Origin of the sequence: Streptomyces sp. NPDC007983, assembly GCF_042958345.1 — a bacterium.
Classification (GTDB): domain Bacteria; phylum Actinomycetota; class Actinomycetes; order Streptomycetales; family Streptomycetaceae; genus Streptomyces.
In genome coordinates this window covers 1-51,734 of sequence record NZ_JBIBJI010000036.1, presented here as the reverse complement: position 1 = coordinate 51,734, position 51,734 = coordinate 1, and the positions used below count along the sequence as shown (strand labels likewise).

Annotated in this window: 27 protein-coding genes and 4 pseudogenes; 10 read left to right on the top strand and 21 right to left on the bottom strand. The window is 70.1% G+C overall.

Annotation, left to right across the window (positions count from 1 at the left end):
• Positions 1 to 197: 197 nt before the first annotated feature.
• Both ACFZCY_RS43685 and ACFZCY_RS43680 read right to left on the bottom strand, forming a co-directional pair.
• Complete coding sequence (locus ACFZCY_RS43685; protein ID WP_391187091.1) at positions 198 to 935, bottom strand: NAD(P)-binding domain-containing protein; 738 nt, start codon at positions 933 to 935, stop codon at positions 198 to 200.
• 89 nt (positions 936 to 1,024) lie between these two features.
• Positions 1,025 to 1,618: a TetR family transcriptional regulator gene (locus tag ACFZCY_RS43680; protein ID WP_391187089.1), complete on the bottom strand. Its 594-nt coding sequence runs from the start codon at positions 1,616 to 1,618 to the stop codon at positions 1,025 to 1,027.
• A 257-nt stretch (positions 1,619 to 1,875) separates the two neighbouring features.
• Between ACFZCY_RS43680 and ACFZCY_RS43675 the strand changes: the two genes are divergently transcribed.
• Complete coding sequence (locus ACFZCY_RS43675) at positions 1,876 to 2,967, top strand: integrase core domain-containing protein (protein ID WP_391187087.1); 1,092 nt, start codon at positions 1,876 to 1,878, stop codon at positions 2,965 to 2,967.
• 330 nt (positions 2,968 to 3,297) lie between these two features.
• Here ACFZCY_RS43675 and ACFZCY_RS43670 read toward each other — a convergent pair whose 3' ends face one another.
• The 16 genes from ACFZCY_RS43670 to ACFZCY_RS43595 form a co-directional block, all read right to left on the bottom strand.
• Complete coding sequence (locus tag ACFZCY_RS43670) at positions 3,298 to 3,660, bottom strand: ArsR family transcriptional regulator (RefSeq protein ID WP_391187085.1); 363 nt, start codon at positions 3,658 to 3,660, stop codon at positions 3,298 to 3,300.
• A gap of 146 nt (positions 3,661 to 3,806) precedes the next feature.
• On the bottom strand, positions 3,807 to 4,400 hold the full coding sequence (locus tag ACFZCY_RS43665; protein WP_391187083.1) for a thioesterase domain-containing protein: 594 nt from the start codon (positions 4,398 to 4,400) through the stop codon (positions 3,807 to 3,809).
• A 167-nt stretch (positions 4,401 to 4,567) separates the two neighbouring features.
• Positions 4,568 to 5,761: a M20/M25/M40 family metallo-hydrolase gene (locus tag ACFZCY_RS43660; RefSeq protein ID WP_391187081.1), complete on the bottom strand. Its 1,194-nt coding sequence runs from the start codon at positions 5,759 to 5,761 to the stop codon at positions 4,568 to 4,570.
• On the bottom strand, positions 5,761 to 7,182 hold the full coding sequence (locus tag ACFZCY_RS43655; RefSeq protein ID WP_391187079.1) for a condensation domain-containing protein: 1,422 nt from the start codon (positions 7,180 to 7,182) through the stop codon (positions 5,761 to 5,763). The genes ACFZCY_RS43660 and ACFZCY_RS43655 overlap by 1 nt, the downstream gene beginning before the upstream one ends.
• On the bottom strand, positions 7,179 to 7,442 hold the full coding sequence (locus tag ACFZCY_RS43650) for a phosphopantetheine-binding protein (protein ID WP_391187077.1): 264 nt from the start codon (positions 7,440 to 7,442) through the stop codon (positions 7,179 to 7,181). Before ACFZCY_RS43650 ends, ACFZCY_RS43655 begins: the two co-directional genes overlap by 4 nt.
• A 20-nt stretch (positions 7,443 to 7,462) precedes the next feature.
• Entirely contained in the window at positions 7,463 to 8,446 is a 984-nt protein-coding gene (locus ACFZCY_RS43645; protein ID WP_391187075.1) for a hypothetical protein, read from the bottom strand.
• A complete protein-coding gene (locus tag ACFZCY_RS43640; RefSeq protein ID WP_391187073.1) occupies positions 8,443 to 10,035 on the bottom strand; it encodes an acyl-CoA dehydrogenase family protein in 1,593 nt (530 codons plus the stop codon). The genes ACFZCY_RS43645 and ACFZCY_RS43640 overlap by 4 nt, the downstream gene beginning before the upstream one ends.
• Entirely contained in the window at positions 10,032 to 11,765 is a 1,734-nt protein-coding gene (locus ACFZCY_RS43635) for an AMP-binding protein (RefSeq protein WP_391187071.1), read from the bottom strand. The genes ACFZCY_RS43640 and ACFZCY_RS43635 overlap by 4 nt, the downstream gene beginning before the upstream one ends.
• A 322-nt stretch (positions 11,766 to 12,087) precedes the next feature.
• Positions 12,088 to 12,831 (bottom strand): DUF4097 family beta strand repeat-containing protein, encoded by a 744-nt coding sequence (locus ACFZCY_RS43630; protein WP_391187069.1) that lies wholly within the window; start codon positions 12,829 to 12,831, stop codon positions 12,088 to 12,090.
• Between the two features lie 11 nt (positions 12,832 to 12,842).
• Positions 12,843 to 14,981, bottom strand: a complete 2,139-nt coding sequence (locus ACFZCY_RS43625) for an MMPL family transporter (RefSeq protein ID WP_391187068.1) — start codon at positions 14,979 to 14,981, stop codon at positions 12,843 to 12,845.
• A gap of 185 nt (positions 14,982 to 15,166) precedes the next feature.
• The gene (locus ACFZCY_RS43620) at positions 15,167 to 15,424 is read right to left on the bottom strand and encodes a hypothetical protein (protein WP_391187066.1); all 258 of its coding nucleotides are present in this window, start codon (positions 15,422 to 15,424) and stop codon (positions 15,167 to 15,169) included.
• Between the two features lie 3 nt (positions 15,425 to 15,427).
• Positions 15,428 to 15,760, bottom strand: coding sequence for an ArsR family transcriptional regulator (locus ACFZCY_RS43615; RefSeq protein ID WP_391187064.1), 333 nt, complete (start codon positions 15,758 to 15,760; stop codon positions 15,428 to 15,430).
• Positions 15,761 to 15,882: 122 nt separating this feature from the next.
• The gene (locus tag ACFZCY_RS43610) at positions 15,883 to 17,139 is read right to left on the bottom strand and encodes an MFS transporter (protein ID WP_391187062.1); all 1,257 of its coding nucleotides are present in this window, start codon (positions 17,137 to 17,139) and stop codon (positions 15,883 to 15,885) included.
• Entirely contained in the window at positions 17,136 to 30,524 is a 13,389-nt protein-coding gene (locus tag ACFZCY_RS43605; protein ID WP_391187060.1) for an amino acid adenylation domain-containing protein, read from the bottom strand. Before ACFZCY_RS43605 ends, ACFZCY_RS43610 begins: the two co-directional genes overlap by 4 nt.
• Complete coding sequence (locus ACFZCY_RS43600) at positions 30,521 to 35,419, bottom strand: amino acid adenylation domain-containing protein (RefSeq protein ID WP_391187058.1); 4,899 nt, start codon at positions 35,417 to 35,419, stop codon at positions 30,521 to 30,523. The genes ACFZCY_RS43605 and ACFZCY_RS43600 overlap by 4 nt, the downstream gene beginning before the upstream one ends.
• A 42-nt stretch (positions 35,420 to 35,461) precedes the next feature.
• Positions 35,462 to 35,668, bottom strand: coding sequence for an MbtH family NRPS accessory protein (locus ACFZCY_RS43595; protein ID WP_391187056.1), 207 nt, complete (start codon positions 35,666 to 35,668; stop codon positions 35,462 to 35,464).
• Between the two features lie 266 nt (positions 35,669 to 35,934).
• Between ACFZCY_RS43595 and ACFZCY_RS43590 the strand changes: the two genes are divergently transcribed.
• Positions 35,935 to 36,516 (top strand): TIGR00730 family Rossman fold protein, encoded by a 582-nt coding sequence (locus ACFZCY_RS43590; RefSeq protein ID WP_391187054.1) that lies wholly within the window; start codon positions 35,935 to 35,937, stop codon positions 36,514 to 36,516.
• A gap of 148 nt (positions 36,517 to 36,664) precedes the next feature.
• On the opposite strand, the pseudogene ACFZCY_RS43585 reads toward ACFZCY_RS43590, so the two are convergent.
• Positions 36,665 to 37,524: pseudogene (locus ACFZCY_RS43585) on the bottom strand (transposase).
• Between the two features lie 213 nt (positions 37,525 to 37,737).
• On the opposite strand from ACFZCY_RS43585, the gene ACFZCY_RS43580 reads away from it, so the two are divergent.
• Positions 37,738 to 38,199, top strand: coding sequence for a peptidoglycan-binding protein (locus ACFZCY_RS43580; protein ID WP_391187052.1), 462 nt, complete (start codon positions 37,738 to 37,740; stop codon positions 38,197 to 38,199).
• On the opposite strand, the pseudogene ACFZCY_RS43575 reads toward ACFZCY_RS43580, so the two are convergent.
• Positions 38,191 to 38,735: pseudogene (locus ACFZCY_RS43575) on the bottom strand (transposase); the annotation flags it as partial. The gene ACFZCY_RS43580 and the pseudogene ACFZCY_RS43575 sit on opposite strands and share 9 nt — an antisense overlap.
• Before the next feature lie 788 nt (positions 38,736 to 39,523).
• Here ACFZCY_RS43575 and ACFZCY_RS43570 point away from each other — a divergent pair.
• The 6 genes from ACFZCY_RS43570 (at position 39,524) to ACFZCY_RS43545 (ending at position 50,454) form a co-directional block, all read left to right on the top strand.
• A complete protein-coding gene (locus ACFZCY_RS43570) occupies positions 39,524 to 40,240 on the top strand; it encodes a hypothetical protein (protein WP_391187050.1) in 717 nt (238 codons plus the stop codon).
• Between the two features lie 49 nt (positions 40,241 to 40,289).
• Positions 40,290 to 44,579, top strand: coding sequence for a caspase family protein (locus ACFZCY_RS43565; protein ID WP_391187048.1), 4,290 nt, complete (start codon positions 40,290 to 40,292; stop codon positions 44,577 to 44,579).
• 111 nt (positions 44,580 to 44,690) lie between these two features.
• Positions 44,691 to 45,779: an integrase core domain-containing protein gene (locus ACFZCY_RS43560; protein ID WP_391187046.1), complete on the top strand. Its 1,089-nt coding sequence runs from the start codon at positions 44,691 to 44,693 to the stop codon at positions 45,777 to 45,779.
• A 227-nt stretch (positions 45,780 to 46,006) separates the two neighbouring features.
• Positions 46,007 to 47,284: an MFS transporter gene (locus tag ACFZCY_RS43555; RefSeq protein ID WP_391187044.1), complete on the top strand. Its 1,278-nt coding sequence runs from the start codon at positions 46,007 to 46,009 to the stop codon at positions 47,282 to 47,284.
• 32 nt (positions 47,285 to 47,316) lie between these two features.
• Positions 47,317 to 49,752, top strand: a complete 2,436-nt coding sequence (locus tag ACFZCY_RS43550) for a glycoside hydrolase family 3 C-terminal domain-containing protein (RefSeq protein ID WP_391187042.1) — start codon at positions 47,317 to 47,319, stop codon at positions 49,750 to 49,752.
• A 39-nt stretch (positions 49,753 to 49,791) separates the two neighbouring features.
• Positions 49,792 to 50,454, top strand: coding sequence for a TetR family transcriptional regulator (locus ACFZCY_RS43545; RefSeq protein WP_391187036.1), 663 nt, complete (start codon positions 49,792 to 49,794; stop codon positions 50,452 to 50,454).
• A 43-nt stretch (positions 50,455 to 50,497) separates the two neighbouring features.
• Here ACFZCY_RS43545 and ACFZCY_RS43540 read toward each other — a convergent pair.
• A pseudogene (locus ACFZCY_RS43540) lies at positions 50,498 to 51,582 on the bottom strand (integrase core domain-containing protein).
• Between the two features lie 58 nt (positions 51,583 to 51,640).
• Here ACFZCY_RS43540 and ACFZCY_RS43535 point away from each other — a divergent pair.
• Positions 51,641 to 51,734: pseudogene (locus tag ACFZCY_RS43535) on the top strand (IS3 family transposase); the annotation flags it as partial.

Below are 51,734 nucleotides of genomic sequence, written 5' to 3'. Positions count from 1 at the left end.
TTTCGGTGACCGAGGTTCCGGGGCTTGGTACCTGCGGCGCGACCGGGACTGCGGCCGACCGCGGACGCGGTGGTGCGGGTGAGTAATGGCGGCCTCGCCGAAGTGAGCGCCGTTCTTCGTGTTCGTCGTGTGTGTTCGCGACGTGCCGGCGTTGCGGCTCTCGTGTCGTTGCGTGGACGAGAGCGGCGTCTGGTGTCTCAGCGGTGGGCGGCGCGGTTCATCTCGACGACGTCGTCGACGGTGGGATTGGCACCGAGGGCGGCCAGGCGTTCCGGCAGGCTGTCGCGGATGGCCGCGTCCTTGACGCGGTCGGCCGCGGCCAGGGCCGCCGGCAGCTCGTCGAGGGGCAACTCGGTGCAGTAGGCGGGGCTGTTCGGCTGCTGGCGCCAGGAGTCGGCCAGCGTGCCGGCGTCGTAGGGGTCGAAGCCGGTGTCGTCCACCAGGCTCATGGCCACCTTCCGCGCCTCCTCGGAGTCGCCGGCGACGGGGATGGCCAGGCGGCCCGGGGTTCCGGCCGGGACGCCCTTGGTCCGCTGGGTCTCGGCCAGCGCGGCGTTCCACGCCTTGACCACGGGGCGGCCGAGCAGCTCGGCGGTGTACACGCTCTCCACCTGGCCGTTGTCCACCGCCTCGATCGGCTCGCTGAGCATGCCGGGGTAGTAGTTCGCGGTGTCGATGACCACCGTCTCGGCGGGGACCGAGGCGAACAGATCCGCCAGCTTGCCCGCCACCCCGAAGGGGATGGCCAGGACGATGACGTCCCGGCCCTGGACGGCGTCGGCGAGCTCCGCCGCGCGGGCCCCGGACTCCAGCACCTCCGCCCGGACGGCCTCGGGGCCGCGGGCGTCGGCCACCTGGACGTCGTGACCGGCCGTGCTGAGCTTGGCAGCGAGGTTCCCGCCGATGGCGCCAGCGCCGATGACCGTAATTTTCATGATTTATCCCTTGGAAGGTTGTGCTGCCCCTGAGGGCAGCGCGATGCGATGTCCGGCGTGGTGGCCGTGTGGTGGTGGTGGCTGGCGGTTTACGCCTGGGTGTCCTGCTGGCGGTAGCCGCTCGCGATGAGCGTGCGGAGCCGGTCGAGCGACTCCTCGTCGGTGCCGGTGCCCTTGATCCAGGCGACGGAGCAGGCCGCGAGGAACAGGTCGTTGCCCCGCACCGAGTCGCGTACGTGCCCCGCGAGCTGCGCGGCCCGCACGTACTGATCGGTGGCGGAGATGAGGGTGTGGCAGGGGATGGTGAGCGGGTTGTCCGGCTTCTGCGCGCGGGCCGCGGCCATGAGCGGGTCCGGCAGCCCGCTGAAGGCGCTGAAGTACTCCTCCATCGCCCGCAGCCACTGCTCCAGCGCCTCGGCCGGGTCGCCGAGCTGATCGATGTCCGCCTGGCGGGCCACCAGCTCCTCGGAGCGCGTCTGCAGCACGGCCGCCAGCAGCGCCTCCCGGGTGGGGAAGTGCCGGTACAGGGTGCCGGGCCCGACACCCGCCTCCTTGGCCACCGCCTCCAGGGAGGTGCCGACCCCGTGCTGAAGGAAGTGACGCTGCGCGGTCTCCAGGAGGGCAGCGCGGTTGCGCTGAACGTCCGCGCGGGGCTTACGTCCCCGCTGTTCGCCGGCGCTCATGCGCCCTCCTGCCCGCCGTAATCCTGCGGCCACATCAAAACGGATGCTGCCTCCGTACGCATTCGAGAGTAAAGCGGAGGCAGCGTCCGGTCAAATGGACGGCCTGAGCGCGGAGCCCGGACCTCGCAGGAGGCCGACATTGCGGGTGCCGGTAAATCGTCCACGCAGGTGAGAGCTTGTTCAGAAATCTTCGACTTTGGCCGACGCTCACCCGGCGTCTTCACCTGCACAGGGCCCCGGCGGCATCATGATCTGTCGTGCTGCTGCGCCTGGCCTACCTCACCGCGACCAACACCCTGGCGTTCCTACGTCTCCTGCCGATGAGCGACAGAGACAAGGACATCGAGATCCTCGTGCTTCGGCACCAATTGCTTGTCCTGCAGCGCCAGGTCGGCAAGCCTGCCTTGACCGACAGCGATCGCGCTGTCCTCGCCGGACTGCTCCACCACCTGCCCAAAGACAGACTGCGGCACCTTCTACTGCTGGTCCGCCCCGAAACGGTCTTGCGCCGGCATCGGGAACTGCTCAGGCGGCGACATGCCGCGACCTGCATGCCCAAGCGGCGCGGACGCCCCCGCACCATCCGCTCGATCCGCGCCCTCGTCCTGCGTCTGGCCAGGGAAAATGCCTCGTGGGGATATCGCCGGATCCACGGCGAACTCGCAGCACTGGGGATCAAGGTCGCCGCCTCAACGGTCTGGGAGATACTCCGCGAGCACGGCATCCCACCCGCACCCGAACGGCAGAGCACGACCTGGGCCGACTTCCTCCGCAGCCAGGCCGAGGCCCTTCTCTCCTGCGATCTCTTCGAAGTCCGCACGCTGACCGGAGCACGCCTGTACGTCTTCGCCGTCATCGAGCACACCACCAGACACATCCGGATCCTCGGCGCCACCGCACACCCCGCCGCGGAGTGGATCGTGCAGCTCGGACGCAACCTCCTCATGGACTTCGAAGACGCAGGCAGCAAGGCGAAGTTCCTCATCCGAGACCGCGACTCGAAGTTCACAACCACCTTCGACGCCCTGATGACCGATGCCGGTCTCAAGGTCGTCACCACAGGCATTCGGATACCACGGATGAACTCCCTCATCGAGCGCTGGATACAGACCTGCCGCACCGAACTCCTGGACCGGACCCTGATCTGGAACCAGCGCCACCTCCTCCACGCACTACGCGAGTACCAGGCCTACTACAACGAACACCGCCCGCACCGGGCACTGAAAAACGCCGCCCCATGCCGCCCGCTACCCACACCCATCACCCAACAAGCCCAGCTCACCCACCTGGAAGTCCACAGACGAGACCGGCTCGGCGGAACGCTCCACCAGTACCAGCACGCCGCCTGAGCTGCGCGGATGTTTTATCGGCACCCGCACTGCCCTGGCGCTCGCCTGTCCACGCGTCGCGCAGCAGTGTGGGTGCGAGGAGCGAAGGCGCCATGGCATCGACGCAGTCTCCGTCACTGTCGTGAACTGCCACGGTGGGCAGCCGTTTGCTGCTGCGGCGGACGCGCAGGGACCAGCCGCTGAGCGGGAGGGTCAACCCCCGTAAGCCGGCCCTGGTGAAACCTTCGTCGGCGGCGATGCTCCTGAGCAGCATGGACTGCTCTCCCTTCGCGGAGATGCGTGAGTACGAGCTTCGTCCTGGGAGTGAGGACGCGTGGTCTCTCTGTTCCGCTATGTCCCCTGGTGGCCCCCACCGTCCGAGGCGCCTTCGATGTGCAGTGTCTCGGCTGCGGTCGCGATGCTCTGAGGCGTGAGGTGAAAGGCGAACGGTGTCGTCTCGTAGAACTTCATGGCCTTGCCGTCCTCGGACAGTTCGAGCTCGGAGGAGACCAAGCCGGCCGCTTCCAACTTGCGCAGATGGATCTGCAGCAACGCTCTGCTGATGCCCAGCTCCCGCGCGAGGCGACTCACATAGTTGCGCTGCTGAGCGAGGGCAGCCACGACCCGCAGGCGATGCGGGTTCGAGAGCGCCGCCATGACCCGCACCAGGTCGTCCCCGGTGAGATCCGGCTGCGAATCGCCACCCTTGCTCATGCCAAACAAAGTTAGCACATGCCAGGCTCGGTATCAATACACAACGGGCCTTGTCCACACGCTGATGGGGAACGCCGGCCAGGACCGGCTCACCGCATAGCTTCCCGACAGTGACGGGGCCCGGCGGTCGAACCGACCGGGCCCCGTCACTGTCGGGAGGCTATGCGGTGAGCTCCGCGACCAGCGCGGAAAGGAGTTCGTCCCGACGCTCCCGCAGGTAGAAGTGGCCGCCGTCGAACACCTAAGCGCGGAACGGCCCCACGCACACACCCACCCATGCCCTCAGGTCGGCTCCGGTACGCCGGGGTCACTCCCTCCTCCGAAAGCGGTGAACGGAACGGGCAGCGAGGGCCGGGAGACGTAGCGGTAGGTCTCACACCTCTCGTAGTCCGCCCGGATGGCCGGCAAGAGCACGGCCAGCAGGTCGGGTGGGCGAGGATTTCCTCCTGCGTACCTACCACCTGACGCAGGTGCGCCAACAGGCCTGCATCGGCGCGCAGATGGATGCCCCTCCGCCTGCCGGAAAGCTGAGGAGCCCGGTACCCGGAGACGAGCAGACGGACCGGCGGTCGGCCGCGCGCGGTGAGCTCGTGGGCCAGCTCGAATGCGAGCAAAGCAGCCATGCTGTGGCCGAACAGGTATATCCGGCTCGTATCGCGGAGAGCCGCACGGCCGCGTCGGCCAGCTCCGCTATGAGGGGGGCAGGTGACGTACGGGTCGCTCGCCGAACCGGATCTCACGGCCAGGGAGCGGGACCGGGATGACGCGGGCGTGCGGTATGAGCGCGGCGGGCCAGGTGCGGTATGCGGTGGTCCCCGCGGCAGCGTGGGGCAGACACAGCAGGGGCAGCCCCACGGCGGGGACGCCCGCCGTGGGAAGGAACCAGCGCTCCAGGTCCTCCTGCTGGTCAAGGGGCGTCGATGTGCTGGTCCCCCTGTTTCGTGTACTCGATCACCGAGTGAAGCAGCGCCTGACAGCCGCGCAGCAGTTGTGTATCGGGGGTGTCCTCCTTGGGGGAATGGCTGACCCCGCCGGTGCTGGGCACGAACAGCATGGCCGTCGGAACATGCTCGGCCAGCACACTCGCGTCGTGCCCCGCATAGCTGAACAACCGGTCCATGCGCCCGCCGGTAGACCGGCAGGCACGCTCGAGGACCGCGCACAGTTCCTGATCGAATTCGGTGATCGGCTTGGCGGAGATGCGCTCCACCGAGACGGTGCAGTTCTCGTCGACTGCGGTCCAGCAAGCCAGGGCTTCCAGCTCCTGGGTGGCCTCGGCCAGCGCGCGGTGCGACGCGGAGCGCCACTCGACGACCAACCGGGCTTCGCCGGGAATGACGTTGGGGGCCCCCGGTACGAACTCGACGAAACCGATGTTCATCACCATGTCCCGGTCGACGCCGCGGACCATGGGCTGTACCCGCGTCGCCAGCTTCATCGCGGCCCGGCCCGCGTCGGCGCGGCCCGCCATGGGGGTGGTGCCCGCGTGGTTCGTCTCGCCGAGGAAAGTGACCGAGAAGCGCTGCACGCCCACAATGCCCTCGACGACGGCGAGGTCGGTGCCCGCTTCCTCCATGCGGGGCCCCTGCTCGATGTGCAGCTCCAGGAAGGCGGCGATGTCGTCGATGCCGTCGCCCGAGCAGAACGCCGTGGAACCGGTCAGCCCGCCCGCCGAGTCGGGCCGGGCGCCCTCCTCGTCGAAGAAGCCGACGATCTGCAGCGACCGGGCCGCCGGGTGGCCCGCCTGATACAGGGCACGCAGCGCCTCGAGGGCGGCGACGACGCCGTACGCGCCGTCCAGGTGCCCGCCCGCCGGGACGGTATCGGTGTGCGAGCCGGTGAGCAGGTAGGGGGCGACGGCGCCCGGCACCGTACCGAAGACGTTGCCCAGGGCGTCGACGCGAGGGACGAGCCCGGCGTCGGCGATGCGCTGGGCGAACCAGGCGCGGCCCTCGGCGTCGGCGGCGGACCCCGCCACCCGGTCGACCCCGCCGTCCGGACGGCCACCGATGGAGGCGAGGGCCGTCAGGTCTTCGAGGAACCGCTCCTTGGAGACGCGGACCGTGGACGGGGCGGGCGTGGGGAAAGTGGGTCTGGGCATCAGCTGACACCGCCTTGGGAGCCGAGTGCGGACGTCGCGCCGGAGCCCAGCGCGAGGAGTTGGGCCCAGTCGTCGGTGGTCACCGTGGAGACGGCCGCGACACGGGCGTCGACGTTGTCGACGGCGGCTTCGGCGTACTTCTGGAAGTGGCGGGCGAACCGTTCGATCGCGGACCGCTCGAAGAGCTGGGTGTGATAGCGGAAGGAGATCCGCAACGACGCGGTGCTCTGCAGGAATTCGATGGACAGGTCGCACTGCCCCTCCTGCTGCGGCAGGTCGAACGCGGACACGCGAAGTCCGCCGGCGACCAATTCGCGCCCGGCGGCCTCACCCGCGGCAAGCAGGTCGGCGAAGGGGTCGAGGCGGTTCGTCGTCACCATGGTCGCCGCGACCTGGGTGATCGGCGGACGACTGGGGTCGTGCGGTAGGCCGATGGCCTTCGGCAGCAGCGCGAAGGGATAGGCCACATGGGACACGCCGTTCTTGATCTGCTCGTCCAGGGCGCGGAACAGGTCGGCGAAGGTCGTCGACGGTTCGAAGTGCACTCGCAGAGCCAGGGAGTTGACGAAATAGCCGACGAGATCGCGGGTACGGCGGCCCGATCGGGTCGTGGTGGGCCAGCCGACCAGGAAGTCGTCCTGGCCGGTCCAGCGATGCAGGGTGCTCTGGAAGGCGGCCATGAGAAGCACGAACGGGGTGACGCCCGCGCCGAAGGCGGCCGCGCGCAGCCGCGCGACGAACTCTTCGGGCAGCCGCAATTCGTGGGTGTCCCCCTCGAAAGTCTGCCGGGCCGGTCGCGGCCGGTCCGTCGGCAGTTCCAGAACCCGCGGGACTCTGGTGCACACGTTCCGCCAGTACGCCTCCAGTTCGTCCCGCCGAGGCGAATCGAGCAGGGCGGCCTCGGCAGCCACATGGTCGTCCCAGGTCAGCTGGAGCGGCTCGGCGGTCATGGAGCCGCCGGCACCGTACGCGTCGAGCAGGTCCCGCAGGACGATGCCCTGTGAGTACGCGTCCGTCGCTATGTGATGGGCTGTCAACAGGAGCACGGCGTCGTCGTCGGCACGCTGTACCAGCTCGGCCCGGAAGGCCGCGCGGGTCAGGTCCAAGGGAACGGTGCTCAAGGAGCGTACGACGGCCCGCAGTTCGTCGTCCGCCACGACGCCCACGTCGTGCACGGTGAGCGACGGCATGTCGGCCGTGCCCACCGCGCGGCGCGGGCCCGCGGGCTCCTCGACGAAGGTGGAGCGCAGCATGTCGTGCCGCTCGGCGGTGGCGGCCAGCGCCTTGCGCAGGATACCGATGTCCAGCGCGGTGCGTATGCGGACAGCGGCAGCGACGTTGTACGCCGAGCTGTCCGGGGCCATCCGGTGCAGGAACCAGAGCGCTTCCTGACCGACCGACAGCGGCTTCGTGGCCGTCATCGCCGGTTCAGCTCGTCGTTGAGGTGGGCGGCGAGCGCGTCCACGGTGGGGTGGTCCCAGGCGATGGTCGGTTCGACCGCGATTTCGAAGCGGTCCTCGATGTCGCCGCACATGGTCAGCGCGTAGACGGAGTCCAGGCCCATCTCGACGAACTTGACGGACGGGTCGACGCCTTCGGCAGGCACTTCCAGATAGAAGGCGATGCGTTCGGTGAGCCAGTCGCGGATCTCGGTGAGGGTGGCGGGGGCGATGTCGGGCATGCGGGTGCTCCTGATCATGCTCATGCGCGGAGTAGTAGGGGTGTGCGGGCCAGGTCGAACGAGAGGGCCGCGTCGTCACGGGCGAGAAGCTCGGTGAAGAGGGCCTCGCGCGTGTCGTCGTCCACGGGGTGGTGCTCGGGGGCCCGGTCGGGGGCGGGGGGCTCCGGGAAGGTGCCGAGGTCCAGCAGGGTGGGCAGGTCCCTCAGCTGTTTCTGGAAGGTGCCGTACGGGCCCTCGCGCAGGTACGAGCGGGCGCCGAGCAGCACGGTCAGCCGATGACCGGCCTCCCGCACGATCCTCTTGACGCGGGTGTCGGTGCCGGACAGACGGGACAGACGGTCGCAGAGCTGCAGGTCCCGGAAGACTGTGACCAGGAGGTTCCTGGCGTGCGGGATGTCCGCCACCGGCCTGCCGTACAGGTGCCGTTCGCGGGCGAAGCGCAGTGCGAGCCGGAGCTGGGTGTCGAGGGCACCGACGGCCATGGCGGGGAGCAGGGAATGGGCCGGCGGATGAACGGCCGTCTCGGGCAGGGAAGTCTTCCGGAAGAGGTACGTGGTCAGGGGGGTGCCCCGCAGTCCGGCCAGCTCACGGGTTCCCACGGCCGGCGCGGTGCCGAGGTCGACGACGGCGCGACGGGTGCCGGTGTCCGAGCGGACGGCGATCACGGCGTGCCGGCCCCGGCCCAGGACGTGGGTGGGGCCGTTCAGGACTCCGCCCTCCAGCCGCACGCCCTCGTCGACGGCGATGGCGAGGGGGCCGATGCCGGCGGGCAGGCTGAGGTCGTACGTCGCCGCCAGGCCCGGGAGACCGAGGCGGGCGGCGAGGGCGCTGTCGCGCCGGCACACGGCGCGGCCGAGGGAGACGAGCCGGTCCCGGTCGTCGGCTGCTTCGCCGAGCCGGCTGCGCAGCTCGTCGTCGGCGTCCGTGAGGAGTTTACCGCGCTCGTCCGCGTCGAGTACCGCATCGAGGCCGAGAAGGTCGTCGAGTGCGGGGGCGGCGGTCATCGCAGTTCCTCCCGGTCGGGCAAGGGCAGTTCCTCGGGGCGCAGGGACGGGACGGGGTGGCCCAGTCGGGTCAGGAGGCGGGCCAGGCAGACCTTCCCCCACCGCGCATCCACCCGTTCGTCGTAGTGCCGCGTCCACAGGTGCGCGCAGGCCATCGCCGCGAACAGCAGCGTGTAGCGCTCCGCCAGGTCGAAGGTCTCTGGGCGGGTGTCCCGGGCCGACGGGCGTACTGCCGCCATCTCGGCGTGCAACTCGTCCGAGATGGCACGCAGTTCGTCCGCGTACGGCACCTCGTCGGTCAGCGGCGCCTGTGTGATGCTGCAGCCGCCCAGCGAGATCAGGCTCAGCCGCTCGCGGTCGAAGACGGGGGGCAGGACGCCCGGTGCCGTCGCCGCCATCAGGCCCGCTTCGTCGTGGGTGGCCCGGCGCGCGCCGCGCACCAACATCGGGAACTGGTTCACCAGCGCCAGCAGGTTCACCACCGTGTTCCCGTCGAAGATGCCGACGATCCGGTGGTCGCGGGCGACCTTCTGGAACGGTCCGTCTGCCGTGTACGCCTCCGGCCCCAGCACGGCGCCCAGCCGCTCGATCACCGCGTCCACGGTCGTGGGCACGAAGTGCTTCACCACCGCCGACACCACGCCCAGTTCGCCGGGCAGTGTGTGCAGCGACCGCGCCGCCACCACGGACACGGCCTCCACGGTGAGCTGGTCCGCGTACGCCTCGGCCAGCACCAAGCGGTCACCCGCACCGTGTCGCACGGCCAGCCGTAGTGCGTGGTCCGCGGAGCCCAATGAGAGCGCTGCGCAGAGCGTACGGGTCAGCTGCAGGCTCTTCAGGACGATCTCGGCACCTTGGCCGGGCGCTCCGATCATGGTCCCGGCCGGGACGACGGCCCCGCGGAACTCGATGCCGCTGATGTCGGTGCCCCGGATGCCGTGGGTCCGCACGGCGGGCAGCGTCCGGTAGGTGTCCTCGGGCAGCTCTCGCTTGTCGACCGTGAACAGGCTGAACCCGCGGCTGCCACCGGCCGCGTCCGTGCGCGCCAGGATGCACAGGCGGCTGCCTCGTGTCGCGTTGTTGATCAGCCACTTCTCGCCGTCGAGCCGGTAGCGGCCCGGTGTGGCGGCGGCCGTCAGCTCGCCCGACAGGACATCGCTGCCATGGTCACGCTCGGTCAGCCCGAAGGAGTGGACCGTCCCGGCCATGACCTCCTTGGCGGTGAGCCGGGCCTGTTCGGCAGTGCCCGCCACCCAGGTGCAGACCGACCCGAGGTACGAAGCGGCGTGCCCGATCGCCGTGGTGAGGTCGCGCGCGGCGACCCGGCGCACGATCTGGAGGAGATCCTCGTAGCTGCGCAGGGTGCCGCCGTACTCCTCGGGCACGTAGTGGGCGGCCAGTCCCAGTTCGTTCAGCTCGGCGGTGATCTCCTCCGGGAAGGCCTCGTCCCGGTCCAGTGCGAGGACGCGGGTGGCGGAGAAGGCGCGGGATTCGTCGGCGGGGTCCCCTAGTGCCCGGTCGAACGCGGCGGCGAGAGCCACGGGATCGTACGGCCGCACCGTGGCGGACGGACCGTTCGGGCCCGTCATGCCTGTGCCCCCGCCCGGTAGCGGTCGCGCACCGCGGTGTCCAGCTCCTCGTACCTGTTCTCCAGCTCGCCGTCCATGAAGAGCTTGCGCATCAGCGACCGCTGGATCTTCCCGCTCGTGGTCTTACGGACCTTGCCGGGGCGTACGAGCACCACGTTGGCGGCCCGGGTCTTGAGGTACTCGCCGACCAGGCCGCGCACCAGCGCCGCCAGCGCCGGCAGGTCCTTCTCCTGGGCTGCGCGCACCTCCTGGACGATGACGAGCTCCTCGTCGGGCGCGGGCACCGCGAAGACGCAGCCAGCCAGTCCGGCGAACGCCACGTGCCCGGCGGCGACTTCACGCTCGATGTCATGGGGGTAGACGTTGCGGCCGTTGAGGATCACCATCTCCTTGATCCGGCCGGTGACGTAGAGCTCGCCCTGGTCGAGCACACCCAGGTCGCCGGTGCGGAGAAACTCCTCCTCGCCCTCGGCGGTCCGGGCACGGAAGACCCGCTCGGTGGCCGCCTCGTTGTTCCAGTAACCGGCCGCCACGCTCTCTCCGCGCAACCAGATCTCGCCGATGTGTCCGTCGGGCAGCACCTGGTGGCTCTCGGCGTCGACGATGCGGACGTCGAAGCCGTCGACGCGGCCGCTGCTGACCAGCGGCACGCCATCGGCGTCCGGTTCGAAGAGCTGCTTCTCCAGGGCGACAGGGGCGACGGGGGTGATGACGGGGACACGGTCGGCGGGCGTGCCCGCGACGAACAAGGTGGTTTCGGCCATGCCGTAGCAGGGCAGTAGCGCCTCGGCGCGGAAGCCGGCCGGGCCGAAGCGCTCGGTGAAGCGGGCAAGAGTCTTGGCGCTGATGGGTTCGGCACCGTTGCACGCGTGGGTCCAGCGGGACAGGTCCAGTGTGGCGATGTGCTCGTCGGTGAGGCGACGGACGGCCAGTTCGTACCCGAAGTTGGGTGCCGAACTGATCTCGATGCCGTACCTGGACATGGTCTGGAGCCACAGCTGGGGCCGCTTGAGAAAGTCCATCGGGGGCATCACATAGGCGGTGCTGCCCAGGAAGAGAGGTTCCAGGAACAGCCCGATCAGGCCCATGTCGTGGTACATCGGCAGCCAGCAGAAGGTGCGCGTGGAACGGTTGAAACGCAACTGGTCCCGGATGAGCGTCAGGTTTGCCGTCAGCGCCCGATGGGTGACCATCACGCCTTTGGGGTCACTGGTCGACCCCGACGTGTACTGCAGGAAGGCGAGGGCCTCGCCCTCCGGGCGGCGCCAGGCGGCCAGTTCGTCCGGCTCGGCGGTCAGGGTGTCCGAGGCGAGTACGGACACCACGGTCAGCCCGTCGCGGTCGCGCCAGGCGGTGACGTCGGCCAGGTCGGCCGCGTCGGTGAGGACGACTTTGGCGCCGGTGTCCAGGGCGATGCCGGTGGTGCGGCTCTGGCGCCCGCGTGTGCCCTCGGGCAGCGGGGCCGGGACCGGCACCACACCCGCGTACATGCAGCCGAGCAACGCGGCCGCGAAGGCGGTGCCGGTCGGATGGAGCAGGAGCGCACGGTCTCCGTGCGCGCAGTGCTCGGCCAAGCGTATCGCGATGGTGCGCGCAGCGGTGTCGAGCTCCGCGTAGGTGAGGACTTCCTCCGTGGTGCCGGTCGCGTGGTGCCGTACGTGCACCAGTGCCTCATGCTCCGGGTTCGTCCGGGAATGGCCCATGACGGTGTCGACGAAGTCGGCGGGCATGGCTGGTCGTCCTCTCTCTGCGGGGCGTGCTCCGCGCTTGCCATGAGGCCGCGCGAGATGATCCCCTGAGCTCGAGGAGGCGCGTACGCACATCAGGTCACGCCTCGCGGCGTGGTGGTACACCTCCGTGGGCCGCCGAGTGGCCGCTCGGCGGCCTCCACTCTTTTCGGGCCGGGGGGTGGATCGGGACTGCTCCACCATCCTGGGAGTGGCTTCTATACGCCGCCCATGCTGTTCCTACGGGAGGGTGCGGACATGAGGCCGCCCCGCACCGGTGACGGGGGAAGCACCAGGTACGGGGCGGCGGTTCGGGGGCCGGCTGCTACGCGGCGGAGATCTCCACGTCTCCCGAGGTCGCCTTCGAGGTCAGCGTGGACTTGGCGGCCGGGTCGGTGGGGATGTTCGTGACGCGCTTGCCGGAGGTGGTCGTCACATCGACCTTGTAGGGGCCGCCGGGCACCTTGAGCGTCGTGCTGCCGGAGCCCGTGTCCGTGTTGACCGAGGTCGGAGCTTTGGCGAAGGTCAGCCGGGTGGTGCCGGAGTCGGTGCGCACGTCGGCGCTCGCGCCGCTGAGCGCGGAAGCCGTGATGGAACCCGAGGACGTCTCGACCTTCACAGGTCCGGCGATCTGCTCGGCGGTGACGGTGCCGGAGCTGGTGCTGATGTCGGCGGCGGCGACTCCGCGCACGGTCACCTGGCCGCTGCTGTTGCTCAGTTCGACCTTGGCGGATGCCGGAACCTGCAGCTCGTAGTCGATGTAGCAGTTGTCGCAACCGTTGCTGAAGGTGAGCACCCGCCCGGAGACGTGCTGAGTGGGCTTGGGCGCGGCGTCGTCACGGTAGTGGACCGTGCGGTGGATGGTGACGCCGGGACCGGAGCCGGTCTTGACGTCGATCGAGCCGCGGCGGGCGTCCTTGACCACGACGCTGGTGACGGCCGACTTGACCATGGCATCGGCGGTGGTGGTCTTCATGTCGCCGTCGTTCAAGTCGGAGCAGCCGGTGGCGAGCAGTCCGGCGGCGACGGCGGCGGGCAACAGCACGTAGCGGCGGGCGGTGGTGGTCATGGTGTTGCTCCTCATACTCGGGCCGGGCCCCCCGCAGGAGCCTGCGCGACGGCGCTATCTTTTTTCTCTATGTCCGCGCCGACGGAGTCGTCGCCGCGGCGGGCCAGCTTGTTCGGCCACCAGAACCGGCGACCGATGTCGGTGGCGAGCCCGGGTACGAGGACCGTGATCACCATCAGGACCTCCAGCAGGACGCCCAGGCCGACCATGACGCCGATCTCGGCCATCGCCACGAGCGGCAGGACGGCGAGGACGGCGAAGGTGGCGGCGAGCACGGCGCCAGCGCTGACCACCACGCCTCCCGTGGCGGTGAAGGCTCTGCGAATGCCCTCGCGCGCGGTGCCGTGTGCGGCCTCCTCGCGCATCCGGTCGACCAGGAAGATCGTGTAGTCGATGCCGAGGGCCACCAGGAAGACGAACCCGTACAGCACGAGCGAGGTGTCCACGGCCGGGAACCCGAGCCCGTGCTCGAAGAGCAGCCAGCTGGCGCCGAGCGTCGCGAAGTACGAGGCGACGACCGCGCCGACCAGGATCAGAGGCGCGACCAGTGAGCGCAGCAGCAGCAACAGGACGAGCGCGACGACCACGAGTGCGAGCGGGATGACGACCTTGCGGTCGTGGTCCTGGGCGCGTGCCACGTCGAGCGTGGCGGCGGTGGTGCCGCCGACCAGCACGTGAGCGTGGGGCAGTTGGGCCGACACGGCCTTGCGCATGCGGTCGACGGTCTGCTGGGCCTCGGGGCTGTTGGAGGCGTCGGAGAGGACGACGGACAGCGAGGCGAGCTTGCCGTCGGTGGACAGCTTCGGAGGCATCGCCTGAGCCGTGCCCTCGACCTTGAGGACCGCGGCCGCCCGCGCCGCGTCCTCGGCGTCCACGATGACGCGGGCGGGACGGGCGGCCCCGCCGGGGTAGTGCTGGGCGAGCAGTTCCTGGCCCGCCACCGAGCCGGTCCGGTTGCGGTAGACGTGCTTGAAGTCCAGCCCGGTCTTGACGCCCATGCCGCCCATGGCGAGGACGCCGAGCACCAGGAGGGCGGCGACCCAGGAGACGCGGGGGCGTGCGGTGACACCGGAGGCGATGCGTGCCCAGACGGTGGGTTTCGTGGCGACGGGGGCGTTGTGGCGCGGGACGAGCGGCCAGAAGACCCAGCGCCCGAAGATAACCAGCAGCGCGGGCAGCAACGTCAGAGTGGCGAACAGGGCACAGGCGATACCGACGGCGGCGACCGGACCGAGAGACCGGTTCGACTTGAGTTCCGCAACGAGCAGGCAGAGCAGCGCCAGACAGACGGTCGCGGCGGAGGCGAGGACGGTGGTGGACGACCTGCGCAGAGCGGCCCGCATGGCGTCGTGGCGGTCCTCATGGCGGCGCAGTTCCTCGCGGTAGCGGGAGAGCAGCAGCAGCGCGTAGTCGGTGCCCGCGCCGAACACGAGGACGAGGAGGATCGCGGCGCCCTGGCTGTTGACGACCATGCCCGCATGGGCGGCGAGCAGGTAGACGACGGCTTTGGCGAGTTCGGCCGTCACCCCGGCGACGATGAGCGGCAGGATCCACAGGACGGGGCTGCGATAGATGAGCAGGAGCAGCAGGGCGACGACTCCCGCAGCCACGTAGAGCAGGGTCGTTTCGACGCCCCCGAAGGCGTCCGTGGAGTCGAGCTTGTCGCCGGCGGCGCCGGTCAGCCGGGCCTGCAGACCGTCCGGGAGGTGTTCCTCCGCCTGGGTGCGGACCTCCTTGATGAGCTTGGGCTTGGCGTCGCCGTCGAGGACCACCGGGAGGCTGAGGGCCTTGCCGTCCTTGGCGGGGACCGGGGCGGGGACGCTGTGGCCGGTGAGCTCGGCGATGCGGGCCCGGTCGCCATTGACCCTGGCGACGTCGGCGGGCGTGAGCCTGATGTCGCGGGCGTAGACGACGACGCCCGAGAGGTCGTCACCGCCCTGGAAGCGGTGGGCCGATTCGGCGACGGAGGTGGACTGGGCACGCGCGGGGAGCGCCTGGGTGAACTCGTTCTTCTGGGCTCCGGCCAGCTTGCCGGCCAGCGGGACGGCGATGACAGTGACGATCAGCCAGGCGGCGAGGACCAACCACTTGGACCTGCGGCCGCAAGGCGTTGATAACGCGAGCAGGCGCTCGCGACGGGACAGGGGCACCGGGATCTCTTTCGTGGGAGGAGGGAGCAGCCGACCGGAGCCGCGCGCCGGCTGGTCACCGTGTGACCGCCACACGCCCCGGGAGCCGACTAACCCCCTTGCGCACATCAGGACTTGGTTGCGGAGCCGGTTCCGGACCTGTGGGTGGCCGCCCTGGTCCGGCTTTTCTCCGCGATGCTCGTGGTCTATTCGACTTCGCGCATCATTTTCTCCATCGAGGCCAGACGGGCCTTCATGTCACTGATCTCGGACACCAGTTCGCCTTGACGCTCGCTGATCCGCTCCAGGAGTTCGCGATAGCCGTCCTTGCTGGCGGCCGCGCGGGCCTGGTAGATCTTCACCACGGCGTAGGCTGCCACGACGAGCACGACGGCGATCACGGTCCACAGCGTCTTGTTGCCCGAACTCGACCAGGAGCTCGCCACATAACTCGTCGCGTACATGATCTATTTCCCAGCCTTCGCATTGTCTTGGGTCAGTGTCGGAACGGTGGCCGCGATGGTGGCCGGGCCCAGTTCGAACCCGAACGGCGTGACTTCGAAGTACTTCATCGCCTTACCGGAGTCCGACACCTCCATCACTCCGATGATCAGCCCTGCGGCTTCCAGACGCTGCAGATGCATGTGCAGGAGCGTCCTGCTCATGTCCATGTCGCGCGCGAGTTGGCTGACGTAGTTCCGTCCGCCCGCCAGCGCCCCCACGATCCGCAGACGGTGCGGATTCGCAAGCGCCGAGAGAATCCTCAGAAGCTGGTCACCTGTCATTGTCTCGTGACTCATGAACACACCCTCTAGCACGTGTAAGAAGATTCTGACACGTGCTAGAGGCGGCCGTCAACAGCAAGACCCCCTACGGCCTTTGGGCCGTACGGGGTCTTGGGCGGCCGGACGGAAAGCGCTGCTCAGGCCGTCTGCAACCGGCGCACGGAGGGACTCGCCGCCGCCGTCAGGGCCAGCAGACACATCGCCCCGCCAAGGCCCAGCACGGTCGTGCGCGGGCCGAAGTGATCGAGCAGGAAGCCTCCGGCGAGCGAGCCGAACGGCACCGTGCCGTAGGCGACGAGCGTGGCGACACTCAGCACGCGGCCCTGCATCTCCTCAGGTGTCACCTTCATCTGGTACACGGCCGCCGCCACGTTCCACAGCGCCCCCGCGTAACCCATGCCCGCGAAGAGCGCACCGAGCGTCACTGGACCGCGCGCGTAGGCGACTTGAGGCATCAACACGGCCCAGGCCACATTGCAGCCGATGACGACTGCGGACAACGACGCCCGTTTCATCCACCACTTAGCGGTGAGTGCGCCCAGCGTGCCACCGACGCCCGACAGGGTGAAGATCAGGCCGATGGTGAAGCCGACCTCGCCGTCCGAGCCGCCACCGTGCCGAACGATGTACTGCAGGGCCAGGCTCAGCCCGGCGAACAGCATGTTGGTGCCGGCGATAAGCCCGGCGAGGACCCGCACGAACGGCTGCCGCCAGGCCCAGGCGATGCCCGCCCACAGCTCCTTGACGAACCCCCCGGACCTCGTGGCCGCCCGGTCGCCCTGCATCCTCGCCCTGATCAGCAGCAGCATGACCAGTGAAACGGCGTTGGCGGCCAGCGTGCACACGAGCGGCGCCCAGCGCAGCAGCGCGAACAGCAGGCTGCCGACCGGCTGACCGAGCAGGCCAGCCGCCCGCTCGCGGGCCTCGTTCCCGGACAGCGCCGCGGGCAGGTCCGTGGCCCGTACGACATGGCGCACGGCCGCCCGCTCCGAGATCCGGTACAGGATCGTCAGGCTGGACTCGGTGAACGCCACCGCCGCCACCTGCGCCAGCCAGAAGTGACCGAAGGCGAGCGCGGCCACCAGCGAGCCGGTCGCCGCCAGCCGGCCGATGTCGCACGCGATCATCAGCCGACGGCGGTCCAGGCGATCCACCAGGCCTCCGGCGACGAGCTGGAGGACGTACGGCAGGTTGGCACAGAAGCCGACCAGGCCCGCATCGGACGCCGATCCCGAGTACGCGAGGACGAGCATCGGGTAGGCGATGATGCTGATCCGGGAACCGATGAAGGAGAAACCGGCCCCGGCCCACAGCAGTTTGAAGTCGCGGTTGCCACGCAGCGCTGGCGGCTGCGGTCGGCGCGCCGGCTCCTGCGTGGCGGCGGGAGCACTCATCCCTTCATCACGTCCCGGGCCAGCTGGGCGATCCGAGCCACGCCGGGCACGGCGAGGATCTCCTCGTGATCGCCCGGGACCAGGGTCACCTCCAGCCCGTCACCGGCCAGTTCGGTCCAGCGCGACAGGTACTTCTCGTAGGGATGGCCGAGGGAGACCGAGTGGGTTCCGGCCGCGCACTCGGCGGTGACCACCAGGTGGACCGGCGAGACGGTGGGTGTGTAGCGGTACTCACCGGTGACCCGCGTCAGCGCCCGCCAGGTCTCCAGGTGTCCCGCCAGCTCCGCGAGGGACTCGTCGTCGGCCCGGTCGGTGCGCACCCGGGACGCGCCATGAGTCGGCTCCAGATCGGCGAGAGGGTCGATCAGCAGCAGCCGTGGCACGGCCGCGCCGCGCGCACAGAGCTGCCGGGCCATCTCCCAGGCGAGAGTGGCCCCGGAGGACCAGCCCAGCAGGGTGTGCGGACCTTTCGATCGTACGGCGAGCAGCTCCGTTACATAACGTGCCGCCAACTCCGGGACAGAGCCCGTCTCCGTGCATTCGAACAAGATCAGAGGGTGTTCTCCCGCGAGCTCTCGCGCCAGAGGAACGAACCAGTGGGTGGTGCCGCCCTCGGTGTGGGGCACCACCAGGGCGTCGCCCGTGGTGGCGTCCGTCAGCCACACCAGTGAGCGCTTGGCGGGCGCCGCCGGAGTGGCGTCGATGCGGGCGGCGAGCGCGGCCACGGTGGGGCACTCCAGGATGTCCCGGAGCGTCAGGTGGAAACCCCGCTTCTTCGCCATGGCGACGATGCGCAGCATCAGCAGGGAGTGGCCGCCCAGTTCGAGGAAGTCGTGCTCCACGCCGACCTCGGGAAGGCCCAGGGCGTGGGCCCAGATCTCGGCCAGGGCCCGCTCGGTGTCCGTGCGGGCGGCGACGCTGTGGTCGGCGGGACGCATCGCCTCGGGTACCACGAGAGCCTTGCGGTCCACCTTGCCGTTCTGGTTGAGGGGCAGCTTCTCCAGTACGACGAACACCGACGGGACCATGTAGGCGGGAAGCCGCCGCGCGCAGTGCGCGGCCAGTTCGGCCGTGGCCGGCAGCTCCGCGTCCGTGGGCACGCAGTAGGCGACGAGGCTGTCCCGGTGGACGCCGACGATCACGTCGCGAATGCCCTCGTGGGCGGCGAGCACGGACTGGATCTCGCCCGGTTCGATGCGGTACCCGCGGATCTTGACCTGGTCGTCGGCCCGCCCCAGGAAGTCGACGTTGCCGTCGGGCAGCACCCGGGCGACGTCTCCGGTCCGGTAGAGCCGGGAACCCGGTTGGCCGAACGGGTCGGGCACGAAGGACGCCGCCGTACGGGCCGGAAGTCCGGCATAGCCGCGGGCGAGCCCGTCGCCGCCGATGTAGACCTCGCCGTTGACCCCGACGGGCAGCGGCCGCATGAACTGGTCGAGGACGTACATCGTGGTGTTGGGGACCGGCAGCCCGACCGGAACCACCTCGCCCGCCCGCGGCCCGTCGATGTCGTACGTGCTGTTGGCGACCGATATCTCCGTCGGCCCGTACTCGTTGAGCAGCAGCGGGCCTCGGCCCTCGCCGACCAGGTCGTACCAGCGGTCGGCGATCCGACCTGGGAAGGAGTCGGCGCCGACCGCGAGGAGCGCGGCGATCGACCGTGCCTGCTCGGCGCTCAGCTGGTGGGTAATCAGGTCGAGATGACCGGGCGTCATCTTGATGAAGGAGAACGGGCCCGCCTGCGTCAGCAGCCGTCCCAGGTCCTCCATGGGGAAGCCCTCGGGCAGCACGGTGACCGGCTCGCCCTTCATCAGCGGTGCGTAGATGTTCGGCACGACCATGTCGAAGGCGATCGACGAGAACAGGGGCGCGCCGCCACTGCCGTGGGAGCCGTAGCCCTCGACGGCCCACCACAGATAGGTGGCCAGGCCCCGGTGCGGGATCTGCACCCCCTTCGGACGGCCGGTCGACCCCGACGTGTAGATGATGTACGCGAGCGACTCGGGGTCCGCCGGGCCCTCGGCCGGCACCGGCGTGGAGGGGTGTCCGGCCCCAGCGCCGACCAGCGTGCGGCCGGTGAACTCCTCGGTGATCACCGCGTGCTTGCGCTCTGTGATCACGACATCGGCGTGCGAGTCCGCCAGCATGTAGCCGATCCGGTCCGTCGGCAGCGCCGGATCCAGCGGTACGTAGGCGCCGCCGGCCTTCCAGATGCCCAGGAAACCGGCGATCAGCTCCGGGCCGCGGTCGAGTAGCAGGCCGACCGTGGACTCGGACCCGACGCCCAACTCCCGCAGATGGTGCGCGATGCGGTTGGCCCACTCGTCCAGGTCCCGGAAGGAGAGCCGGACCCCGCCGCCGTCGGCGACCACCGCGAGGGCGTCCGGCGTACGGCGGGCCTGCTCCTCGATCACCTCGTGCACGGCGCCCGCCGGGCGCTGGGCGGTACGGCTGTTCCACTCCACCAGCTGCGCGCCCAGCTCGCCGTCGGGCAGGTACGTGGCGCGCGCGTCGCCCTCGGGGTCCGCGGCCATGGCCTCGAGGACCGCGCGGTACATCTGCGCGATCCGCTCGGCGTTCTCACGGCTGAGCGCGCTCGTGCCGGTCGACAGGGTGATGTGCCCGGCCGCGGTGGTGACGGTGAGTGCGGCCTCGTTGGTGGACTCGCCGATGATCTCCGCCATGTCGACGAGGTCGGACTCGAGTTCGTGGAAGTCCAGGTAGTTGAACAGGACGTCGATCAGCTGGGAGCCGCCCAGGGCCCGCTGGATGGCGGGCAGCGGGAGACGGCGGTGCGGCCACAGGTCGATCTCACGGGCGAAGACCTGCTGGACCAGCTCTGCCCAGGTACGGGCCGACCGGTCGAAGACGAACGGCACCGAGTTCAGAAACATGCCGTACACCCCCGCGGCACCCTCGGACTCGGGGCGTGCGTCGCACACCAGGCCGGCGAAGAAGGTGTCCTCGTCCGTGAGCTGGCTCATCGCCTTGAGGTGCGCCGCGTGCAGCACGCTCTTGAACGAGGTGCGCGAGGAGGAGGCCAGCGCGCGCAGCGGGTCCTCCAGGTCCCGGAAGGGGACCTTCACCTGGAGGGGGCTGTTGCCGCGCTCGTCGCCCCAGCCCGCGGGCAGGGTGAGCTTGGCCAGGCCCCCGGCAGTCCGCTGCCAGAACTCCCGGTCCTCGTCGCGGCCCAGCGAGGCAATCTCCGCGGCCACGAAGTCGGCGTAGCGCACGGCAGGACGCTCGTACGGCAGGACCTCGCGACCGTCGCGGAGCCTCTCGTACACCCCGATCAGCTCGGTGAGCAAGGAGTGGTGGCTCCAGCCCTCCAGGATGGCGTGGCAGTGCGTGACGGTCAGCCACCAGTTGTCGTCGCCGCCGATGTGGACGGCCAGCCGCAGCAGCGGCGCCTCGGCCAGATCGAACAGCGACCGGCGCTCGTTCGCCACGAACTCCCTCAGTGCCGTGCTCCGTTCGGACTCGGAGAGGCCGCGCAGATCGTGCACGGCAACGGCCGGGTCCGCGTTGTCGTGGACGAGCTGGAGCGGCACCGAGTACGCGTCGAGCTCGATCGACGTGCGCAGCACGTCGTGCCGGGCGGTGACGATCCGTGCCGCCTCCCGCAGCGCGTCGGCGGTGAACGGCCTGCCGCCCCTGATCCGGAAGGAGCTGACGTTGTGGTAGTTGCGCTCCTCGCCGTCGCCCGAGAGCATCTCGATGAGCATGCCGAGCTGGATCTGGGAGAGCGGATAGGCGTCAGCGAGCCCGGCCGGCAGCAGGGAACGGTCCTCGCGCGTGAGGAGCGCGAACGGCTCGGTGAACCTCTCGGGCTGAGGTATGCCGGTCCGTTCCTCCAGGAACGCCGCGAGCCCGGCCACCGTGCGGTTCGCGAACACGTCGCGCACGGCGACGTCGAAGCCGTCCCGGCGCAACGCGCCTACCAGCGAGACGGCCTTGATCGAGTCACCGCCGAGGTCGAAGAAGCCGTCCTCGACGCCGACCCGCTCCAGACCGAGCACCGTCTGCCACACGGCCGCGATGCGCTCCTCGGTCGCCGAGCGCGCCGTGACGTACTCCTGATCCGGCGCGCCCCACGAGGGATCGGGCAGCTGGTTCCGGTCGACCTTGCCGTTGGCGGTCAGCGGGATGCGATCCAGCGTGACGGTCGCCGTCGGCAGCATGTAAGAGGGCAGCCGCTCGGCGAGGTACTCGCGCAGCTCGGCCGGGGCAGGCGGCTGTCCGCCACCGGTCACGACGTAGCCGATCAGCTCCTTGCCGTTGTCCGCAGAGCGGGCGACGACGACGGCCTGCTCGACGCGCGGATGCGCGGTCAGCGCCGACTCGATCTCACCGGGCTCGATGCGGTAGCCGCGCACCTTGACCTGGTCGTCGGTGCGGCCCAGGAAGTCGACGCCGCCGTCGGGCAGCACCCGGGCGAGGTCGCCGGTGCGGTAGAGCCGGAAGCCCTCGGGGCCGTACGGGTCAGGTACGAACCGGTCGGCGGTGAGGTCCGGTCGGCCCAGGTAGCCGCGGGCCAGCCCGTCGCCGCCGATGTACAGCTCGCCGGTGACCCCGGCCGGCACCGGCTGCATGAACGGGTCCAGGACATGGAGCGTGGTGTTCGGGATCGGCCGGCCGATGGGCAGTTGCTCACCGCTCTCGCCGCCGTCGACGACGTGCACCGCGTTGCCGACGGTCGCCTCGGTGGGCCCGTACTCGTTGACGAGCGTCACCGGGCGGCCGCCGCGGCTCAGCCGCCGCCAGCGTGTCGCGAGGCCGGTGGAGAAGGCCTCGCCACCGACGATCGTCACCCCGGCGATCTCGGCGGCCTGGCGCGGGCCGAGCTGCTGGGAGAGGACGTCCAGGAGCGCGGGCGCCGCCTTCACGAAGCTGAACGGGCCGTTCTCCAGGAGCAGCAGGCCCAGGTCCTCGACGGGGAAGTCCGCCGGGAAGACCGTGACGGGCTGCCCCGTCATCAGCGGCACCCACAGGACGGGCACGACCATGTCGAAGGCCGCAGAGGACAGCAGCGGAGCGCCACCGGTGCCCTGCCCGGCGTACTGCTCGACCGCCCACCACAGGTAGTTGGCCAGGCCGGCCTGGCTGACCTGGACGCCCTTGGGACGGCCCGTGGAGCCGGAGGTGTAGATGACGTACGCGATCAGGTCCGGGTCCAGGACTCGCTCCGGTGCGGTGGCCGGGCGGGCCGCGATCGTCGCCGCGTCCCGGTCGAGCAGTACGGTGTGCCCCTCGTGCCCGGGCGCCTCGCTCTCCGCGATCACGGCCAGGGCGCGGGAGTCGGCCAGCATGTAGCCGATCCGCTCCGCGGGCAGCGCCGGGTCCAGCGGTACGTACGCGGCACCGGCCTTCCACACCGCGAGGAACGCCACCAGCAGCGCGGGACCGCGCTCCAGCAGCACGCCGACGGCGACGTCCGGGCCCACGCCCAGATCCCTCAGGTGGTGCGCGAGCCGGTTGGCCCGCTCGTCCAGCTCCCGGTAGGTGAGGCGCGTCCCGCTGTCGGGCGCGATGACCGCGACCGCGTCCGGAGTCGTGCGGACCTGTTCCTCGATCGCCTCGACGACGGCGGTCGCCGGGTGGGCCACCACGTCCCCGTGTGCGTGCGCCGACAGCATCTCGTGCTCGGCGGCCGGCAGGTGTGCGGCGGTGGCGTCGCCCTCCGGGTCGGCGGCCATGGCCTCCAGAACCGCGCGGTACATCCGTGCGATCCGCTCGGCGTTCACGCGGCTCAGCGCGCGCGTGGTGGTCGCGAGCGTGAAGCTGCCGCCGGCCGTGGTGACCGCGAGCTCGAACTCCGTTCCGCCCTCCGCGATGGCCTCGGCGGTGTCCACCAGGTCCGTCTCGAACGCCTCGAAGTTCAGATACGTGAAGTGGACGTCCACCAGGTGATCGGCGCCGAGGGACCGCTGGATGGCGGGCAGCGGGTGGCAGCGGTGCGGCCACAGGTCGATCTCACGGGCGAAGACCTGCCGCGCGAGGTCACTCCAGGTGCGGGAGGTGCGGTCGAACGCGAACGGCACCGTGTTGAGGTACATGCCGTAGACGCGGTCGGCTCCCAGCGCCTCCGGCCGCGCGTCACACGCCAAACCGGTGAAGAAGCACTCCTCCTCGCTGAGTTGGCTCATCACCTTCAGGTGCGCGGCGTGCAGCACGCTCTTGAAGGACGTACGCGAGTGGGCGGCCAGCGTCCGCAGGCCATCCTCGAGGTCACGGTAGGGCACCTCGACGCGGAAGGGCGTGGCCCGCTCCGTGGGATCGCCCCAGCCCGGGGGCAGGGTGAGCTTCGGCCGCCCCGCCGTGACGTTCTTCCAGTACAGCCGGTCCTCGTCGCCCGCGAGCGACTTCTGCTCGGCGGCGACGAAGTCGGCGTAGCGTACGCCGGGACGCTCGTACGGCAGGGGCTCCTGGCCGTCGCGCAGTCCGGCGTACGTGCCGAGCAGCTCGGTGAACAGCCCGTGGTGGCTCCAGCCGTCCAGGATGGCGTGGCACTCGGCGACCGTCAGCCACCAGCTCTCGTCGTCCGCGACGTGAACGGTCAGCCGCAGCAGCGGGGCGGCGCCGATGTCAATCGGCGTCTCACGCTCACGTGCCACGGATTCCGCGACCGCCGCCCGCACGTCGGCCTCCGCCCGGTCCCGCAGGTCGTGGACCACGAGGGGGATCTCGGCGCTGTGGTGGACCAGTTGGACCGGCACGGAGCAGGTCGTCAGGTCCAGCGAGGTGCGCACGATCTCGTGGCGCTCGGCCATGCTGCGTGCGGCCGCGCGCAGCGCGTCCGCCGAGAACGGCACGCCGTCGCGGATCCGGACGGCCTCCACGTTCTGGTAGAGCCGATCGTCATGGCCCGTGAGCATCTCGATGACCATGCCGAGCTGGATCTGGGAGAGCGGGTAGGCGTCGGCGACGCCTACCGGGAGCAGCGCCCTGTCCTCCTCCGTCAGCAGCGAGAACGGCACGGCGGGCGCGATCTGCTCGGGCTGCGCGTGACGGCCCGTGAGATGGGCGCTCAGCCCGGCGACCGTGCCGTGCGCGAACACGTCGCGCACGGTCACGGGGAATCCGGCCGCGCGCAGTGAGCCGACCAGGCCGATCGCCTTGATCGAGTCGCCGCCGAGGACGAAGAATCCGTCCTCGACGCCGACCCGCTCCACGTCAAGGCTCTGCGCCCAGATCGCGGCGATCCGCTGCTCCTCGGCCGAACGCGGTGCGACATAGCCGGCCTCGGCGGGGCGAGCGGTCGGCGCGGGCAGAGCTGGCCGGTTCACCTTGCCCGCGGTGTTCAGCGGCAGCGCCTCCAGCTCCACGAATACTGCGGGGACCATATACGCGGGCAGGGACAGGGCGAGGCGCTGCGCGAGACCTTCGGCCGTGCCGACGACGTAGGCGACGAGGGTCCGGTCGCCGTCACCGTCACCGTACACGATCACGGCGGCGTCCCGTACCTGCTCCTGGGCGGCCAACTGCGCCTCGATCTCACCGAGTTCGATACGGTGGCCGCGCACCTTGACTTGGTGGTCGGTGCGGCCCAGGAACTCCAGGTCGCCGTCCGGGCGGACCCGCACGAGGTCGCCGGTGCGGTAGACCCGCTCACCTGTGTCCGCGCACGGGACGAAGCGCTCGGCGGTCAGGCCGGGGCGTCCCAGGTAGCCGCGGGCCACACCGGCGCCGCCGATGGCCAGTTCTCCGACGACCCCGACCGGTACGCGCCAGCCCCGGGCGTCGAGCACCTGCACGCTGGTGTTGGCGATGGGGCGGCCGATCACGACCTCGGTGACGTCCTGCGGGACCTCCCAGGCCAGCGACCAGATCGTCGTCTCGGTCGGTCCGTACACGTTGACCAGCCGCCGCACCGAGGAACGCAGTTCCCGGGCGAGCGGCGCCGGCAGTGCTTCGCCGCCGGCCAGCGCGGTCACCGCGGGCTCGTCGAACCCGGCCGCGAGGAGCATCTTCCACCCCGACGGGGTGGCCTGCACATGGCTGACCTGCTCGTCGCGGATCAGTGCCAGCAGCGCCTCGCCGTCCTTGGCCTGCCCGTCCGAGGCGAGCACCACCCGCGCGCCAGTGGTCAGCGGCAGGAACAGCTCCAGGCCCGAAATGTCGAAGGACAGCGACGTCGACGCCAGCCACGTCTCCGCGCCGACGAGCGCGTCCATCGCTGCCAGCAGGTTGGTCAGCGCCGCGTGGGTGACGGCCACGCCCTTGGGGCGGCCCGTCGATCCCGAGGTGTAGATGACGTACGCCGGTCGTCCGATGTCGCCCGGCTCGGGCGTGAGTCCTTCCCCGGTGAGCACGTCCGCGAGCAGCACGCGGTCGCCCACCCGGCCCGCATGCGCGGGCTCGGTGACGACGGTGAGCGCCCCCGCGTCGGCGAGCATGTAGCGGATCCGCTCGTCCGGAAGTGCCGGGTCGAGCGGCAGGTAGGCGGCGCCCGCCTTCCAGACACCGAGGAGTACTGGGAGGAGGTCCGGGGTGCGGTTGAGCAGCACGCCGACGACGGACTTGGGGCCCGCGCCGAGCGAACGCAGGTGTTCGGCGACCCGGTCCGAGTTCTCGTCCAGCTCCCTGTACGTCAGTGAGGCCCCCTCGCCGGAGACGGCTGTTGCCTCGGGGCGCAGCCGCGCCTGGATGCACACCAACTCATGGGCACAGCAGTCAATCTGCTCGGCCGTCACGGTGTCGTTGAGCCCGTCCAGCAGCACCCGATCGGTATCGAGCAGGGGCACCTGGGAGGCGTCGCCGTCGGGGTCGGCGAGCATCAGCTCCAGAACGGTGCGGTACAGGCGAGCGAGCCGGTCCGCGTTCTCCTTGCTGATCACATGGGTGTTGACGGTGACCGAGAAGTGCTTCGCCTGGGTGGTGACGCGCAGCGAGAACTCGTTGGGGCTGATGTCGATCGTCTTGATGTAGTCGACCAGTTCGGTGTCGACGACATGGAAGTCGATGAAGTTGAAGTAGACGTCGATGAGGCGCTCACCGCCCGCGGCCCGCTGGATGGCGGGGATCGGGTACCGGCGGTGCGGCCAGATCTCGATCTCCTGCGCGAACACCTGCTGCACCAGTTCGGTCCAGGTCCTAGCCGACCGGTCGTAGGGGAACGGTACGGTGTTGAGGTACATGCCGTGGACGCGGTCGGCGCCTTCGGACTCGGGGCGGGTGTCGGCGACGAGGCCCGAGAAGAAGCTCTCCTCCTCGGTGATCATGCTCATCACCTTGAGGTGCACCGAGTGCAGCACACTCTTGAGGGAGACCCTGGCCTGTGCCGCGAACGCCTTGACCTCGTCGAGGACGTCGTGGAACGGCACACCGGTGCGATAGGTCTCGCGCGGCGCGTCGAGGTCGCCGTGCCAGCCCGTCGGGAGCCGCAGCGGCGGATGCCCGGAGACGATGCTCCGCCAGTACTCCTTGTCCTCCTGGGAGGCCAGCGCCTTCTGCTCCGCGGCGATGAAGTCGGCGTACCGTACGGCGGGTTGTTCCACCGGCTCGGGCTCCTCGCCCGTGCGGATCGTGCGGAAGAGGCGGAGCACCTCCATCAGCAGCTGGTGGTAGCTCCAGCCCTCCAGGACCGGGTGGCACTCGGTGATCGATAACCACCAGGTGTGGTCGTCGGTCAGGTGTGCGGTCAGACGCAGCAGCGACGGCTTGGCGAGGTCGAACATCCGCTCGCGCTCCTCGGCCATCCACTGTCGGATCGCCGGGTCCTGCTCCTGCTCGGGCAGCTGCCGCAGGTCGTACACGGCGCAGGGGACCTGGGCATGGGCATGCACCAGCTGGATCGGCTGGGAGTACGCGGACAGTTCGAAGGACGTGCGCAGGTTCTCGTGGCGCTCGGCGACGATCTGCGCTGCCCGGTGGAAGGCGTCCGCCGAGAACGCGGCGTCGTCGGTGATCTTCATGGTGGTGACGTTGTGGTAGTTGCGCTCACCGTTGTCGGCGAGCATCTCGACCACCATGCCGAGCTGGACCCCGGACATCGGGTAGGCGTCGATGACGCCCTGCGGCAGTCGCGCCCGGTCGCGCTCGGAGATCAGCGCGAACGGCTCCACGGGGGGTTCCTGACCGACGAGGGCGGGCTGGCCCGACAGATGGGCGCACAGCTCGGCGACGGTCCGGTATTCGAAGATGTCCCGGACCGCAACGTCGAACCCGGCCGCGCGCAGAGCGCCCGTCAGGGCCACCGCGCGCACCGAGTCGCCGCCGAGGTCGAAGAAGCCGTCCTCGACACCGAGCCGCTCGAGGCCCATGACCTCGCGCCAGACCGCCGCGACCCGCTCCTCGTCGGGCGTGCGGGGGGCGATGAAGCGGGCCCCGCCGGCGAGAGCCTCGCCGCCCGGGGCGGGCAGCGCCCGCTTGTCGAGCTTGCCGTTGACGGTCAGCGGCAGCCGTTCCAGGGCGACGAATGCCGCCGGGACCATGTACGGCGGCAGGGTACGGCCCAGCAGCTCCCGCAGGAGTGCCGGTTCGGCGGCGTGGCCGTCGGCCGGGATGACATAGGCGACGAGACGCTTGTCACCCGGGCTGTCCTCGCGGACCACGACGACGCCGTCCTGAACGCCCTCGCAGGCCACCAACTGGCTCTCGATCTCACCGAGCTCGACGCGGTAGCCACGGATCTTGACCTGATGGTCGATGCGCCCGACGAACTCGAGGCTGCCGTCGGCCAGGCGGCGCGCGACGTCGCCCGAACGGTACATGCGCGAGCCGGCCGGGCCGAACGGGTCCGGCACGAAGCGCTGGGCGGTCAGGTCCGGACGGCCGAGGTAGCCTCGCGCCACACCGGGGCCCGCGACGTGGATCTCACCGGGCACTCCGGTGGGAGCCAGGTTGCCGTCCTCGTCCAGCAGATAGATCCGCAGGTCGGCGAGCGGTTCACCGATCGGGTTGCCCGACTGCGGGTCGAGGTCGCCCGCGGCGAGGCGGTAGAAGGTCGAGTGAACCGTCGTCTCGGTGATGCCGTACATGTTGAACAGCGCCGGCGCCTCGAGCCCCAACTTTCCGACCCAGGGCTCGAGTTCGCGAACCTCCAGTTTCTCGCCCGCGAACACGACAGCACGCAGCGCCAGATCGTCCAGCCGCGGGTCGTTCTCGGCCGCGGCGGACACCAGCGAACGGAACGCGGTCGGTGTCTGGTTGAGGACCGTGACCCGGTGTTCGACGAGCAGGTCGAGGAAGTCCTCGGGGGAACGGGCCGTGTCGAAGGGAACGACGACGAGCTTGCCCCCGTACAGCAGCGCGCCCCACAGCTCCCACACGGACACGTCGAAGGCGTACGAGTGGAAAAGCGGCCACACATCGGTGTCGCGGAAGCCGTAGTGCCGCTCGGCCGAGGCGAGCAACCGGGCCACGTTGGCGTGGCTGAGCATGACGCCCTTGGGGCGGCCGGTGGAGCCGGACGTGTAGATGGAGTAGATCAGGTTGTCGGGCGTCGCCAGGGGCTCGGGGCGGGTCTCGGGCAGGGCCGACAGGTCCTCCCGGTCCAGGACGACGACCGCGCCCTCGTGGGCCACGGCGATCTTTTCCTCGTGGACACCCTCGATGAGAACGATGCGCGCCGAGGCGTCCGAGAGGATGAAGGCGAGCCGATCGGCGGGAGCCGCCGGGTCGAGGGGCAGGTAGCCGGCGCCGGACTTGAGGACACCGAGGAGAGCGGGCACCAGGTGCTCGCCGCGCTCCATGCAGACGCCGACCAGGGTCTCCGGACCCGCGCCCAGGGCACGCAGCCGGTGGGCGATGCGATTGGCGCGAGCGTCGAGCTGCGCGTACGTCAGCTCGGCGCCGCCTGCGACGACAGCGACGGCGTCCGGGGTCCGCGCGGCCTGCGCCTCGAACAACTCGTGCACGGTGCGGTCGACGCCGTGGTCGAAGACGTCACCCCTGACGACCCCGCCCGCCGGGGTGAGGGCAGCGACCTCGGCCGCGTCGAGGACCTCCAGGGCCGACAGGGGCGCGTCCGGGATGTCGGCCACCGAGCGCAGCAGACGGCCGAAGTGACGGCCGAACCGCTCGATGGTCGGGGCGCCGAACAAGGCGGTGGGGAAGAGGAACTCACCGTCGAGCGAGCCGTCGGGGCGCTCCGTCATCAGCAGCGTCAGCTCGAACCGGGACGACTTGACACCGATCGGGAACTCGCTCATCGTCAGCCCGGGCAGCGTGGCCTCGAAGGAACCGCTGCTGCGCAGCCCCAGCATGACCTGGAACAGCGGGCTGCGCGACAGATCGCGCTCCGGCGCCAGCTCCCTGACCAGGTGCTCGAACGGCACCTCCTGGTGGACCAGGGCATCGGACACCGTCTCGCTCACCGAGCGGAGCAACTCGCGGAAGTCCGGGTCGCCCTCCCATGTGCTGCGCAGCACCAGTGTGTTCACGAAGAAGCCGACCAGGTTCGCGACCTCGGGCCGGCCACGGCCCGCGACAGGCGAGCCGACGCTGATGTCGCGCTCCCCGGTGTAACGGTGCAGGAGCACGTTGAAGGCGGCGAGCAGCACCGTGTAGAGCGTGGCGTCCTGCTCGCGCCCTATCTCGCGGAGCTTCCCCGCGAGGCGGGCGTCGACCCGGAACGGCACCATCTCGCCGTTCCAGTCCCGGCGCGCCGGCCGCGGCCTGTCGGTGGGCAGCTCCAGTGGGGCGGCCCCGGCGAGTTTCCGCTTCCAGTGCGCCAGCGCCTTCTGGTAGCTGTCGCGCTCGGTGAGGGTGCCGCGCTCCCAGGCCGCGTAGTCCGCGTACTGGACGGCCAACGGCGGCAGCGGGGAGGAGCGGTGCTCGACGCGCGCCTGATAGAGGCTGCGCAGCTCGCGCAGCAGCACGTCGATGGACCAGCCGTCGAGCGCGATGTGGTGGCAGGCCACGACCAGGACGTGATCGTCGGCCGAGAGCCGCACGAGCCTGAGCCGGACCGGCCACTGCTCGGCCAGGGTGAAGGGCCGCAGGGTCTCCTGGACGGCGAACTCGTGGGCACGGGCCTCGCGTTCCACCTCGGGCACGTCGGTGAAGTCGACGAGCGCGTAGTCGCCCGGGCCGGAGGGGTCGATGATCTGCACGGGCTCACCGCCGACGGTCCCGTACCGCGTGCGCAGCACCTCGTGCCGTTCCAGGACCTCCGCCCAGGCGGCCCGCCACGCCTCCTCGTCCAGCACACCCCGCAGGCGGAGCGCGAGCGGCACGAGGTACTCGGTGGTGTCGGGGTCGAGCCGGTCGAGCAGCCACAGCCTGCGCTGCCCGTACGAGAGGGAGAGCGGCTTGTCGCGGTCGGCGCGCGGTATCCCGTTGCGCCGGGAGCGGCCGCCGCCCGCCAGGCGCTGCTGGAGCAGCCGCTCCCGCAAGGCGGCGGCGTCGGTTCCGGCAACGGGGTTCATCTCGCCGGTGGTCATGACTCGTACCTCTCCATCTGCTGTGCGTCCCCCGCCAGTTCGGCGTCGGACAGTGCGGCGATCTCGGCTCTGATCTGTTCCTCGACGGCCGCGCCCTGTTCGGCGACGGTCGGACCCTGGAAGACCGCGCGGACGGGAAGGTCCACGTCGAACTCGTCCTGGATGCGGGAGATGAGCCGGACCGCCAGGAGCGAATTGCCGCCCACCTGGAAGAAGTTGGCGTGAATACCGGCGTCGACGCCCAGCAGGGCCGTCCAGATCTCGTTGATCCGGGTCTCCACCGGGTTGCGCGGGGCCCGGTGGCCCTGCTCCGTGACGACGGAAGCCAGGTCGGGGGCGGGCAGCGCGCCCCGGTCGACCTTTCCGTTGCGGTTGAGCGGCACCGCGGCGATGGCCATGTAGACCAGCGGCACCATGTACTCCGGCAGCCGCTCGCCGCAGTGCGCGGACAGGGCGGACCCGGCCGGCAGCTCACCGTCGGCCGACACGCAGTAGGCCACCAGGCGCTTGTCGCCGGATGCCGTCCCGTCGGCGACGACGACGGCTTCCCGCACGCCCGGGTGGGTGGCCAGGACGGCGGCGATCTCGCCGGTCTCCATGCGGTAGCCGCGGATCTTGATCTGTCCGTCGACGCGCCCCACGAAGTCGATCGCGCCGCTGGGCAGGATGCGTGCCAGGTCGCCCGTACGGTAGAGCCGGGACCCCGGCTCGCCGTAGGGATCCGGCACGAACTTCTCGGCGGTCAGGGCCGGCTGGGCCACATAGCCGTGAGCGAGCCCGGCACCGGCGACGTACAGCTCACCGATCACCCCGATGGGCAGCCGGCGCAGTTCCGCGTCCAGCACGTACGTGGTGACGCCCGGCAGCGGGCCGCCGATCGGGACGATCTCACCCCGCTGCCCGCCGGTGACCGGGTAGATGGTGGACCCGACAGACGCCTCGGTGGGCCCGTACTCGTTGATGAGCCGGCCGTCGCCCAGCACACCGCGCCAGTGCTCCGCCAGCCGGACCGGCAGCTCTTCGCCCGCCACGACCAGGACGCCGGCCAGGGAGGCGGCCTGCTCAGTGCTCAGCTGATGGGTGAGCAGCTCCAGGTGGCCGGGCGTGAGCTTGATGAAGCTAAAGGGGCCGCTCTCCGCGAGGGCCCGGCCCAGGTCGGCGACGGGCAGGTCACGCGGCAGCATGTGCACCGGCTGTCCGCACAGCAACGGTGCGTACAGGTTCGGTACGACGAGGTCGAAGGCGGTCGAGGAGAAGACGGGCGCGCCCGTCGATCCGTGCACAGCCAGGTCGCGGACGGCCCAGCGCAGATGACCCGCGAGGCCCCGGTGCGGCACCTGCACGCCCTTGGGACGGCCGGTGGAACCGGACGTGTAGATCACATAGGCGGTGGCCTCGGGGTCGGATCCCACGGCGGGCGCCTCGGCGTCCTCGTCCTCGACCGCGCCGGCCAGCACCAGCGGCCCCTGCCACAGACCGTCCAGTGCCGAGGCGAGCGCGTCCTCCGAGATCACCGCGGCGGCCAGCGAGTCCTGCAGCATGTAGGCGATCCGGTCGGCGGGGAACTCGGGGTCGATGGGCACGTAGGCCGCCCCCGCCTTCCAGGTGCCGAGGGACGCCCCGAGGACATCTGATCCCCGCCCGAGCAGCACGCCCACCGTGTCTCCGGGACCTACACCCTGCCGGGCGAGCCGACCGGCGAAACACGCGGCCCGCTCGTCCAGTTCGCGGTACGTGAGCCGCTGCGGTCCGCAGCGCACGGCGATCGCGTCCGGGGTCGCCGCGGCCTGCTCCTCAAACAGCTCCAGCGTGTGCGAGGCGGGCCAGTCGGCCTCGTTCACGTGCCACTGCGCCAGCTGTGCGTGCTCGGCGTCCGAGAGCAGTTCGAGGTCGGCCAAGCGCCGCTCGGGGTCGGCTCCGGCCTGCGCCAGGATGCGGACGAAATGATCGGCGAGACGCTCCACGGTCGACGCGTCGAACAGCGCGGTCGCATACTCGAAGCCGCCCCGGTAGGAGCCGTCCGCGGCCCGTTTCAGGAAGAGGGTCAGGTCGGTCTTGGCCACCTGCCACGCCTCCCGCATCACCTCGCTGTCGGCGTCCTGGGCGAGGCCGCCCGTGAGTTGCTCGTCGTGCAGGTCGATGGCGACCTGGTACAGCGGGGTGCGTGACAGGTCGCGCTCACGCTCCAGCTCCTGGACGATCCGCTCGAAGGGCACGTCCTGGTGGGCGAACGCGAACAGACTTACCTCACGCACCCGCGCCACCGCATCGGCGAAGGAGTCCTCGGGTCCGCAACCGGGCCGCAGGACCAGGGAGTTGAGGAAGAACCCGACGACCTCCGCGGTCTCCGGCCGCACCCGTCCGGCCACGGGTGTGCCGATCGCGACGTCCCATTGCCCCGAGTGGCGGGCGAGCAGTGCGGCGAACGCCGTCGCCAGCGTCATGAAGGGCGTCGCGCCCCGCTCCTGCCCCGCGGCGAGCACCGCCCGGGCGACGTCGCCGGGCACGGTGAAGGTGACCACGGCGCCGCGGCCGTCCCGCAGGGCCGGGCGCGGCCGGTCGGTGGGCAGCTGCAGCGGCTCGACACCTTCGAGCGCAGTACGCCAGGCGGCCAGACTCGAGGCCAGCAGGTCGTCGCCGAGATGGGTCCGCTGCCAGACGGCGTGGTCCGCGTACTGCAGCACCGGGACGGTGGGTTCCTCGCCCGCGTACAGGGCCCGGAAGTCCCGCTCCAGGGTGACGGCCGACCAGCCGTCACAAGCGATGTGATGTAGCGTCAGCAACACGGTGTCGCCAGCGCCCGCCGATCGGACCAGTAGCGCGCGCCAGACCGGGCCGTCCGTGAGGTCGAAGCCCCGGCCGAGTTCCGCCGCGGCCTCGGCGGCCAGGTCCGTGGTCGCGGCCTCGCGCAGCTCGACGACGGCCTCGCCCACGACCTGTCGCGGATGGTGGCCGATCATCGGGTAGCGGGTGCGCAGGATCTCGTGGCGGGCGGCGAGCGCCCGCAAGGCCTCGCGTACGGCATCGAGATCGGCCCGTTCGCCGAGCCGTATGAACAGCGGAACGGTGAACTCGGTGCTGCCCGGCGTCAGCCGGTCCAGGAACCACAGCCGCTCCTGACCGAACGAAAGCGGCAACGCGTCCCCGCGCTCGGCGGGCACGACCGGCGGCAGCCCTGTCCCGGCCGCCTCCAACAGCCTCGCCTGGGACCGCACGGTGAATGCCCCGTACAGGTCCTGGACGGTGATGTCCGCGGTGCTGCCGGACTCGGTGCGCAGCCGCTCGGCGAGCCGGACGAGGAGCAGCGAGTAGCCGCCGAGCTGAAAGAAGTCGTCCTCGGCGCCGACGCGTTCGAGCCCGAGCAGTTCGGCCCATACGCGCGCCACGGTGCGCTCCGCGTCGGTGCGTGGGGCGACGTGGGCGGCCTCGATCTCGAACACGGGCACCGGCAGCGCCGACCGGTCGACCTTCCCGTTGGCCAGCAGCGGGAAGACGTCGACCGGCACGAAGACGGACGGGACGAACGGTGGAGGCAGGCGGTCGCGCAGATACGCGCGCAGTTCGGCGGGGCCGGGTGTTCCGCGCACGTGGACGGCGAGCCGCGCCGTGCCGTCGGTGCCCCGGACGGTGGAGACGACGGCGCCGGACACCTCGGGGTGCGCGGCCAGCGCGGCCTCGATCTCGCCCGGTTCGATGCGCACGCCGTCGACCTTCACCTGCTGGTCGAGGCGGCCCAAGTACTCCAGTTCACCGTCCTCGCGCCAGCGCACCCGGTCACCGGTGCGGTACAGCCGAGAGCCCGGCTCGCCGTACGGGTCGGGCACGAAGCGCTCGGCCGTCTGTGCCGGGCGGCCCAGGTAGCCGCGGGCGACACCCCGCCCGCCGATGTACAGCTCGCCCGGCACCCCGAGCGGCGTCGGGTCCCCGGACGGGTCCAGGACCAGGAGCCGCACGTTGTCGACGGGCCGGCCGATCGGCACTTGCCCGGCGCCGCGTGCCGGGTCGTGACGCCCGGCGGACGCCTCGACGGTGCACTCGGTGGGGCCGTAGGCATTCCACACTTCCGCCTTAACCCGGTCGAGCAGCTCAGCGTGCAGCGGTTCGCCGCCGCACAGCAACAGCCGCAGTGAGTCGCACGATTCCCAGCCCGGCTCCTCGACGAGCAGGCGCAGCACGGAGGGGACGAGCTGCAGAACGGTCACCCGGTGCTCGGTGGTCGCCCTGACGATGACTTTCGGGTCGCGCTCGGCGCCGGGGGGCGCCATGACGAGCGTCGCGCCGGAGGCGAGCGGCGCGAAGAACTCCCAGACCGCGGCGTCGAAGCTGACCGGGGTGCGCTGCAGAACCCGGTCCCCGGTGCCGAGACCGTGCAGCCGGATCTTCCAGTCGATGTGGTTGGCGATGCTCGCGTGCGTGACGACCACGCCCTTGGGCTCCCCGGTGGAGCCCGAGGTGTAGAGGACGTAGGCGGTGTTGGCGCCGTCCACCTCGACGTCGACGTACGCGCCGCCGAGAGGTCCGTCGACCAGGACCGGACCGGCACCGGTGCCCTCCAGCGTCCTGGTGCCCGCCTCGTGGGTGACCACGAGGGAGGCTCCGGTGTCGGACAGCAGCCGGCGGATCCGCTCCTCGGGGTGGGTGGTGTCCAACGGGACGTAGGCGGCTCCCGCCTTCCAGATCCCGAGGAGCGCTACCACCAGGTCGAGTCCCCGGGGCAGAAGGACGCCCACGAGCCGCTCCGGGCCGATGCCCTTGGCGCGCAGGTGGCCGGCCAACCGGCCGGCACGTTCTTCCAGTTCTGTGTACGTCAGCTGCCGCTGACCGTCGATCACGGCGACGGCGTGCGGCGACCGGGCCGCACACAGCGCAACACGGTGGTGGAGAAGGGAACTCAACGCTGCTCCTCTATGGCCTGGGCCTGTGGTACTCGGGTCTGGTCAGCCGGCGCTCCGCTGCTCCATCCGGCGGCGCAGGCTCAGCGGACGCATGTCGGTCCACACCTCGGCAATGTGTTCCAGGCAGCCCTCGTGGGTGCCCTCGAAGCCCTCGGGGCGCCAGCCCGCGGGCAGCTCCCGGTCGGCCCACCAGATCGAGTACTGCTCCTCATCGTTGAGTACGACGCGATGGGTGGTGGTGGCGGTCATGGCGCTCCCTCGGCGGCTGGGGTCGGACGGCTCCGTTGAAACCCGGAGCCGGATGGCCCGACAGGAGTCGGAGCCGTACTCGAAGGAATATTCGGGTGCGCTCTATACCCCACCTATACGGCGTGAACACGCCCTCTATACAGCCGCGAGATTCATCAAATCCGCAGGTCACAAGGGCTATGGGAGGCATATAGAAGGCGCTGGAAGGATCGCCCCCCGACAGCGGCCCGGCTGCGGGCCCGCCCGCCGGAACAGTGGAGAGGTCCATGTCCGAAACCGTTCGAACCCCTCGATCCATCGGCGTGTTCTGCGGGGCACGTCCCGGCAGCGGCCCACGCCACGCCGAGCTCGCGTACGACTTCGGTGCCGCCCTCGGGGCCCGCGGACTGGGGCTGGTCTACGGCGCCGGGGGCGTCGGCGTGATGGGCGCGGTCGCCGACGGCGCCATCGACGCCGGAGCTCCCGTCACCGGAGTGATCCCGCACGACCTGCACGAGCGGGAGCGGCCCGACAAGGCCCGCGGAGAGATATTCGTGGTGCGCGGCATGCACGATCGCAAAGCGCTGATGTACCGGCTCTCCGAGGCGTTCGCCGTCCTGCCCGGCGGCTACGGCACCCTGGACGAGTTGATGGAGGTAGCCACCTGGAATCAGCTCGGCTTCCACGACAAACCGATCGTGCTGGTCAACACGCACGGTTTCTTCGATCCGTTGATCGCCCTCCTCGACCACCTCGTAGCTGAGGGATTCATGTCGGCTCATGACCGCGAGCTCGTGCAGGCCGGCACCGATGTGGGGGAGTGCCTCGACCTGATCACCCTGAACGAACCGGCGGCCCTGGCCGGCTGACCGACCGGGCACCGGCCGGACTCGACGCCCTGACCGGTCGTAACGCCTGAGAACAGACCATCTGCGCCGGGCGCATGTCCGCGCGGTCGGCCTAGGCACGACCACTTCCGCCTTCTCTGACTTCTGCGAAAGAGTCTCTATGACGAAGTCAAGCCGCCTGCGCGACCGGCCGGGCGGAGGTGAAGACCCGATTGTCGCGCAGGAGCGCCCACAGGACACTGGCCCGTCGGCGGGCGAGGGCGACCACGCCCTGGACGTGTTTGCAGCCCTCGCCGCGCTTCAGGCAGAAGTCCCGGTTCGGCCCGTCGCGAATGATGCTGGTCTGGGCGGACATGTAGAACACCCGTCGCAGGCGGCGGCTGTAGCGCTTGGGCCGGTGCAGGTTGCCGCTCCGGCGGCCGGAGTCGCGTGGGACAGACACCAGCCCGGCCGCCGAGGCCAGGTGGCCGGCATGCAGGTAGGCGGACAGGTCACCGGCGGCGACCACGAACTCCGCTCCCAGTATCGGGCCCATGCCGGGCAAGGACTCGATGATCTCCGCCTGCGGGTGGCTGCGGAAGGTGTCGCGGATCTGCCGGTCGATCCGCTTCAAGCGGTCGTTCAGGGCCAGGACCTGTATGGCCAGGTCGGCGACGATCTGCGCGGCGACATCCTCGCCGGGCAAGGCGGTCTCGGCGATGACGTAAGCGTCGCGGGCATCGGTCTTCGCCTCACCCCGGTGGGCACCGGCCATGCGGTTGACCATGCGGCCCGGCACGTAGACAGCCCGCTGGCCGTGAGCCGCCAGCAGGGCCAGCAGCAGCGCGGAGCACGTGCCGGAGATGTCCACCGCCCAGTGGACCTCGTCCACCAAATCCAGGATCTCGCTGAGCGCGGCCAGGACCGCCGATTCATCGTTGTCGATCTTCTTCGACCACAGGTGGTGCCGGTCTCGTCGAACACCGCGGCCCAGTGGTGCCCCTTACCCGCGTCGATCCCGGCCCAGACCTGGGCCTGGCGCTTGCTCACTCGTCCCTCCTCGCATCCCACAGGATGCCGTCGGCCCGAGGAACACCCCGGCTGTCATCTCCGTAAACAGCGACCGCGTGAAGCGCGCGCATCTCAATCAGCAGCCAGGGCGCCCCGGAGAGCCGGACGGCCGCTCCATGGCAGCCACAACTGGCAAATCACCATCAGCCACATCCGGCCCTCCCGGGCCGCCTAACAACTTACGGAGACCCCATGCGCACACACGTCATGACAACGACGGTCGCCGGCGCGGTGGCCGTCCTCGGGATCGTCTGCGGTCGCGCCGACCCGAGCTTCGCGGCGCAGGCGCCGACGCCGACTCCGGCAGTCCGCTCAGGCACTGTCACCGCCGCTGGCGCCAACCTGGGCCTCGGCACCTCAGAAGCCGGGAACGTCCAGCAGTGGCTGAAGCGGTACTGGCGCTACAACGGTCCGGTCAACGGGCTTCTAGGCACTGACAGTTGGATGGCCTTCCAGCGCTGCCTGAAGAACGGGTGGGACTACACCGGCGCGATCGACGGATCCCTCCGCAACGACACCGTGGCCGCTCTGCAACGCCTGCTGGCGGCTCGCCGCGGGTACACCGGCCCGATCGACGGCACCCCCGGGCCGGAGACACAGGCCGCTTTTAAACGGTTCGCGAACGGGGACGGGCCGACGTCCGCCGACTGCTGAAACAGCCGTCCCGGCCACGCACGTCGGCTCGTCGCCTCCTCCGGGACGACGAGCCGACGCACGTTGCCGCCTGTCAAGTACAGCGGTCCAGGAGGTGCGGCCGGTCTCCAGCGCGGCCACGATCGAGTACGGCCAGCCCGGGATCATCTGGTGCTTTGCCTCGCCCCGGCCATAGATGTGGCAGAAGGAACGGTCCGGGCAGGTCGCGGCGTCCGGCCGCAGCCACGGCGACACGTCGACCGCCAGGACCAAGCGGCCGTCGTCGGCCTTGGGCAGCGGCAGTCCGGCAAGCGTCCGCCGCAGCCGGCCGATGTCCACGTGGCCCCTGTTCAAGCCGCCGTACAAGGCGCCGTGGCCACGGCGGTGTTCCGGCGCCAGGGCGAGGTCGACCAGGTTTTGACCGGGCCGTCCGTACACAACAACGCGTCAGTAAGCTCGAACAGAGCATCCCGGCGCCCGTTCAAGCAGTCGTAGAAGTCGCCATGGAAGCGTGACAGCCTCGCAAACGCCTCCTGCCGGTTCCCCTGCTGCAGCACAATCGTCTCCACGGCCTCGGTCTGGTCAGGTGTGTCCTTGGTCGGAGCACATGATCAAGCCGAGGCCACCCGCATGTCCGGCGAATGCCCAGGTGAGCGACCCAGTTCGAGGCACGTTTCGACCTCGTCAGATAAACGACAAGCTGAGGACCGCCGACAGTTGAGTGGTGTCGGGTGTGGTGAAGGAGCTCGTGCACTGTGCCCTGAGCCTGTGGCTGGAGTAATGACCCGGCGGCCGGGACAGGGACGTCTACTTCACTCCGGCTACGCGCCGGTATGGAGGTCTGCGGCCCATACGCAAGGCGTCGCCGGATAGCGGTCCCGGGTCGCCTTGATCGTGTGGTGCAGCGCGATGGCGGCTCGCTCGGGGGCCGAGGGTGCTCAACGTTCACACTGTCTCCCCTCCCGCATGCCCGCCAGTGATCGTCTCCACTGGGGGAACTTCACCGGCAGCATCCCCCGCGCGCGATGTACCGGCAACTGGTAATTGTTTATGCAGGAGTTAACGGGCCCGGGGGTACCTTGTCCTATGTCGAGCCCTAAATCCCGCAGACGGGACCTCAACGAGCTCCGCCGACAGGACTCCGACCCGGGGCTGACCTCAACGACCGTAAGATTGCGTGTGCCGAACGGGCACGGACGGGGACGACATGGCACGTGTGGTGTGTGTGCACGGGGTGGGCCAGCAAACGGGGGGCGAGGAGAGCCTGCTCGTGACCTGGCGCCCGGCCCTTCTTGACGGACTACGTCGGGCTGGCGCAACCCAACTCCCACACAGTGGCATCTCCATGGCCTTCTACGGGGACCTGTTCCGGCTTCCGGGACAGCCGCTGGCGGTCGGGGAGCCGCGGTACACCGCCGCCGATGTGTCCGATGGATTCGAGACTGAACTGCTGTTCGCCTGGTGGAAGGCGGCGGCCGAGGTGGACTCCACGGTCGTGCCGCCCGGCGCCGACACGCTCGCCCGGACCCCGCGCTCGGTGCAAGCTGCCCTGCGCGCGCTGTCCCGGTCACGGTTCTTCTCCGGCCTGGCGCTGCGCGCCCTCGTCGGCGCCCTGAAACAGACCAGCCGCTACCTGCTGGACATCGAGGTGCGGGCCGCTGCCCGCAAGCGCGTCCTCTCGGAGATCGGGGACGACACCCAGGTCGTCGTCGCCCACTCACTCGGCTCGGTAGTGGCCTACGAGGCCCTGTGCTCCGCTCCGGGCCATAGCGTCCGCGCGCTTGTGACACTGGGTTCACCGCTCGGGGTGCGCATGATCTTCGACCGGCTGAGCCCCGCCCCGACCCCACTCGGAGCCTGGCCCGGTGGGGACGACCTGGCCTGGACGAACGTTGCTGACCACGGTGATGTCGTCGCCCTCGTCAAGGACCTGCGCCCCTGGTTCGGGCCTAAGGTCGAAGGAGTGGCCGTGCACAACGGCGCGAGTGCCCACGATGCGACGGCCTATCTGACTGATACCCGGGTCGGGTCGGCGATAGCTGGCGGGCTCGGTGTCCGGTGACTGGCCGGCCGGTAGTGGCGAGCCCCGCCGGTTCCTCATCGCGACGGCGGTGACGAGATACCAGGCGGGGAGCCACCTCGGCTGGGACCGTCCCAACCTCGTGGGGGCGCGGGACGACATCGTAGAGCTGTTCGCTGGCCGCCTCGGCTACCAGCACGTCACCGACCTCGGCCTCGACCCGACATCCGATCAACTGACCCGGCACCTGAGGGACTTCTGCAGATCCTCGGAGCGTCGACCGGACGACATACTGGCGGTGTACATCGCCGGGCACGGCGAGATCCTCGACGATACCGGCGAACACGTCCTGCTGATGTCCGACACCGATCCCGAGGACATCGACGACGCCCTCCTCACCGCGACCCTGGCCCGCAAAATGCTGCGCGGCACGTCCATCCGTCGGCTCCTGCTGATGCTCGACACTTGCTACTCCGGCCAGGGGGGCAACGAATTTGTCGCCGCCACCCTGACCCGTGCTGGCAACGGCTGGCGCCATGAGTTCGGGACCGGACTGGCCGTCCTCACATCCGCCTACCCGCACCAACAGGCAGAGACTGGAGCCTTCCCGCGCGTCCTTGCACACGCCGTGGACAGCCTCGCTACGGCAGGGCACGGCCCGACGACCCTCGACATTGACGCCCTCGTCGGGCGGATGAACGATGATCCGTCCTTACCACCGCACCAGCACATCAACGCGAACCTGGCCCGCATGAGCGGCGAGGCGCCTCCCTTCTTTCCCAACCCCCGCCACGACGCCCGGCTCACCGAGGTGGACCTCGCCCTCCAGCAGGCGATCCAGTGGGAGGAACAGCGCGAACGGCGGGAGACCGAGCTGCGCACCCGGTTCCTGGTGCGCGCCATGGGGGCCACCCCCGACCGGGCGGGCTGGTGGTTCTCCGGCCGGCACCGGGCGCTGGCCGAGATCACCTCATGGCTTCGGGTCGGCGGCGCCGAAACGTCACCGGTTCTGGCCGTCACCGCCGGCCCCGGCTCGGGCAAGACCGCAGTGCTCGGGCTGGTCGCGGCCCTGACCGACGAGGAGCATCGCCGCATCATCCCGCTGGACACTATCGGAACCGCAACAGCCGACCTGCCCGCCCCGGGTGATCTCGACGTCAGCGTCTACGCCCAACATCTGACTGACGAGCAAGTGCTCCAGGGCCTGGCCGAGGCCGCCCGAGTACCGGCCACCACGGTCGGTGAGCTCGCCGAAGGACTACGCCGTGAAGCCGCTGGCCGCACGTTCACGGTCTTGATCGATGCACTGGACGAGGCCATGACCCCCGACACCCTGTGCGGCCGGGTGTTACTCCCGCTGATCCGGCAAACCGGCGTCCCCGTCAGATTCCTGCTCGGCACCCGCCCCCACCTGCTGCCGACGCTCGGCCTACGCCGCGAAGACCAGATCGACCTGGACGCCGACCGGTACGCGGACCCGGACGCCCTGCTGCGATACACGGTCCTCAACCTCCTTCAAGCGCACCCCGGCTCGCCCTACCTGAACTGTCCGCAGGAGCTGCGCATGTCCGTCGCCCGGCGTGTCGCCGCCGCTGCGGGTCCGTCGTTCCTCGTCGCCCGGATCTCTGCGGGCACCCTGGCTGCCACGCCCGTGCTGCCCGACCCCGACGACCCGGCCTGGCGCGCTGCCCTGCCCCGGCTTCCCAGCGAGGCCATGCGGCACGACATGGCCGAACGGCTCGGCTCCGACGCGGACCGCGCTGTCGACCTGCTGAGACCGCTCGCGTTCACGGAGGGCCAGGGCCTGCCCTGGGAAGACCTGTGGGCGTCACTCGCAAGCGCGCTGTCGGGGCGGGTGTACACGGACGACGACATCATGTGGCTGCGGCACGCGGCCGGCGCATACGTGGTCGAGGCCACGGAATCCGGCCGCTCCGCCTACCGCCTTTACCACGAGGCCCTGGCCGAACACCTCAGGGCGGACGTGGACGCCACCGAGGCGCACGCCCGCGTTACACACGCCCTCATCTCGCGCGTTCCCCGCGCCCTCGACGGCGAACGTGACTGGAGCCGCGCCCACCCCTACACCCGGCGGTATTTGCCCGCCCACGCCGTACGGGGCGAGGTGCTCGACGAGGTCGTCACAGAGGCCGAATTCCTCGTGCACGCCGACCCCGACGAGCTGATGTCCCACCTGCGCGAGGTGCGGTCCGGGCCCGCCTACCGGGCGGCGGAGATTTACCGAACGTCCTTCGGCGCGCACCGCCACGAGGACTCGAGCGAGCGCCGCCGCATCCTCGCCTTGGATGCCGCCCATCACGATGACCCGGCTCTGCTCGCGACGCTGAACTCGGGGATCGATGAGCACGCCTGGAAGCCGGTGTGGAGCTCCGGAGGCACCTTGTCGGCCGGCCTGCGGGCCATCCTCGCCCACAAGACGGGGCGGGTGCGCTCCGTGGCCTGCGGCAAGGTGAACGGACAGGATGTCGTCGCAGTGGGCTACGGCGACACGACCGTGCGCCTGTGGAATCTGGTGACCGGCCGGCGGATCGACGACCTGCACACCGGCCATCTCGGTGCCGTGATGGCGATGTACTGCACGGATCTGGCGGGACGGCCGGTTCTGGTCACAGGATCCGGAGACTGCACGCTACGGCTGTGGGACCTGGCCACCGGCCGGCCCATCGGCGATCCCCTGACCGGCCACGAAGCCCCTGTGACCGCTGTGTCGTGCACGGAACTCGGGGGCAGGGCGATGGCTGTGAGCAGTTCGGCCGACGGCACCGCGCGCGTCTGGGACCTGGCCACGGGCAGACAGATTGGCGATCCGCTGGATGACCACGCTGGTTCGGTGAGAGGGGTCGCGTGCACGGTGATCGACGGCCATCCGGCAGCCGTGACTGCCGCAGGCCGCCGCACCCTGCATGTGTGGAGGCTGGGCCTCGACAAGCACACCCACCAGGCCGCGATCACCCACCATTCACAGATCAACATCTTGACGTGTACCGAGCAAAGCGGCCGTCCGACGGTCGTGACCTGTTCAGGGGACCGGACGGTACAGGCTTGGGATCTCACCGACCGGCGCATGTATGGCGAACTCCAAACCGGGCACGCCGCATCGGTGAACGCCCTCGCCTGTGCCGTTCTGGACGGACATCTCGTCGCTGTCACCGGCTCTGACGACCGCACTGTGAAGGTCTGGGACCTCAGCACCCGCGAGCAGTTGGGCAAGACAATGTACGGGCACACGCGTGAGGTGACGGCCGCAGCCTGCGCGACGGTGAACAGCGGTCTAGTGGCGGTGACGGGTTCCGACGACCGGAGCATTCGCACTTGGGAGCTGACCACGGCCGGCAAACGCGTCGGGAACGGAGGCCACGATGCCATCGCGACCGCTGTGGCGTGCACGGAGCTGAACGGCCGCCAGGTCTCGGTCACCGCTCACGACAGCCCGGTCCTGAGACGGTGGGACGTAGCCACGGGACAGCCGCTCGCACCGCTTCGGACCGGTCATACGGGTGCCGTAACAAGCCTAGTCTGCACGGAGCTAGCCGGACGGCCGGTCGTCGTCACGGGCTCGACGGACCTGACGGTCGGGGTCTGGGACGCAGCAACCGGACAGGCTGCCCTACCACCGGCCCGGGGACACGAGGACCGGGTCACGGCGGTGGCGTGCATGAGCCTGAACGATCGACCGGTCATTGTCAGCGCGGCGGCGGACGGCACGGCACGAGCGTGGGACCTCAACCGCGGTGAGCTGCTCGGCCCACCCGTGATCGTTCATGTGGGACCCGAGGACCTCGGTCTCCGCACCCCGCTCACCGCGGTGGCATGCGGCGTACTGCACGGTCGGCCGGTCGGGATCGTGGGCTCGAGGCGTGGCGACATCCGGGTGTGGGACCTGACTACAGGAGAACCACCCGTACTGCCCACCGGGGAGCGGGCCCCAAGGCGTCCTTTCCATTGGATGAGCAGTGCCCACGGCGTCAGGACGATGGCCTTCGTCGCGCGCGGCTCGTCTCCCGTCGTCGTCACGGGCAACAGCAGCGGCAGGCTCTCCGTGTGGGACCTGTCCTCGCTGCGCGCTGGCACTCCGCTGACCGGCCACTTGGCCGATTCACATCCTCTGGCGGCACCTCCGCTTCGAACGGCATCACCACGCATTGTGACCGCGGTCGCAACCACCACCCTTGACGGCCGACCCGTCGCGGCCACCTGCTCCTCCGACGAGACCGTGCGTCTGTGGGACCTGAACACCTATCGCACCCTCGACGCCGTCCCCACGCCAGACGCATGCCACGCCCTGACCTTCGCCGAGACCGGGCATCTGGTCTGCTGCTACGGCGACCAGATCACCGTGCTGCGGCAGGCAGTCCAGTGACCCGGTGGTGACTCGCCTGATCACCTGGGCAGCCTGTGCCGTTCAGGAATGCGTCGTTGCAGGTCGTAGGTGGTCTGGCGGGGTCTGCGGGCGTGCTGGGACCATGTCCAGGTGATCGTGTCACTGGTGTATCAGGTCACACGGAAGCTGCTCTCGGTTCCTGCGGTGTTGCTGCGTCGGCGGACGTCCAGAGATGCTGAATTGCTCGTGCTCCGGCACGAGAACGCGGTGCTGCGCAGGCAACTTGCGAGTCCGGTGCGGTATCAGTGGGCGGAACGGTTGTGGTTCGCGGCATTGTCCTCGCTGATACCCCGGCGTCGCTGGGCGCAAGTGTTCCCTGTTACGCCAGGGACGTTGCTCCGCTGGCATCGGCGTCTCGTTGCACGCAGGTGGGACTACAGCGAGTGCCGGACCAGGCCGGGCCGGCCGGCGACAGCGGAAGCCGTGAAGGAGCTGGTGCTACGGCTGGCACGCGAGAACCCGCGCTGGGGCTGCCGCAGGATCCAAGGGGAACTCGCCCGGCTGGGCCACAAGATCGGAGCCTCCACAGTCTGGAAGATCTTGACGGCAGCCGGTGTCGACCCGGCTCCCCGCCGCAGCGGGCCGACATGGCGCGAGTTCCTGACATCCCAGTCCGAGGCCATCGTTGCCTGCGACTTCCTGCACATCGACCTGGCAAGCCTTCGCCGGGTCTACGCGCTGGTCTTCCTCGAGCACGGCACGCGCCGCCTCCACATCGCCGGCGTCACCGCTCATCCGACTGCGCAGTGGACGGCCCAACAGGCCCGCAACCTCGCTCTTGAGGTAGACGTGCGCCTCGAGTCGCTGCGCTTTGTGATCCGCGACCGGGACAGCAAATACACCGAATCCTTCGACGCGGTCTTCGAAGCTGAGGGCATCGAAACGGTCAGGACCGCCCCGCGGTCCCCGCGGATGAACGCGCACTGCGAGAGAGTCATCGGGACACTGCGGCGTGAACTCCTCGATCACGTGCTGATCTGGAACGAGACCCACGCTCGCCACGTCCTCGACGTCTACGCCCGGCACTACAACGGCCATCGCCCCCATCAGGCCCGAGAGCAACGTCCGCCCCTTACCGACAGCCGGACCGCACCATTGACCGACTCGAGCACTCCGCCACGACTACTCCAGACTCGCGTCCTCGGCGGCCTGATCAACGAGTACAGACACGCGGCCTGACCTGCCGCGACAGATTTCTGAACGGCACATGCTGCCTCAGCATGACTGGGCACCGGTGGATGTTGCGCTCAGCGCCGTTATTGTGCTGTTACGCGTAGAAGGTCTGGGGCATGAATATAACTTTTTGACATACAGACCGTGCACTCGGTCGGTCAACGTGGTGTGATACCGGCCAATACGTCGACGGAGGTGCCGGAGCGTCTCCGCGTCGCGGCGAGGAGGCTGAGATGACGGTGGTGGGATCGGAGTCCGGGGCGGATGTGTCATCGGTGACGGGTGCGCCGACGCGGCCGGTCGGCAGATGGCTGGTGACCACGATGGCCTTGGCGCAGCTGGGGTTGTTCCTGGCGCTGGCGGCCCCCGTGTTCGTCGGACTGGCGGTCAAAGTGCAGGCCGTGGCACCGGGGCACGAGGTCGGGGCGCTGGGGCTGGCGTCCACGGTGGGCGCGGTGGCGGCGTTCGTGGCGAACCCGGTCTTCGGGCGGATCAGCGACCGTACGACCGGCCGGTTCGGGCGCCGTCGGCCATGGCTGGTGGCGGGCGTGCTGGGCCTGGCCATATGCCTGTTGATCATCGCGACGGCGCAGAGCCTGACCGTGGTCGTGGTGGCGTGGTTCGTCGGACAGGTGTCGGCGAACGCGGCGCTGGCCGCCCACGTGGCGACCGTCGCGGATCAGGTGCCGATGTTCCAGCGGGGCAAGGTGGCCGGGCTGCTCGGGGTGATGCAGAACCTCGCGATCCTCGGCGCCGCCTACGCGGGCAAGTTCTTCAGCGGGCACGTGCTGGTGCTGTTCCTCGTTCCCGGCCTGGTGGGACTGGGACTGATGTTGCTGTTCGCCGTCGTCCTGCCGGATCGTCCGCTGCCGCACCGGCCGCCGCGCGAGGGCGGGCTGCGCACCGTGCTGAAGACGTTCTGGGTGAACCCCCGCCGGTACCCCGACTTCGCCTTCGTCTGGGTGTCGCGGTTCCTGCTCGTCCTGGCCTCGTATCTGTTCACCACGTTCCGGCTGCTCTACCTCCAGCACGAGTTCACGCTGTCGGTCGCGCGGGCGACGGGAGTGATGGCCACCGGCGTGCTGGTCTACACGATCGCCCTGGTCATCGCCGCGCAGACCACCGGGTGGCTCTCCGACCGGCTGCGGCGCCGGAAGGCGTTCGTGTTCTCCGCGACGCTGATCTTCGGGATCGGCCTGGCCATGTTGATCGGCGCCAACTCCCTCGAGATGTTCTACCTCGCCGAGGTGGTGTGCGGGCTGGGCTACGGCATCTACATGGGGGTGGATCTGGCACTGGTGATCGACGTGCTGCCCGACCCCGACGACGCGGCGAAGGACCTCGGGGTGTTCAACATCGCCAACGTCGGCCCGCAGTCGATCGCGCCGGGCCTGGGCGCGGTGCTGATCAGCGTCGGAGGCAGCCACAACTACACGGTGCTGCTGACCACCGCGGCCGCGATCTGCCTGGTGGGAGCACTGGCCATCCTCCCGGTGAAGAAGGTCCGTTGACCCCCGAACTCCGTCGAATCGAAAAGGACATCATGACCGCTGACGCACCCGACGACCCGACGGGCCGTATCGAGAAGGCGATCGAGACGCTCGACCTCGACCGGAAGGTGTGCCTGCTCACCGGGGCGGCGATGTTCGCGCTGCACGCCGAGCCCGAGATCGGGCTGGACGAGGTGAGGCTGTCGGACGGCCCCACCGGTGTACGGGGCCCGGAGTTCACCGGTGGCCGCAGGTCCTGTCTGCTGCCCAACGCCACCCTGCTGGCCCAGCACTGGGATGTGACAGTGGCGGAGCAGGTCGGAGCCCTCCTGGCGGAGGAGGCCGCCGCGCACGACGCGCACGTGGTGCTCGGCCCGACGATCAACCTGCACCGCACCCCGCTGGGCGGGCGGCTGTTCGAGACGTACAGCGAGGACCCCCTGCTGACCGGGGCGCTGGCGAGCGGTTTCGTCCGCGGGCTCCAGCAGCACGGGGTCGCCGCGACGCCCAAGCACTTCCTCGCCAACGAGTCCGAGACCGAACGCACCACCGTCGACTCGGTCATCGACGAGCGGACGCTGCGCGAAGTGTATTTGCTGCCCTTCGAGATGGTGGTGACCGATGCCCGCGCGTGGTCGGTCATGGCCGCCTACAACGGGGTCAACGGGACGCCCGCCACTGAGCACACCGAACTCATCGACGGGGTGCTCAAGGGCGAGTGGGGCTTCGACGGCGTGGTGATGTCCGACTGGTACGCCACCCGCTCCACCGTGGCCAGCGCCGGCGGGGGGCTGGACCTGGTGATGCCCGGACCCGACGGACCGTGGGGACACCGCCTGGTGACGGCCGTGCGCGCCGGTGTGGTCGGGGAGAGCGCCGTCGACGAGCACCTGCGGCGACTTCTTCGACTGGCCTCCAGGGTCGGCCGGTTCCCCGCATCCTCCGCCGACCGGAGCCGTGAGCTGCCGGCGCCGGACAGCCCCGCCCGCCGTGACCAGTTGCGGCGTCTCGCCGCGGGCGGCATGACCGTACTCGTCAACCGCGAGGGCGCGCTGCCTCTCGCGGCCGACACCGGGAGCGTGGCGGTGATCGGACGGCATGCCGTCGAAACCATCGTGCAGGGCGGCGGCTCGGCGAAGCTGCGGCCACCCCATGTGGTGTCCATCGCCGAAGGGCTGATCACCGCGCTCGGCCAGGACCGGGTGACCCTGTCCGACGGGGTGGAGGTCCGGCACCGCCCGGTGCCCGTGCCGGACCTGCTGCGCGACCCGGAAACCGGGCTGCCCGGCATGCGGGTCACCGCTCGGGACGCCACCGGTGCGGTGCTGGACTCCCGCCACACCGAGGTGACCGAACTCGTCACCGGACGCGGCAGCTGGCTCGACAGCGCCGACACCATCGAACTGACGGCCCGGATCGCGCTGGACGCCCCGGCTCGTATGCAGATCGGCGTGACCGGGCTGGGCGAATGGGCCGTCCGGGCCGGTTCGCGGCGGTACACCATCAGCCAGGACGGCGCCGCCGCGTTCTCCGCGGGCGTGCTCAATCCACCGGCGTGGACCACGAAGCTCGACCTCGAACCCGGCGTGATCCTCACGGCCACCCGCCCCCGGCTGGTGGAACACAGCCGATGCGGCCTGATCGCCCGCCCCGCCTCGCCCCCGCCGGCCACGGCGATCGGCGCGGCGGCCCGCGCCGCCGCCCACGCCGATGTGGCAGTCGTGGTGGTCGGCCTGACCGACGAACAGGAAACCGAAGGGCTCGACAAGACGACCCTCGCGCTGCCGGGAGAGCAGGACGCCCTGGTGGCCGCGGTCGCCGCGGCGGCGAAGCGCACCGTCGTCGTGATCAACGCGGCCACCCCCGTGCTCATGCCCTGGCTCGACCGGGTCGACGCGGTGCTGTGGGCCGGGCTGCCCGGTCAGGAAGCGGGCGACGCGGTCGCCGCCGCGCTGCTCGGCGAGGTCGAACCCGCCGGCCGGCTGGTCACCACCTTCCCCGCCCATGACGGCGACGGTCCGGCCTGGGACACCACCCCGACCGACGGCGCGCTCGCCTACACCGAGGGCGCCGCGTTCGGCTACCGCGGGTGGGCCACACCCGAATGCCCGCAACCGCTGTTCTGGTTCGGCCACGGTCTGGGCTACGGGGCCTGGCGCTACGAGCACGCCGACGCGACCGTCCACGACGGCATGGTCCGCAGTGTGCGGGCCCAGGTCACCAACATCGGAACCCATGCCTCCCGCGAAGTCGTTCAGCTCTATCTGCGGCCGGCCGACCCCGCCGAGCCGGTCCGGCTCATCGGCTGGGCGGGCGTGCACGTACGCCCGGATGAGACGGCAACCATCGAGGTCCCCTGTGACCCTCGTGCCCAGCGCCGCTGGGACACCGACGCACAGGTCTGGCGGGCGCTGCCGGGCAGCCAGGTACTGGTCGCGCGAGGTCTCGGCGACACGCGCATTACGCTGGCCCTGCACTCGTCGCGCTGACCCGAGCCCGGACCGCCTCACCCATAAGGAGCACGCCCCATGTCCTTCCCACCCCGCTACCGCACCCCCCGTGCGAGGTCCAGGGTGGAGGCGGCAGGCGCCGAATCCCGTGCGAAGGCGGTCCGGGCCGCCATCGAGCTGTTCTCCACCGCCGGTTACCGGGGCACCAGCATCGCTCTGGTGGCCGAGAAGGCGGATCTGTCCCAGTCCGGTCTCCTGCATCACTTCCCCAACAAGGCGGCGTTGCTCGCGGCGGTGCTCGAACACCGCGAAGCCGAGGACGGGCGGTTCCTCGCCGGTACCGACGACCGCCCGCCACTCGGCTGGGCCGCCTTCGACGCCCTGACCGGTCTCGTGGCGCGCAACTCCACCCGACCCGAACTCGTCGGGCTGTTCGTGCGGCTCTCCGCCGAGGCCACCGAACCCGGCCATCCCGCCCACGCGTGGCTGCTCGACCACTACACCAGCACCCGGAACTGGCTCACCGACGCCATCCGCGACGGCCAGCACCGCGGCGAGATCCACCCCGACGCACCCGTCGCCGTCCTCGTGCGCCTCACAATCGCCACCCTCGACGGCTTGCAGCAGCAATGGCTGCTCGACACCGGCGGCACGGACATGGTCGCCGACTTCACCACCTTCGTCTCCGGCCTGCGCACACAATGGGACACCACACCGGCCGCCGACGGCAGCTCCGCATGACACCTGCGGCAACCTGTGCCGCTCGAAAAGTCATCGCTGCACGTCATGCCGCGTATCTGTACTCGTTGATGAGGCCGCCGAGGATCCGGGTGCGCTCGACTTTGGGAGTGTGGAGGTCATGCGCTGCGGCGGGTTGTTCGTGAGCGTCGGGTGGGAGCTGGTTCCGGGCTTGGTGGGGGCGGTGCTGGTTGTAGTGCCGCTCGTAGGCCGCGAGGACGTGGCGGGCGTGGGCCTCGTTCATGATGAGGACGTGGTCGAGGGCTTCGCGTCGGATGCTGCCGATGATGCGTTCGCAGTGCGCGTTCATACGGGGAGCCTGTGGCGCACTTTTGAGGATCTCGATCTCCTCGGCCTGGAAGACGGCGTCGAACGCCTCGCCGTACTTGCCATCGCGGTCGCGCAGCAGAAAGCGCAGGGACCCTGCGCGTCCGCCCAGGTCGGCGGTGAGATTCCTCGCCTGTTGCACCGCCCAGTTCCATGTCGGGCGGGCGGTGACCCCAGTGATGTGCAGCCGCCGGGTGCCGTGCTCGAGGAACACGAGCGCGTACGACCGCCTGCCGAGGGCGGTGTCGATGTGAAAGAAGTCTGCCGCGATGATGCCTTCGGCTTGCGCGGTCAGGAACTCGCGCCAGGTGGGACCTGAGCGACGTGGCGCCGGATCGACGCCCGCGGCATGGAGGATCTCTCAGACCGTCGAGGCGGCGATCCGATGCCCGAGTCGGGTCAACTCCTCCTGGATCCGCCGGTGTCCCCACCTTGGGTTCTCCCTGGCCAGTCGTAGGACGAGCTTCTTGATCTCTGTCCGGGTGGGTGGGCGTCCGGTGCGTCGGCGCGCGGTGTAGTCCCACTTCGCGGCGATGAACCTGCGGTAAGCCAGGCCAGCAGAGTGCCGGGGGCGACAGGGAAGATCTCGCGCCAGTGGCGTCGGGGTATCAGCGCGGACAGGGCGGCGAACCAGAACCGGTCGGCGGGCTCGTAGCGGACCGGTCCGGCCAGCTGGCGGCGCAGGACCGCGTTCTCGTGCCGCAGCACCAGAAGTTCCGCGTCCTTCGCTGTCCCGCGACGGAGGAGCACCGATGGAACGGTCAGCAGTTTCCGGGTCACGTTGTACAGCAAGGACACGATCACGGAGGACATGATCCCAGCGGACTGGCCGTACCACTCCCACCTGCGACGATGACTTTTCGAGCTGCGGCGCCTGGGCCGTGCGGTCAACCGCAAGCGGGTGGAGCGGGTGATGCGCGAACGTGGGATCGTCGGCGTCACACGTCGAAGACGCC

Bases quoted from the DNA above. Each gene is read 5' to 3' on its own strand.
- ACFZCY_RS43595 (WP_391187056.1), bottom strand. From the start codon at position 35,668: ATGACCGCCACCACCACCCATCGCGTCGTACTCAACGATGAGGAGCAG.
- ACFZCY_RS43545 (WP_391187036.1), top strand. From the start codon at position 49,792: ATGTCCTTCCCACCCCGCTACCGCACCCCCCGTGCGAGGTCCAGGGTG.
- ACFZCY_RS43635 (WP_391187071.1), bottom strand. From the start codon at position 11,765: ATGCCCGCCGACTTCGTCGACACCGTCATGGGCCATTCCCGGACGAAC.
- ACFZCY_RS43670 (WP_391187085.1), bottom strand. From the start codon at position 3,660: ATGAGCAAGGGTGGCGATTCGCAGCCGGATCTCACCGGGGACGACCTG.
- ACFZCY_RS43620 (WP_391187066.1), bottom strand. From the start codon at position 15,424: ATGTACGCGACGAGTTATGTGGCGAGCTCCTGGTCGAGTTCGGGCAAC.
- ACFZCY_RS43645 (WP_391187075.1), bottom strand. From the start codon at position 8,446: ATGACCGCCGCCCCCGCACTCGACGACCTTCTCGGCCTCGATGCGGTA.
- ACFZCY_RS43630 (WP_391187069.1), bottom strand. From the start codon at position 12,831: ATGACCACCACCGCCCGCCGCTACGTGCTGTTGCCCGCCGCCGTCGCC.
- ACFZCY_RS43610 (WP_391187062.1), bottom strand. From the start codon at position 17,139: ATGAGTGCTCCCGCCGCCACGCAGGAGCCGGCGCGCCGACCGCAGCCG.
- ACFZCY_RS43655 (WP_391187079.1), bottom strand. From the start codon at position 7,182: ATGACGGCCACGAAGCCGCTGTCGGTCGGTCAGGAAGCGCTCTGGTTC.
- ACFZCY_RS43685 (WP_391187091.1), bottom strand. From the start codon at position 935: ATGAAAATTACGGTCATCGGCGCTGGCGCCATCGGCGGGAACCTCGCT.
- ACFZCY_RS43590 (WP_391187054.1), top strand. From the start codon at position 35,935: ATGTCCGAAACCGTTCGAACCCCTCGATCCATCGGCGTGTTCTGCGGG.
- ACFZCY_RS43570 (WP_391187050.1), top strand. From the start codon at position 39,524: ATGGCCTTCTACGGGGACCTGTTCCGGCTTCCGGGACAGCCGCTGGCG.
- ACFZCY_RS43660 (WP_391187081.1), bottom strand. From the start codon at position 5,761: ATGCCCAGACCCACTTTCCCCACGCCCGCCCCGTCCACGGTCCGCGTC.
- ACFZCY_RS43650 (WP_391187077.1), bottom strand. From the start codon at position 7,442: ATGCCCGACATCGCCCCCGCCACCCTCACCGAGATCCGCGACTGGCTC.
- ACFZCY_RS43640 (WP_391187073.1), bottom strand. From the start codon at position 10,035: ATGACGGGCCCGAACGGTCCGTCCGCCACGGTGCGGCCGTACGATCCC.
- ACFZCY_RS43580 (WP_391187052.1), top strand. From the start codon at position 37,738: ATGCGCACACACGTCATGACAACGACGGTCGCCGGCGCGGTGGCCGTC.
- ACFZCY_RS43550 (WP_391187042.1), top strand. From the start codon at position 47,317: ATGACCGCTGACGCACCCGACGACCCGACGGGCCGTATCGAGAAGGCG.
- ACFZCY_RS43615 (WP_391187064.1), bottom strand. From the start codon at position 15,760: ATGAGTCACGAGACAATGACAGGTGACCAGCTTCTGAGGATTCTCTCG.
- ACFZCY_RS43605 (WP_391187060.1), bottom strand. From the start codon at position 30,524: ATGACCACCGGCGAGATGAACCCCGTTGCCGGAACCGACGCCGCCGCC.
- ACFZCY_RS43555 (WP_391187044.1), top strand. From the start codon at position 46,007: ATGACGGTGGTGGGATCGGAGTCCGGGGCGGATGTGTCATCGGTGACG.
- ACFZCY_RS43680 (WP_391187089.1), bottom strand. From the start codon at position 1,618: ATGAGCGCCGGCGAACAGCGGGGACGTAAGCCCCGCGCGGACGTTCAG.